We start from the raw sequence: 57,671 nt of genomic DNA, 5'->3' as shown, positions 1-57,671 counted from the left end.
GTCCTCGCCTGGCCCGTCCTCCTCGCCGCCGCCGCCGTCGGGCGTCGGCCGGATCGTGGGCGCGCAGTCGGGACGGTGCATCGACGTTCCCAACGCGTCGCAGAACAACGGCACCCGGGTGCAGTTGTACGACTGCAACACCCAGGCCAACCAGCAGTGGACCTACACCTCCGGCAAGCAGTTGACCGTGTACGGCAACAAGTGCCTGGACGCCGCCGGCTCCGGCAACGGCTCGGGGATCCAGATCTACAGCTGCAACGGCCAGGCCAACCAGCAGTGGAACCTCAACTCCAACGGCACCATCACGGGAGTGCAGTCGGGGCGGTGCCTGGACGTCTGGAGCACCGCCAACGGTGCCCGGGTTCAGATCTACGACTGCAACGGCCAGGCCAACCAGCGGTTCAGCCTCGCCCAGTGAACCGGTGCCACGATTCCGTGGCCATGGCGGCCGTGTTGTGACCGCCGGCGGCCGGGGGTGCATGTCGCCCCCGGCCGCCTCACTGCGGCATATGACGTATGACAGCGCGCGGCGGTCCGCGCCTGCTGCCTCCCGGCTATCGCCGGGTCCAGCGCTGATTGGCCGCACCGGTGCAGGTCCACAGGATCACCAAGGTGCCGTTGGCGGTGGCGTTGCCGTTGACATCGACGCACAGCCCAGTCTGCCGGTTGCTGACCGTGCCGTCGGAGTTGAGGTTCCACTGCTGGTTGGTGCCGCCGTTGCAGTCCCAGAGCTGCACCTTCGTTCCTGCCGTGGCGTTCAGCGGCGCGTCGAGGCACTTGCCCAGTGCCTGCAATGCCGCTCCGTTGACAGCCCACTGCTGGTTGGCGCCGCCGTTGCAGTCCCAGATCACCGGCTGCGTGCCGTTGGCGGTGTTGCTCTGCGGGACGTCCAGGCAGCGCCCCGACGACGTGCTCACGAAGGTGGTCGTCGCCGGCGGGGGAGTGGTGCCGCCGCCGCTGACGCGGTACACCACCGTGCCGTGCGCCGGGACGCTGGCGGAGATGGTCCCACTCGTGGAGCTGGTGGAGTTCGTCCATGCGTCCAGGAGCGTGAAGGACGTGCCGGACTTGCCGACGGCTGCGGCCGTGGTGGAGACCGTGGTGGTCGTGGATCCCTGGTTGAACAGGGCAACCGCGACGTCGCCGTTGGCGAGCCTCTTGGCGAGCACGCGCCGGGTGCCGTCGTGGGAGACCTGCGTGGCCTGCAGGCCCAGGGAGTCCTGGTTGACGGCGATCAGGTTGGCGTTCTTGAGAATTGTCTGCGTCGCCGTGGACATCGAACGGAGGTCGTTGCCGGCGATGAGCGGCGACGCCATGATCGCCCAGAGGGCGAAGTGGCTGCGCATCTCGGTGTCGGTCATGCCGCCTCTGCCGACCTCCATCATGTCGGGATCGTTGAACTGGCCCGGCCGGGCGTAGGAGGCCAGCGGCACGGTGACGTTGACGATGTTCTGGATGCCCATCGGGTAGCCGTTGGTCTGTCCGCTGTCCCAGGTGTTGGTGATGTCCTCGGTGGTCCGCCACATGTTGGCCACGTCGCCCCAGTTGCGCAGCGGCCCGGTCTTGGCGTGGATGCTGTTGGGGTTGATGCTGTAGACGATCGGCCGGCCGGCGGCCGCGAGCGCGTCACGCATCTTGGCGAACGTCGTCACCTGCTGGTCGATGGTGCCGCTGGGCGAACACCAGTCGTACTTGAGGAAGTCGACGCCCCAGGCCGCGAACTGCCGGGCGTCCTGGGCCTCGTGTCCCTGGCTGCCGGTGGCGCCCGGGTACGCGCCGAAGTACTGCGCACAGGTCTTGTCCACCGGCACCTGGTAGAGACCGAACTTGAGTCCGCGTGCGTGCAGGTAGTCGCCGAGCGCCTTCATCCCGCTGGGGAACCTGGTCGGATCGCCCTGCAGGTTGCCCGCAGAGTCGCGGTTGGGGTTGAACCAGCAGTCGTCGACCACGACGTACTGGTAGCCGAGATCGCGCATGCCGCTGCTGACGATCGCGTCGGCGTGCTGACGGATCAGGGTTTCGTTGATGTTGCAGCCGAAGGTGTTCCAGGAGTTCCAGCCCATCGGGGGCGTGCGGGCCACGCCGTTGTCGAGCGCGTGTGCGGCGGGGGCCTGCAGGCCGAGCGCGGCCGAGGTCAGCAGCAGTGCTGCCGTCAGCGCGGTGGCCAGGCGGTGCCTTCGGAGGGGACGGTTCACGATTGCTCCTCGGGTCGTTCGGGCGGGTGGGAGCGGACCGAGGCGAAGACCGCCGGTCAGGGTGAGGCCGGCAAAGGGCCGTCGCATCGGGCCGAAGTGCGGCAGCGCGAGGTGCTCACAGCGCGGGCCGCTGTGAGCCGCTGTGCAGGGGAGCGCTCTGTCGGGATGAGCCAGAGCGTGCGGGTGCTGGTGAGCGGTACGCCCGATGTGTCGGGCGGCGTCGCCATAGACTGTGACCGATAACATCGGAACGCGTCAAGACGTTGCCGAAAGGTTTCGGATTACCGAGCTTGCTCACAGGTTTGTGCACTGTGTGTTGTGGATAGACGCGACCGCGGCGGGTCGACACCATGTGATCGGTAACAACAGTCGTGCTGCGACGGTGTGGGTCACGAGGTGAATTGGCGCGACCCGTCGTGCCGCCATTGTGTCCGCCAGGTTTCCGTTGACATCACACATCATATGACTTAGCTTTGGCTGCATTCCAGCTGACGGCCGGCATCTCCGGCCATTCTCGAGATGAGAATCAATGAAGCAGCGAGTACTCTGGCCGGCCGCCGTCGCGGCGATGCTGGCCTTGGCGGGCTGTGGAAGCGCCACGGGCAACGAACCTTCCTCCAACTCGGCGAGCGGCAAGCTCGTGGTGTGGGACTGGAAGTCCAGTGACAAGACCGCAACCGCATACGTGGAGAAGGCGAAGGCCGACTTCGCCAAGAAGCACCCGGGCGTGACCGTGGAGTTCGTCGCCCAGCCGTTCGACCAGTACTACACGCTGCTCGGTGCAGCGATCCAGGCGGGCAAGGGCCCCGACGTCATGATGTTCAACGGCGGCGGCCAGATCCGTGACCGGGTCGACGCGCTGGTCCCGCTGGACCAGTACGTCAGCCCGGACAAGCAGCGCCTGACCGGCTGGGACGCGTTCACCAAGGACGGCAAGGTGTTCGCCTCGCCGGTGACCCTGCAGGGCCACCCGATCTACTTCAACAAGGACCTCTACAAGAAGGCCGGGCTGGACCCGCAGAAGCCGGCGACCACCTGGAGCGGGTTCACCGCCGACTGCGCCGCCATCACCAAGGCGACGAAGGCCACCTGCTTCGCGCTGGGCAACAAGGAGGGCGCGGGCATCCAGTTCTTCCTGTCGGCGTTCGGTACGGGCACCCTCTCCCCGCAGGAGTACGACGACTGGATCGCCGGGAAACGGGACTGGAACTCCCCCCACGTCAAGCAGATCTTCCAGCTCTGGAAGGACGTCGAGGCAAACGGCCTGAACAGCAAGGGCGGCAACTCGACCACGATGTTCACCGACGCCTTCGGGATCTTCCAGTCCGGCAAGGCGACCAACATCATCGGCCTGATGTCGGACATCGGCCACTGGAAGGACTTCAACGAGTTCCTCGGCCCCGACAACGTCGGGGTGATGAAGTCACCGGTCATCGCCGAGGGCGCCGTGCCCAGCCTGCCGTTCGACGGTGGCATCGGCTACGGGGTCGCCAAGTGGACCAAGGACCCGGCCCTGGCCGCCGACCTGGTGCGCTCGCTGACCTCGACCGACGCCCTGAGCACGTTCTATGCCAACGCCGGCGCGGTCGTCTCCGACACCACCGTCAAGGCCGCCGAGCCGGCCGTCACCTCGCTCGTCGCCGACCTCAAGACCGGCAAGCCCGCGCTGCACGTGGCGCTGTCGTCGAAGACCCTCGAACTGATGGGTCGGCTGTCCCAGCAGATCCTCGACGGCTCCGTCACCGTCGATGCCGCGCTCAAGCAGCTCGGCGAGTCGGACCGGAGCTGACGCACAGTGCCGCTCGGTGATTTCACGCCGCTGTTGGCCCGCCCCGCTCGGGCGGGGCGGGCCGACGGGACAGGCGCCGCGCCACCCAGACGACGCCGGACCGGCAGACTGTCCGCGGAACGGCTGTCCCCGTTCGTGCTCATCGCCCCCGCCGTGCTCGTGATCGTGCTGTTCCGGCTGTGGCCGCTGCTGCTCGGTGTCAACTTCTCCTTCACCGGAGACGGCGACCGCAACGGGGCGGCGGTCGGTCTGGACAACTACGCGGAGCTGTTCGCCGACCCGCTGTTCCTGGGCGCGCTGCGCAACGTGGGGTGGCTGGTGCTGCTGCTTCCCGTCGCGGTCGCGATCCCCGGGATGCTGGCGACGTTCATCTACCTGCACGTGCCCGGACACCGCTTCTACCGCAGCGTCTACTTCTTTCCCGCGGTGCTCTCGCCGGTGATCGTAGGCTCCATCTTCAACCTGCTCCTGTCCTTCGACGGCCCGGTCAACAGCCTGCTCGGCCTGGCCGGACTCGGCCCGGTCGACTGGCTCGGCGACTCGAACGTCGCGATGTTCACCGTCGTCGGGGTACATGTCTGGGCGACGTTCGGCATGTCGCTGGTGGTGTTCCTGTCGGGCTTCGCGACGCTGGACCCCGCCCTGCTCGACGCCGCCCGGTCGGACGGGGCGACCCTGCCGCAGGTGATCCGGCACGTGATCATTCCTGGCCTGTCCCGAACCATCCAGTTCGTATTCGTGACCACCATGATCGGCATGCTCACCTCCATGTTCGGTCTGATCTACGTGATGACCAGCGGAGGGCCGGGCGGGTCGACCTACCTGCCGGAGTACTACATCTGGATCCAGCAGGGCCAGATGAACCGCCCGGCGTTCGCCTCGGCGGCCTCCACGGTGCTGTTCCTGGTCATGCTCGTCGTAGGGCTCGCGCAGGTCAGCTTCCTGCGTCGAACCGGCAAGGAGGACTGATGCGCGGCGCACGAATCAGCCGGTGGCTGATCGCCGTACCCATGGCGCTGCTCGCCCTCGCGACGATCTATCCGCTGGTCTTCACCGCCAACGCGGCGATGAAAACCCGTCGTGACTACATCCTGGACAGGTTCGCGTTCGCGGACACACTGCGCTGGGACAACATCGCCACCGCCTGGACCAGCGCCGGCACGGCACGCTACTTCTTCAACTCCGTCACCGTGGTGGCCGGCGCCGTCGCTCTGCTGCTGCTGCTCGGATCGATGTCCGGGTTCGCGCTGAGCCACCTCCGGTTCCGCGGCTCGCGGGCACTACTGCTGGGGTGCCTCGCGGCGCTGTTCGTGCCATTCCAGGTGATCATGGTGCCGCTGGTGCGGACCATGGCCGACACCGGGCTGGTCGACACCTATCCGGGGTTGATCCTCGCCTACGTGGCGCAGTACCTGCCGTTCACGATCTACCTGATGACCAGTTACTACAGCGCCATCCCGGCCGAGATCGTCGACGCGGCACGCATCGACGGCAACACGACCTACGGCGTATACCGAAGGATCATGCTGCCGATGGGCCGGCCGGCGCTGCTGTCGGTAGGTGTGCTCAACGCGCTGTTCTGCTGGAACGACGTGCTCATCGCACTGCTGATGATGCCGTCTGCGGAGCATCGCACCCTCATGGTCGGGGTGACGTCGCTGCGCGGTCAGTACTCGGCCGACATCCCCACGTTCGCCTCGGGGGTGCTGATCGCAGCCGTGCCCGTACTGGCGGTCTACCTGTTCTTCCAGCGCCGGATCGCCGACGCTGTCACCGCTGGTTCGACGAAAGGCTGACATGCGCATCACTGGGTATCGCGCCCTCAACACCGTGCAGGAATGGGGCCGGCCCGTCGGTGACGCCAACGGCGTGTACGCCGACGGACTCACCGATGTGCCGATCGTCGTGGTGACGACCGACGAAGGCATCACCGGCGTCGGCATGGGCCCGCACGTGGAGCTGGACGCGATCTTCGCCGCGATCGACGGCGAGGACCCGCGGGCGGTGACCGCGCTGTACGACCGGATGCTGCGGCAGACGTTCAAGGCCGGACACGCCGGAGCCGTCTTCGGGGCGATCGGCGCGTTCGACACCGCGCTGTGGGACATCAAGGCCAAGGCTGCGGGCCAGCCGCTGTGGCGCATGCTCGGCGGCCGCGACCGCGTGGTGCCCGCCTACGCCTCCGGCCTCGACATCGACCTCGACGACGACGACCTGGTGGCCACCTACAAGGTCTACGCCGAGCGCGGCATCCGGGCGGCCAAACTCAAGGGCGGCCTCGACGTCGACCGTGACCGGCACCGGCTGACCCTGGTCAAGGAGGTGCTCGCCGAGGCCGGAGGCGGGTCGCGGCCCGGTCTGATGCTCGACGCGAACGAGTGCTGGAGCCGCAAGCAGGCGGTCCGGTACGTCGCCGAGCTCGAACGCACCCTGGATCTCATCTGGGTAGAGGAGCCCGTGCGCCGGTGGGACGCCGAAGGGCATGCCGCGGTCGGACGTGGTCTGCGGGCCTCCGTCGCCAGCGGAGAGAACCTCAGCGGCCTGGAGCAGTTCCGGCCGCTGCTGACGGCCGGTGCCCTGGACATCGTGCAGACGGCGTCGGTGTGGGGCGTGACCCACTTCCTCCGGGTGTCGGCCCTGGCCCACGCCTACGACCTGCCGGTCAGCCCGATCGGCACCAACCCCGTGGGCCTCCTGCACGCGGCGACGTCGGTGCCCAACCACCTCACCAGCGAACTCCAGGTGCTGCGGCCGCCGGTCGGCATCGACATCGACCTGCAGATCGAGAACGGAGCGTTCGTCCTCGGCGATGCGCCCGGCCTGGGGATCAGCATGGACGAGGCGGCGATCGCCGCCTGTGCGCTCCGGCCCGCCACGGTGTCCTTCGACGGGCCGGGGGTCCGACCGGAGCGGGCCGGCCAGCGGCTGCTCGCGGCTGCCGGCTGAACGGGGGTGGCCCGCGCCCATGGCGCGGGCCTGGTCCAGGCGGGTGCGGCGGCGTAGTGAGGACGCCGCACCCGCTCGGGGCCGTCCGCAGTGGCAGCGCGCCGTCGGCGTGCGCGCTGACACTGCGGCTCGCCGAGGGCGCAGTCCCACCATGCGACCCCACCCGGTGTGCACACATAACAATTCGTGCGAGAATCTTCGTGGTACGGAGGCGGGACAGTGACATATGACATCTTACCTGTGACGTCTTAACAGCGTGCCGTACACTCGTCGTCGTCGGGTCTGGTGGTCCGGCGACCACTGCTCCGGGAGGGCGCGTTGACGCGGCAGGTTCTGGCTGACCCGTTCGGCATACCCCATGCATCCGTCGGCGACGCCGTCCCGCCCCGGGTTCGTGGCACCAAGCTGGGCATCAACGTCGTGCAGCAGATCGTCAACGACATCGTGCGCGGCGTGCTCAACCCGGGCTCGACCCTGCCGCCGGAGGCGGACCTGTGCGACCAGTTCGGGGTCAGCCGAACCGTGATCCGCGAGTCCGTCAAAGTGGTGCAGGAGAAGGGCCTGGTCCGCATCGAGCACGGCCGGGGCACCCAGGTCACCGATCCCCGGCAGTGGAACCTGCTCGACGACGTCGTGCTCACCGCGATCATCGCCCACGACGCCAACCTCTCCTTCCTCGACGAGCTCGTGGCCACGCGTACGGCGCTGGAGGCGGACATGGCCGCAGCCGCGGCGACCTCGTACACCGGCGAAGACAGACTCCGTATCAGCGCCTCGCTCGAGCTCATGCGCTCGAAGATCGACAACGTGGCGGAGTTCGCCGCAGCCGACGCGCATTTCCACGACATGGTCATGGCCGCGTCGCGTAACCGGCTCGGGCGCGCGATCGTGAACAGCATCCACGACAAGGCTCGCGGCAGCATGCGATACCACGGCGAGTACAACGAAGCGGTGATGCGCCAAACGCTGGACGAGCACCAGGCCATACACGACGCCATCCTGGCCAAGGACCCGGTCGGCGCCGCCGCCGCGATGCGTGCGCACATCACCGGCTCGTGGAGCCGCCGACGTCCTCCTGTCGACTCGGAGGCTCCGGCGTCGGCACGCCGTCAGTCCCGCTGACGGAGGGCTGCGGCGTAGCGCCGCGCCGACGAGGTCGGGCCGGCTGCCCGTAGGTCGATGACGTGCCGACATGTGTCCTCTGCGGACATGCACTCATGTCGTGCCCGGCACTGCCGTGGACTCCTGTTGCACCCGTCTCGATGGGATCGCCGCACGAATTCTGCGATCGGGTCTTGCTATGACGTCATACGTATGATGAGGTTGCGCCCAGAGTGTTTCGCTCGGGTTACTGCACGATGCCGGTCCTCGAACCTCGGGTGCTCGCGTCGTGTCGCCCACCAGCTGTCCCTCGATCAAGGAGCACCAGGTGCCCTTCGGTTCCACCGCCACGAGCGCAGGCCACGGCCGGGTGCTCCGCAGGATCACGCTGCGGCCGTTCGACGCGATGGTGGACGCCGGAGTGCTCAGCGTGTCGAAAACCGCCGCAAGGACCGCGACATGGCGCGGGTTCGCGGCGGCCTGACACCCCCAGACGACGCCGGCCCGCACCCCGCCGCGTGCGGGCCGGCGTCCCACCCGACCGGACTGCAGACCGGCCAGCGCCGATCTTCATGACGATACGGAGTAGCGCAGTGCATGAGCAGGATTCGGGCGGCCCCGCCACGGGCCGGTCCACTGCCGACCCGGCCACGCCCGCCGGGTCCGCGGCCCAGCGCATCGCAGGCACTGTTCACCCTTCGCGCGCCGCCGGACCAGGGCGCCGCTCGCTGGCGTGGACGGCCACCGGTGACCGAGGGCGGCGCCGGTGATCGTCGACGCGCACGTGCAACTGTGGTCGGCGGACAACCCCCGGCTGGCCGCCGCGGAGTACACCCCTGTCCGGCGTGACTTCGGCGTCAGCGACCTCAAGGCGAAGCTGAGCGAGTCGGAGGTCGACGCCTGCGTGCTGGTCGAGGCCGGCGGCACAACCTCGTCTGACACCACACGGTGTCTGGAGATCGCGGCCTGGACTCCGTGGGTGGTGGGCGTGGTGGGATGGGCGCCGCTCGCCGACCCCGATCTCGGCGAGATCCTCGGCAAACACCGGGCAGAGCCCGGCGGGCAACGACTCGTCGCACTGCACGAGCGGGTGTACGAGCTGCCCGAGGACTTCCTTGACCGGCCGGCGGTGCGAGCGGGTCTGGCCGCCGTGGCCGAACTCGGGCTCGCGATCGAACTCGCGGTGCGGGCCGAGCAGCTGCCCTCGGTGACGCGCCTGGCCCAAGCGATGCCGCACGCACGTATCGTGCTCCAGCAGGCCGGATCGCCATGGGTCACCGGCGGCGTCGAAGGCCTGAACGACTGGCAGCGCGAGATCGCACCGGTCGCCGCGTGCGACAACGTCCGGGCAAAGCTCAGCGGCCTGGTGACGCTCGCGCACTGGGACCGGTGGTCGGTGGACGACCTCCGGCCCTACGTCGACCATGCCGTGCAGGTGTTCGGTGCTGGGCGGCTCATGTTCGGCTCGGACTGGCCGATGTGCCAGCTGGCGGCGACCTATCCCGAATCGCTGCGTGCCATCGCGTCGCTGCTCGGTGGCCTGCACCGTGACGTCTTCGCGGCGACCGCCGTCAGCACCTACCAGCTGGACGTCGGCGACCTGCCTCGAACCGCCTGAACCGTGCCGGTGCCTGGGACGCGCTGCCCTCGGCGAAGCCGTCGCGGGCCCGGTATCGCGTCGGCGACACCGGGCCCGGGCGGTCAGGAGTTGTGCACCGCGATGCGGCTCTGGTCGAGGCCGTAGACCCGCATGGCGGTGGCGGCAAGGACGTCGTGCCATCCTGCGGCGTCGAGATTCGCCAGGCCGTGCCGGATGACGTCCAGCGTCCGCCCGTACTTCTCGTGGAGCAGGCAGATCGGCCAGTCGCCGCCGTACATCAGCCGGTGTGAGCCGAACAGCTCCAGCGCCGTGCGCAGGTAGGCGCCGGCCTGGCGCAGCGCGTCGCCGGCCGGGTCGGGTCCCAGGTACAGCCCGGAAAGCTTGACGTTGACCCGGGGATGGCCGGCGAGCACAGCCAGGTCCTGCGACCATCGTTCGGCCTGGTCGTGATCGGCCTTCAGCGGTGGCGCGCCGAGATGATCCAGGATCAGGTGCAATCCGGGGTGGCGACGTGTGACCTCGGCGGCGGTGGCCAGTGCCGCCGGGCCGCCGGCGACGAAGTCGAACGGCACCCCGGCTTGTTCCAGCAGGTCGAGACCCGCGTCGACGTCGGGCCGCAGGATCCATTGCGGGTCCTCGCGTTCGTGGATCAGGTTGCGCACGCCGACGAACAGCGGATCGTCACGCAGCTGCGCCAACCTGTTCGCGGCGACAGCGGGCGCATCCAGGGGCACCCAGCCGACGACGCCGACGACCCGGTGGTCGGACCTGGCGGTCTCGAACATCAGGTCGGTGTCGAAGTCGTCGTCGGCGGACTGCACCAGCACGACGGCTCCGACGCCGCGGTCGACGAGCTCGGGTGTCACCTCGTGCAGCGTCATGGCGCGGTTCACCGGCGCCAGGTGGGCTCCGAGCCAGGGGTAGACGCCACGCGACGGATCCCACACGTGCAGGTGCGCGTCGATGATCGTCTCGAGGGGAGGGTGGGTCATGCGCAGCTCCATGGGGTTGGCTGGAACCGGCCGGATCGGCGTGCGCGACGCGCGAGGTACCGGGTGGCGGCCGGGTCAGGCGGGGCGTTGTCATTGCGTGAAACATATGATGTCATATCTGAGCCCCCGATCCGATCTCGACATGGGCAAGGTCGAGTGCCCGTGCTCGCACGGCGGATATCGCACGGTCGTTGCGAACGACATTCGGCGAGACGCCGGCTCACGAAAGGGAAGTCATGCACCGAGCTGTATACGAAGGCGAGCGGCGCCTGAACGTCATCGAGGCGCCCGAGACCGCACCGGGCCCGGGGCAGGTGCAGATCGACGTGGCGTTCACCGGGATCTGCGGCACCGACCTGCACATCCTGCACGGCGACATGGACCAGCGAGTCTCCGTCCCGGCCGTGCTCGGTCACGAGATGTCCGGCACGGTGGCGCGTCTCGGTGACGGCGTCGACGGCTGGAAACTCGGCGACCCCGTCACCGTCCTGCCCGTCCTGCCGTGCGGCGCCTGCCGGACCTGTGCCGCCGGGCACGGACACGTCTGCCCGCGGCTCACCTTCATCGGCATCGACAGTGCCGGTTCCATGCAACAGCGCTGGAACGTGCCCGCGCGTGCACTGGTCCGCCTGCCCGACACCCTCGACCTGGCCCACGGGGCGCTCGCCGAACCGACCGCGGTGGCGGTGCACGACGTGCGCCGCAGCGGCCTGGCCGATGGCGAGCACGCCGTCGTGGTCGGAGGCGGGCCCGTGGGCCTGCTCATCGCCGTGGTCGCCCGGCGCACCGGAGCCCAGGTTCTGGTCCTGGAGCCCAGCCCGCAGCGGCGCGCCGTCGCCGACCGGCTCGGCTTTGCCACCGCGGACCCCACCGGCGCCGACACGGAAGCGCTGATCCATGACTGGACCGGTGGTGCGGGCGCCGACGTCTCGTTCGAGGTCTCCGGTGCGGCTGCCGGAGTCGCCACCGCGGTGGAAGTCCTCGCGCCGCGCGGGCGGCTGGTGATGGTGGCGATCCACGCCACCCCGCGAGAAGTCAACCTGCACCGCTTCTTCTGGCGTGAACTGACGATGCTGGGCGCCCGGCTCTACAGCCCGCACGACATGGCGACCGCCGTGGAACTGGTGGCCGGCGGCCAGATCCCGGCCGACGATCTGATCACCCAGGTGGAGCCGCTGGAGCGCGTCGGTGAGGCGTTCGCCGCCCTGGAATCCGGGGCCGGCGTGATGAAGGTGCTGCTCGATTGCGCAGCCGCCCGGTGACGCCAGCCATGTTCGACCTGACCGGCAAACTCGCCGTCGTCACCGGGGCCCGTCGCGGCATCGGCCTGGCCGTCGCCGAGGCGCTCGCAGGCGCGGGAGCCGACGTCATCGCCGTCAGCGCCCAGCTCGAGCAGGAAGGCAGCGAAGTCGTCCGCAGGGTGACGGCCCACGGGAGGACCTGCGAGGTGCGCGCGGTCGACTTCGCCCGGCGTGAGGCGGTCGCCGCCCTGGCCGCCGACCTCGCGGGCCGGCAGCGTCCGGTCGACATCCTGGTCAACAACGCCGGCACGATCGCTCGCGCGCCCGCGGCCGAGCACAGCGACGACGACTGGGACCACGTCCTCGCGGTCGACCTCACCGCGCAGTTCATCCTGGCGCGCGAGGTCGGCCGGGCGATGCTGAACCGGCGCACCGGAAAGATCATTTTCACGGCGTCGCTGCTCAGCTTCCAGGGCGGGATCACCGTGCCCGGATACACCGCCGCCAAGTCGGGCGTGGCCGGACTGACGAAGGCTCTTGCCAACGAGTGGGCTGCCCACGGCGTCAACGTGAACGCCATCGTGCCCGGCTACATCGCCACCGACAACAACCAGGCGCTGCGCGACGATCCCACGCGCAATGCCGCCATCGTCGATCGCATCCCGGCCGGGCGGTGGGGCACACCGGCCGACCTCGCCGGCGTGGCCGTCTTCCTCGCGTCGGCCGCCTCCGACTACGTGCACGGCGCGCTCGTGCCCGTCGACGGCGGCTGGCTCGGCCGGTGAGCGGACCCACCAGCGGACCCCACCTGACGACAACGACCGGCAAGGAGTACCCATGCAGGTGATCGGACTGCACACGCGGCTCAAGCCCGGCCTCGAGGCCGAGTACGAGCGCATCCACGCCAAGCTTTCCCCGGAGCATGAGCAGGCCTTGCGTGCCAGCGGGGTCCACTCGTGGCACATCTGGCGCGACGGGCTCGACCTGTTCCACACCGTGGTGTGCGACGACTGGGCCGACATGGAGTCGGCGATGGCGGAACTGGAGCTGACCGAACGCTGGCACCAGGTCATCCATCCGCTGCTGGACATGGCCGTGTCCCAGCGCGGGCCGCTGCCCCTGGTGTGGCAACTGCCCTGATCGACCGACCCTGTCCCACCTCGACCCGCACCGTTTCGGAATCAGGGGAGCTGCCGTGAATCCAACCGCCCCAGCGGCGATGCCCACTCGGCCGCTCGGCCGCACCGGCCTGAGCGTGACCACGCTGGGCTTCGGCGCGTCCGGGATCGGCAACATGGGCTACGCCAGACCCGACCTCGACGCCGCGCAAGCCGTCGGCGCCGCATGGGAGGCGGGCATACGTCTGTTCGACACCGCACCCCACTACGGGCTCGGCCTGTCGGAGCAGCGGCTGGGCGAGGCGCTGCGCGCCTACCCGCGCGACGCCTACCTCCTGTCCACCAAGGTCGGCCGGCTGCTGCGCCCCCATCCTGCGCCGACCGGCTCCGATCTCGCCGCCGGCGGCTTCGACGTTCCCGACGATCTGATCCGGGTGTGGGACTTCAGTGCCGACGGCGTCGCCCGGAGCATCGAGGAGAGCCTGGCCAGACTGGGTGTCGACCGTATCGACATCGTCTACGTCCACGACCCCGACGACGCCGTCGACGACGCTGTCAGCCAGGCCATTCCCGCCTTGACCGCGCTGCGCGACCAGGGCGTGATCGGTGCGGTCGGCGTCGGCATGAACCAGTGGCAGGCGCCGCTGCGTATGGTGCGGGAGACCGACCTCGACGTCGTCATGCTGGCCGGCCGGTACACCCTGCTCGACCGCTCCGGTGAGCAGCTGCTCGACGAGTGCGCGGGCAGGGGAGTGGCCGTCGTCGCGGCCGCACCGTTCAACTCGGGCATCCTGGCCCGGTCATGGCCGCAGGACGGCGTCAACTTCAACTACGGACCAGCGCCGGACCGGGTGCTCCGGCAGGCTCGTCGGCTGGCCGGGACCTGCCGGGAGCACGACGTCGCGCTGCCCGTCGCCGCGTTGCAGTTCCCGCTGCGTCATCCGGCTGTGGCGTCCGTCGTCACCGGCATGAGATCGGCCGAGCACGTGGCGGCCGCGGCGACGGGAATGCGGACACCCGTGCCGGACGGTCTCTGGCGGGCGACGCGTTAGCGTCACCGCACTGCCCTCCAGTCAAGAAGTAATGGGGGGTTGGGACGTGATAGTCCCAACCCCCCATTACACGTTTTGCCGGATCAGCTGCGCAGGGCCCACTGCTGGTTCGTGCCGCCGTGGCATCCCCACAGGTGCAGCAGAGTCCCATTGGCGGTGCCGTTGCCGCTCGCGTCCACGCACAGATTCGACTGCACGCCGGTGATCGTGCCGTTGGAGTTGACGTTCCACTGCTGGTTGGCCTGCCCGTTGCAGTCCCAGATGACCAGGCGGGTGCCGTTGGTGGTGCCCTGTCCGGTGGCGTCCAGGCACTTGTTGCCGTACACCATCAACTGCTTGCTCGCGGTGTAGGTCCACCGCTGGCCCGTGCCGCCCGCACAGTCCCACAACTGCACCTGGGTGCCGTTGGTGGAGCTGGCGTTCGGCACGTCGACGCAACGTCCCGACTGGCCGCCGACGATGGTGACGCCCTGCTGGGTGGAGGACTGCACGCCGGCGGAGGTCATCACCGTGCGCGCCGCCGTCGGCCAGTTCCCGCCGGTGACGACCACCGTGCCGGTGTTGGTGTTGCCGCGCGAGCCGCTGGTGATGTTGGTGTTGGTGCTGGTCGTCCAGTTGTTGGTCAGGGTCAGGTTGCCGGTGTTGTTGTTGGCCCAGTGCTGCCCGTAGGCCCACTGCCCGATGTTGTCGAACACGTTGTTGCCGGCCGACATGTACCGCGCGCCTTCGTCGAAGTACAGGCCGAGCCAGCCGTTGGTGTTGCGGAAGTAGTTCTGGTTGATCGTCGTGCCCGGCAGCGCGGACAGGGCGTAGAACGCCGCGCCGTCGGTCATCTGGCGCATGACGTCGTGGACGTAGTTGGCCTGCACGCGGTAGTTCTTCGCGATCGTCGCGGTCGTGTACCGGGGCTGGTAGTTGTAGAGCCCGCGGTCGGTGTAGTCCTGGGCGCCGCCGGCATCGTTGGCGCCCCAGCCGTAGCCGATCGAGATGCCCGTGTAAGGCAGGTTGTAGACCTCGTTGTTGGTCATGGCCGAGTCGGCGGCGTACGTCATGAGCAGACCGACATGGCTGCGGTAGTCGATGGCCACGTCGTGGACGGAGTTGTTGCTGTAGACGATGTCCCGGTTGGTCATCCGGCTGTCGCTCGGGTGGTGCGCGTCGGCCTGCACGCCACCGGCGATGACGGCGCCGGCCGCGAGCTGCTCGAAGGTGTTGCCGATCACGTCGATGTCGCTGGCGCCGAGCCCGACGCCGGTGGCGTGCGCGTTGGCGTCGTTGCCGATGCCCAGCCCGACCTGGCCGAGGTTGGTGAACCGGTTGCCGGTGAACCTGATGGCGTTGGCCGCCGAGACCTGCACCGCTGCGGGCATCTGGCGCCAGTTGGGCCGGGTCGCCTCGAACTGCTGGCAGCCCGACTGGCACGAACTCAGCCAGTTCGACGGCCGAGACCAGGTGCCGTAGATGTACGCGCCGGTCTGCTGGTCGGCGTAGCCCTGGCCGGTGTTGGGCTGCAGCCAGCTGGTGTGCGAGAACTGCAGGCCGGCGAAGGCGAGGTGATGCGCCGGCGCCGCGTAGCTGCCGCCGATTCGCAGCAGCGATTCGAGCCGCGGCAGCTGCACGTCGGCGGTGGACATGTTCTCGCCGCTCAACGGCTTGTAGTAGAGCTGGCCGGCGGAGGTGTCCAGATACCACTCGCCGGCGGTGTCCAGGAACTCACGCGCGTTGACCAGGTACATCGGCCCGGCGCGGAACGGGCTGCTCAGCGTGTCGTAGCCGAAGGTGTTGTTGTTCCAGGCCGGCTGCTCCATGGTGATCGTGTTGTTGCTGATGGACTGCACCGGCACGTACCGGTCGGTGAACGAGTTCACCGACTCCAGCTCGATGCGGTCCTCCGCGGCGACGTTGTTCAGGTACGACAGGCCGCTGTTGGTGAAGGTCATGCCACTGGTCGTCATGGTGAAGTCGCCGCGGTTGATCTGGGTGCGAGCCCGGGTCGCGAGACGGCCGTTGACGTAGAGCTGGCGGGTGTCGAAACCGGCACTCGCACCCGCGCGCCAGATGTTCTGCGTGGCGTCGGCCTGCGTCCATCCCGTGACCCGCTGTCCGCCGGAGATGACCGGCTGGGCGCCCGACGCGGCCTGCCAGAACACGGTGTATCCGTTGGCGCCCGAGTCGGCGGACGTGAACGTCAGCGGCGTGGACAGGGCGTAGGTGCCACCGGCGAGCTGCACCACGATGTCGCCGCTCATCGTCGGGGCGAGACCGCGCACCGACGACTGGGCCTGGGTCAGCGAGCACGGTTGCGCGGCGGAGCACGCCGTGCCGGATCCGGTGGGGGACACGTAGAGGGTGGTCATGACCGCGGCGGTGGCGGGCGTGGCCGACAGCGCCGATGCGACGACGAGCAGGGTGGCCGCGAAAAGGGGCAGCAGTCGGGGTCGGTGTTTCGGTTGTCGAGGTGCGCGGCTGGGAGCAGAAGCCACGATGGCGTCCTTCCATGAGTGGAGTTGCTGACCGGGGGCACAGCAGAAAATCGGTGAGCTGTCATCAGCGGGAAACGCTGGCGTAACCGATGGCGTGCATCACATCACATGTATGACGTCATAGCAATATTGAGATCGATGGGATGCGGTTGCGCGACAGGGCATGCCGCGGCCGGCTCAGGCGGACGGCGGGCCCGGCGGTGCCGTACGCTGCGGGCAGCATCGCGCTGCCCGCAGCGTGCCGGTGTGGTCACCGGTGTGGCCGGGGTTTGCTACGAGCCGATGGCCATGGCGAAGATGTGCATCGTCGGCACGCCGGATGCCGGCCGTGAGCTGATGTTGGGCAGCTCGACGCGCACGACGGGTTTCGCCGCCAGGGACACGCCGGCGTAGTAGATGGTGGCGGCCGTGTTCTCCCGGCGGTTGCCCGGCCGGTTCTGGTAAGCCATGACGATCGCCGCCGTCGCGCCGCTCTTGGGCCCGCCGTACCAGTCGGGCACGCTGAGGGTGAACGACTGGCGGGTGCCGTCGGCGTAGACCACGGTGGCGGTTCCGCCGACCGCGCCGTAGGTGCCGACGGCCAAGAAGCCGAGCTTGCTGCCGGTGCCGCTGATCGCGACGGACTGGCCCGAGGCGATCGCGTTGTCCGCCCCGCCCGGCTGCACGTTCGGCCACCGGAAGGTCACTCCCTCGCGGCTCAGGGTCGCGCCCGGGGTCACTCCGACCAGGGCGAGGGCCTGCGCGGACAGGGTCGCCCCGTTGCCGTCGAAGTTGCCCGCGCCCGTGTTGCCGTCGTTGGTCGTGCCGGAATTGGCGAAAAGCTGCTCCAGGGTCGGCGTCGACTGTCCCGTCGGCTGAGCCCGGTACGTGTGGCCGGCCTGGACGGTGATCCGGACGCAGTCGGACTCGACCCTGGCGGGGGTCACCGGGGTGCCGTCGGCGGCGTCGACCACGGTGAAGCCGCCGGTGAACAGCCGCGCGCGCACCTGCACCACGCCGGCGCGGTCGGCGCGGACGAGCGCCTCCGCGAGCTGGCCCGAGCTCCAGGTCAGGCTCACGGTGTAGCCGCCCCGGCCGCGCAGTCCGGTCACCTGACCGCCCGACCACGCCGAGGGCAGCGCCGGCAGCAGGTGGAGCTCGCCGTTGTGGCTGTGCAGCAGCATCTCGGCGATGCCGGAGGTCGCCCCGAAGTTGCCGTCGATCTGGAACGGCGGATGCAGGTCGAACATGTTCGGCGCGAGCCGGGACGTGCTGACCAGGTCTCTGATCAGCTTGTGGGCCCGGGCGCCCTCCTCCATCCGCGCCCAGAAATTGATCTTCCAGGCGAGCGACCACCCGGTGCCGTCGTCGCCGCGCAGCTCCAGGGTCCGCCTCGCGGCTTCGAACAGCGTGGGCGTCGCCCGCTTGGTGATCTGGTTGCTCGGATGCAGGCCGTACAGGTGGGAGACGTGGCGGTGGTACTGCTCGGTCTCGACCCAGTCGGCCAGCCACTCCTGGATGTTGCCCCGCGAGCCCACCTTCATCGGGGCCAGGCGCTGGCGGGCCGCGCGGACCTGCGACCGGAAATCGGAGTCCACGCCGAGCACCTCGCTGGCCGCGGCGCACCCGTCGAACAGGTCCCGCAGGATCTGATTGTCCATCGTCGGACCGGCGCAGACGCTGACGTTGGAGTGGTGGGACAGCTCGGGGGAGTTCGACGGGTTGGTCACCAGGTAGCCGAGATTCGGCTCGGTGACCAGCGTGCTGAGGAAGAACTGGGCCGCGCCCTTCATGGCCGGGTAGTTGGTGCTCAGGAACGAGACGTCGCCGGTGAACCGGTAGTGGTCCCAGATCAAGGTCGCCAGCCACGCGCCGCCGGTCTGCCACATGCCCCAGAACGCGCCGTCGACGACCGAGGTCGCCCGCCAGGCGTCGGTGTTGTGGTGGGTGACCCAGCCGCTCGCCCCGTACTGCACCTGGGCGGTCCGGGCCCCGGTCACCGCCAGGTCCCGGATCATCGCGAACACCGGCTCGTGGCACTCGGGCAGGTTCGTCGTGTCGGCCGGCCAGTAGTTCATCGGCAGGTTCGCGTTGAGGGTGTACTTCGAGTCCCACGGCGGGGCCATCTGGTCGTTCCAGATGCCCTGCAGATTGGCCGGCTGCGTGCCCGCCCGGGACGAGGCGATGAGCAGATACCGGCCGTACTGGAACAGCAGCGCGGAGAACTGCGGATCGCTGACGGAGGCGTGCTGGCTGATGCGGACGTCGGTCGGCTGATCTGCCGCGGAGGTCCGGCCGAGGTCGAGGGTCGTCCTGTTGAACAGCGCCTGGTAGTCGGCGGTGTGCCGGGCGAGCAGCTGGTCGTAGGAGACGCCGCGGGCGGCGCTGAGGTGGCGGCGGGCGATGCCCTGGTAGTCGCCGCTCACGTCGCGGTAGCTGACGTAGCTCGACCCGATCGAGACGAACAGGGTCACGCTGGTCGCGCCGGACACCCGCAGCGTGCCGCCGGAACTGGAGACGGTGCCGCCGCTGGCGCTCGCCCCGGCGAGGGCGAGGAACCGGACGGCCCCGGTCACCCCTTCCATGGTGCCGGAGGTGCCGTTCAGTGCGATGGTGGCGCTGTCCGGGCTGGACACGCTCGACGACTGCGGGCTGTCGAACGCCGCGGTGAACGTGACCGCCCCGGCGCGATCGGCGGTCAGCCGCATGACGATCACCTGGTCGGGTGCGCTGGCGAACACGTCCCGCTGGTACCGCACGCCGTTCATCACATAGGTGACCGAGGTGGTGGCGGTGGTCAGATCCAGCCGGCGGTGATACTGCGAGGCGCTGCCGGAGGTGGGAAAGGTCAGCCGCATGTTGCCGACCGGCTGGTAGGCGAGCTGGCCGACCGGCCTGCCGAGCATGCGCTGATTGATCAGGTCCTGGGCGGCGCCCCACTGGTTGGCGAAGACCAGCCGCCGGATCTCCGCCAGCGCCTGCGCCCCTGCCGTGTTGCTCGGGTCGTGCGGGCCGCCTGCCCACACGGTGTCCTCGTTGAGCTGTAGCCGCTCGGTGTCGACGTTGCCGAAGACCATCGCGCCCAGCCGGCCGTTGCCGATGGGCAGGGCGCGCAGCCAGTCGGTGCCGGCGGATTGGTTGTACCAGAGTGCCAGGTCGGCGGCCGCGAGCACCTCGGCGGGCGCCGCCGAACCGGCCTGCGCTTCGGCGGTCCACGGCAACGGCATCAGTAGGGCGCCGGCGCCCACGGCACCGGTCTTGATCACTTGTCTGCGTGTCGGATCCGACATCGCTCAACTCCCTCGGAGCGAACAGCTGAATGGTCAGTTGGCTGGTGCGTCAAGGCGGAGGGGAGCCGGGCCGGTGGCCGGCCGTGTGGCTGGCCACCGGCCCGGTTCGGGCGCCGTCAGGTTCGGCCGGTCACTGGAAGGAGGCGTCGTCGAGGTAGTAGCCGTCGGTCCCGGCGGCCGTCTCGACGTAGAGGCTCGCGCCCGACAGCGTTCCGGTCCAGGAGACGGTCGCGGTGCCGGTCAGCTGGGTCCATCCGCCGGAGTTCACCGTCGTGGCAGGGGTGAGCTGCATGTAGCCGGTCGACCCGTTGGCCGTCACGGCGAGGGTGACCTTCGCCGAGGGTGTGCCGCTCTGGGTGCGCATCCAGACGTCGGTCGTGTAGCTCTTGCCGTTGACCAGCTTGCCGGTGACGTCCTGGCGGATGCCGTTCCAGGAGGCGGTGCGGCCGGTGATGAGCAGCGACCTGCTGCCGCCGTGCACGACGGCCGTGTTCGACGCCAGGGTGCCGCTGCCGAAGACAGCCCACCCGGTCGTGCCGGTCTCCATGTCGGCGTTGGTCAGCTGGTTGCCGCCGGAGACGCCGCCGCCGAACTGCCACCAGTTCAGGTTGAACAGGCCGCTGCCGCTGCCGGTGAACCTCAGGTACAGATCCCGCGTGCCGGTCGCCCCCGACACTCCGCACGAGACCGTCGCCCAGGTCTGGTAACCGCCCGTGCCGGCCACCCCGCACGTGCCCACGACGGGGCCCGACAGGCTGTCCAGCCGCAGCTCGATGTTGCCGCCCGCGCCCGCCGAGGCCACCCGGGCGGTGAAGGACGTCGCACCGGAACCGAAGGCGACACCCTTGACCTTGAGGTAGTCGCCGTTGTCGATCCAGCCGACGTCGAGGGTGCCCTCGCCGGCCGGCTCGGTCTCGACGCCCGACTCCCAGGCGATCGTCTCCGCCTCCTGGCGCACGTACGGGTTCAGCGTGCCGATCTGCGGCGCGCCGGAGCTCGTCATGTTGATCGTCGGAATGGTGCCGTTGCTGTTGTACGAGAACTTCTCGACGGCCACCGACCGCGTGTAACCGCCGCCGCCGGGCAGGGCGCCGTTGTGGTAGAAGAAGTAGGAGCCGCCGTTGAAGTCGACGACGCCGGCATGGTTGGTGAAGCTGCCGCCCTGCCGGGGCATGACGGTCCCGCGGTAGGTCCAGGGTCCGGTCGGGCCCGACGCGGTGGAGTAGCCGATGAACTCCGAGCAGCATTCGGCCGCGAACACGTTGTAGTACAGGCCGTTGCGCTTGTAGACCCAGGGACCCTCCTCGTACAGGGTCGGGCGGCTGTTGTTTCCGGCGCGGGTGCCGTAGCCGGAGGTGGTCAGCGGGATCTGGGTCGGGCTGCCCGAGAAGGAGATCATGTCGGTGTTCAGCCTGACGTACCACAGGCGCGGGTTGCCCCAGTACAGGTAGGCCTGACCGTCGTCGTCGATGAGGACGTTGGGGTCGATCTCGCCGTTCTCGACCAGCGGACGGCCGAGGGCGTCGGTGAACGGGCCGGTGGGGCTGCTGGAGACGCCGACCCCGATGGCCATGCCCCCGGTCGCACGGTTCTTCACCGGGACGTACCAGTAGAACTTCCCGTTGCGGTAGGCCACATGTCCGGCCCAGGCGTCGGCGCTGGCCCAGCTGAAGGTGGTCAGGCTCATCGGCGACCCGTGGTCGGTCCAGTTGACCATGTCCGCCGAGGAGTAGACCCGCCATTCCTTCATGGTGAAGTACGTCGATCCGTCCTCGTCGTGTCCGGTGTAGAGGTACACGCGGCCGTTGTGGACCAGGGGTGCGGGATCGGCGGTGTAGATCGTCTGGACGATCGGGTTGTCCGCGCCGGCGCCGACCGGCGCGAGCGTGAGCGCGAGCAGCAGACTGGCGCCGAGCAGGGCCAGGCGGGGCAGGTTCCGGCCGGTCTGCAGGGTGAACGGATGTTTCACGTCTCTCCTTCGGAGGTCGCCGACCTGGTGCGACGCCGCGTTCGAGTGCGTGCCGATCGGGACCCGGCCGCCGCGTCGGCGAGCCCGCGGCGAGGGGAGGACCGCGACCCGCGAGGTCGACTTGCGTGCAGAAAATGAAGTGCGCTGTATGACGTCTCGAACACGCCGCACACCTGGCCCGTCGCCATGACGTGCGCGATCGGTGCCCTGCCAGCCGATGCGGATGAAGGTGCCGACCATACCGCGGTCAGTCGAATGTGACCGATAACAGGACTTGCGTCAAGGTGTGTCGAAAATGTTTCGCGAGTGCGCAGGTCAGGTGGACGGTCCGCATCGGAGGCGATCAAAAGCGGAAGATCGATGCCTTCAGGTGGGTTGACAACTCACATGTTACCGATAACATCGACCGAGCCGACTACCTGATAACACGTCATATGACGTGGACTCCCACCACGACATGTGACACGGGAGTCGGCAAGATCGGCAAGTTTTTCGTCGAGGCGTACCGGCGGCGCGGGACCCATCGACTGGCGATCTGTGATGGCTCCATCCGCCGTCAGAGGCCGCCACCTGTCAGGTGCGGCACCTGACAGGCAGCACCCCCACGGCATCCGGCGCGATGGTTCGCGCCCGCCTGGCCATCACTTGTCAGGAAGGGTCTTCATGTCCATCAGGGACGGCCTCCCCCCGCACCGCACCAGACGATGGTTCTCCGCAGGCTCAGCGCTACTGCTGACCGCGACCGGCGCGACCGCCATTCTCACCGCAGGCCCCGCAGGGCTCGGCGGCCCGGTGCCGGCGCAGGCGCACACGATCGTCAGCACCGACTACCAGCAGGTCACCCTCGCCAAGGGGGTGTCCGAGACGGGCGAGCCGATGACGCTGGCCGTGCTGCCGGACCGGTCGGTCCTGCACACCGCGCGCAACGGCACGCTGCGCCGCACCGATGCGGCCGGCAACACGGCCGTGGTCGGCACCATCTCGGTCTACAGCCACGACGAGGAGGGCCTGCAGGGCATCGGGGTCGACCCGAACTTCGCATCGAACCGCTACATCTACCTGTACTACGCCCCGCCGCTGTCGACCCCGAGCGGCGACGCCCCGACCACCGGCAGCAACTGGTCGGCCTGGCAGGGCGTGAACCGGCTCTCCCGGTTCACGCTGAACTCCGACTTCACCGTCAACCAGTCGAGCAAGGTCGACATCCTCGACGTCGCCGCGGACCGCGGCATCTGCTGCCACACCGGCGGCGACATCGACTTCGACGCCGCGGGCAACCTCTACCTGTCCACCGGCGACGACACCAACCCGTTCGAGTCCGCCGGGTTCGCGCCGCTCGACGAGCGGACCAACCGCAACCCCGCCTTCGACGCCCAGCGGTCCGCGGCCAACACCAACGACCTGCGCGGCAAGATCCTCCGGATCAAGGTCAACGCGAACGGGTCGTACTCGATCCCCGACGGCAACATGTTCGTCGACTCCGACAACCGGACCCGTCCCGAGATCTACGCGATGGGGTTCCGCAACCCGTTCCGGATCAGCGTCGACAAGGCCACCGGCGTGGTCTACGTCGGCGACTACGGCCCGGACTCCGGCAGCACCACCAGCCGGGGCCCGAGCGGGCAGGTCGAGTTCAACCGGGTCACCGGGCCGGGCTTCTACGGCTGGCCCTACTGCACCGGAACGAACACCTCCAGCGAGACCTACGCCGAGTGGGACTTCGCCGCCAACAGCGCCGGCTCGAAGTACAACTGCAGCGGCGGCCCGACCAACAACTCCTTCCGCAACACCGGTCTGCCCACCCTCCCGGCCGCCAAGACGGCGTGGATCCGCTACGCCGGCGACTCCGGCAGCCCGTCGGAGTTCGGCAGCGGCTCGGAGTCCCCGATGGGCGGCCCCGTCTACCGGTACGACGCCTCGTCGTCCTCCAGCACCAAGTTCCCCCAGGGCTTCGACGGGCAGTTCTTCGCCGGCGAATTCGGCCGGAGCTGGGTCAAGCCGATCCACGTGAACTCCGACGGCACCCGCGGCGCCATCGAGACCTTCCCCTGGAACGGCAAGCAGGTCATGGACATGGCCTTCGGACCCGACGGCGCGCTGTACGTGCTGGACTACGGCACCGGCTACTACAACGGCGACGCCAACTCGGCCCTGTACCGCTACGACTACGTGGGCAGCGGCAACCGGGCACCGACCGCCGTGGCGACCGCCGACCGGACCTCCGGCACGGCCCCGCTGACCGTGAACTTCTCCGCCGCGGGATCGTCGGACCCCGAGGGCGGAACGCTCACGTACTCGTGGGCCTTCGGTGACGGCACCACGTCGACGTCTGCCAACCCGGCCAAGACCTACACCGCCAACGGCACCTACAACGCCACGCTGACGGTCCGGGACCCGCAGGGCGCCACCGGCACGGCAGGCGTGCAGATCGGCGTCGGCAACACCGCGCCGACGGTCACCATCACCACCCCGGCCAACGGGCAGCTGTTCAGCTTCGGCGACACCGTCCCGTTCAGCATCACGGTGACCGACCCGGAGGACGGCACCATCGACTGCACCAAGGTCAAGATGACCTACGTGCTCGGCCACGACAGCCACGGCCACCAGATCACCTCCCAGAGCGGCTGCACCGGGTCGATCGCGGTTCCCGTCGACGGCGAGCACGACGACGCCGCGAACATCTTCGGCGTCTTCGACGCCGAGTACACCGACGCGGGCGGCCTGACCACGCACACCCAGCACACCCTCCAGCCGCGCAAGCGCCAGGCCGAGCACTTCAAGACCTCGTCCGGGGTCGCCACCTTCGACAAGAGCGCCGCCGAAGGCGGCAAGACCGTCGGTGACATCCACAACGGCGACTGGATCGCGTTCCAGCCGTACCGGATCAACAACGCGACCGGCTTCAGCGCCCGCGTCTCGTCCGCGGGCAGCGGCGGCACGCTGCAGATCCGGGCCGGCTCGGCGACCGGCACCGTGCTCGGCTCGGCGACCGTGCCGGTCACCGGCTCGTGGGACACCTTCGCCACGGTCACCGGCACGATCACCAGCCCGCCGAGCGGCACCACCACGCTGTATCTGACGTTCGCCGGCTCCGGCACCGGGTTCCTGTACGACGTCGACTCGTTCACCCTGACCACCGGCAGTGCCTCCACCGGGACCGGTCCGGTCAAGGGGCTGGCGGGCAAGTGTCTGGACGTGCGCAACGGCGCGACGGCCGACGGCACGCAGATCCAGCTGTTGACCTGCAACGGGGCCGCTGCACAGACGTGGACGGTGTCGGGTTCGACGCTGCGGGCGTTCGGCAAGTGCCTCGACGTGAACGGGGGCGGGACCGCGAACGGCACGAAGATCCAGTTGTGGGCGTGCACCGGCGGCGCGGCGCAGAGCTGGACCTACCAAACGTCGGATCAGACGCTGCGCAATCCGCAGTCGGGCAAGTGCCTGGACGTGTCCGGCAACAACTCGGCCGACGGCACGATCGTGGCCTTGTGGACCTGCAACGGCGGCGCCACCCAGAAGTGGACCCTGCCCTGCCCCGCCGGCCCCTCACCGGCGCCCGCGTGCCGGTGCGGGGCCCCCGCGTCACCTTCCCTACCAAGGAGAGCCACCATGCGCAGACTCCTGCGACCAGTACTCGGCGCGGCCACCGCGGTCCTCGCGGTCCTCGCCGCCACCGCTCCGGCCGGCCCGGCCAGCGCCGCTGACGCCCCGTACGACGTGCTCGTCTTCTCCAAGACGGCCGGCTTCCGGCACGACTCGATCGCGGCCGGCATCTCGGCGATCCAGTCACTCGGCTCGGCCAACAACTTCACCGTCACCGCTACCGAGGACGCCTCCGCGTTCACCACCGGCAACCTCGCCCAGTACGAGGCGGTCGTCTTCCTCAACACCACCGGCGACGTCCTCAACGCCGGCCAGCAGACCGCGTTCGAGTCCTACATCGGCTCCGGCGGCGGCTTCGTCGGCGTGCACGCCGCCGCCGACACCGAATACAGCTGGTCGTTCTACGGCAACCTCGTCGGCGCCTACTTCGCCTCCCACCCGTCGATCCAGCAGGCCAACATCAAGGTCGAGAACCGGGCACACCCGGCCACCGCACACCTGTCGCCGACCTGGACGCGCACCGAGGAGTGGTACAACTACCAGACCAACGCCCGCTCCACTGCCCGGGTGCTGGCCACCGTCGACGAGTCCTCGTACTCCGGCGGCTCCATGGGCGCCGACCACCCGCACTCCTGGTGCAAGACCTACAGCGGCGGCCGGTCCTTCTACACCGGCGGCGGGCACTCGCAGTCGGCGTACTCCGAGACGGCGTTCCGCAGCCACCTGCTCGGCGGCATCCGCTACGCCGCAGGCCGCGCCAAGGCCGACTGCCGCCCGGAGACCGGCTACACCGCCCTCTACAACGGCTCGACCACCGGCTGGTCGCAGACCGGCCCGGGCAGCTTCGGCAACTCCGACGCCACGCTCACCTCGTCGGGCGGCATGGGCATGCTCGCTTACACCACCCGCGAGTACGTCAACTACTCGCTGAAGCTCGACTGGCGGGTGCCGGGCGACGACAACTCCGGGGTCGTCATCGGGTTCCCCGCGGGCAGCACCGCACAGGGCGCGCTGGACAACGGGTACGAGGTCCAGATCGACGCCACCGACTCCGCCGACCGGACCACCGGCGCGATCTACGCCCTCCAGTCCGCCGACATCACCGCCCGCGACGCGGCGCTCAACCCGCCGGGGGAGTGGAACACCTACGAGCTGCTCGTCGAAGGGGAGCGGCTGCAGGTCTTCCTGAACGGATCGAAGATCAACGACTACACCAACACCAACTCGGCCCGTTCGATGGCCGGCTACATCGGCATCCAGAACCACGGCTCGGGCGACGACGTCTCCTTCCGCAACATCCGGATCAAGGACCTGGGCGGCACCCCGCCCACCGGCGACATCACCCGCCAGGCCGAGTCGTACTCCTCAGCCGGCGGAGTCTCGGCGCTGGCCAAGTCGGGTGCGAACGGCGGCCAGGTCCTGGGCAACATCGAGTCCGGCGACTGGGCGGCGTACAACGGTCTCGATCTGACCGGGAGCACCTCGTTCCGGGCCAGGGTGGCATCCGCCGGCGCCGGCGGCACGATCCAGGTCCGGACCGGCTCGGTCACCGGGCCGGTGCTCGGCTCCGTCACGGTGCCCAACACCGGCAGCTGGACGAACTTCCAGAACGTCACCACGAGCCTGTCGGGTGTCCCGTCGAGCACTCAGAACCTGTATCTGACCTTCACCGGCTCCAGTGGCTTCCTCTTCGACGTGGACGAGTTCGTCCTGGTCAAGGGCACCAGCACCGCTGGCACCGGCCCGATCAAGGGGTTGGCGGGCAAGTGCCTGGACGTGCGCAACGGTGCGAGCGCCGACGGCACGCAGATCCAGCTGTACACCTGCAACGGTGGTGCCCCGCAGACGTGGACGGTGTCGGGTTCGACGCTGCGGGCGCTCGGCAAGTGCCTGGACGTCAGCGGCGGCGGGACCGCGAACGGCACGAAGATCCAGTTGTGGACGTGCACCGGTGGCGGGGCGCAGAACTGGGCTGCGCAGTCAGACGGCACGCTGCGCAATCCGCAGTCGGGCAAGTGCCTGGACGTGTCCGGCAACAACTCGGCCGACGGCACGGTCGTGGCCTTGTGGACCTGCAACGGCGGCGCCAACCAGAAGTGGACCCTGCCCTGATCCGGCCTCGATCCGTACCCCGAACTCTGTGAGGTAGCCCGATGGTTCATCCGAACAAAGGCCGCTCCCGATGGGTGGCAGCCGCCACCATGGCCCTGGCCCTGGCATCCGCGGGTGTCGCCGTCGCCGTGCAGGCCGAAGTCGCCCAGGCGGCGACGGTCGGCACGCCCACGCGGATCGTGGGCGGCCAGTCCGGCCGGTGCCTGGAGGTGCCCAACTCCGGCACCGGCAACGGCCTGCAGACACAGCTGTGGGACTGCAACGGCGCCGCCGGCCAGGCCTGGACTCTCACCACGGCGGGCCAGCTGACGGTCTACGGCAACAAGTGCCTCGACGCCTCCGGCCGGGGCACGACCAACGGCACGCAGGCGATCATCTGGGACTGCAACGGCCAGACCAACCAGCAGTGGAACGTCAACGCCAACGGCACCATCACCGGCGTCCAGTCGGGCCTGTGCCTTGACGCCAACGCCGCCGCGACCGCCAACGGCACCAAGGTGCTGCTCTGGGCCTGCCACGGCGGCGCCAACCAGCAGTGGACGCAGTCGGTGCCGGGCTCGCCGAGCCCGACCCCGACCTCGGCGCCTCCCGCCGGGGGCGGCCCCTGTGACATCTACGGTGCGGGCGGCACGCCCTGCGTCGCGGCGCACAGCACCACCCGGGCCCTCTACCAGTCCTACAGCGGAAACCTGTACCAGGTCAGGCGCTCGTCGGACAACACCACCCGCAACATCGGCGTGCTCGGTACCGGCGGCGTCGCCAACGCGGCCGCGCAGGACTCGTTCTGCGTGAACACCACCTGTGTCATCACGGTGCTGTTCGACCAGTCCGGGCGCGGCAACGACCTGTGGTATCAGGGCTCCAGCGTGGTCCCCGGATCACCGCAGAGCCGTCCGGCCACGGCGACGACCGAGTCGCTTACGGTCGGTGGCAGCAAGGCGTACTCGCTGTACATCAACCCCGGCAACAGCTACTGGCGCGACGGACACCTGACGGGTGTCCCGACCGGCAGCGCACCCGAGGGAATGTACATGGTCACCAGCGGCACCCACGTCAACAGCGGCTGCTGCTTCGACTACGGCAACAGCGAGACCACCCGCAAGGCCGACGCGGCCGGCGCCATGGACGCGATCTACTTCGGCACCAGTTGCTGGTTCGGCGGCTGCTCCGGTTCCGGGCCCTGGGTCCAGGCCGATCTCGAATGGGGCCTCTTCCCGGGCGGCAGCAGCACCTGGAACCCTAACCAGCGGGCATTCACCAGCAAGTTCGTCACGGCGACGTTGAAGAACAACGGCGTCTCGCGATTCGCGATCAAGGGCAGCAACGCCCAGTCCGGCAGCCTGTACACCCTCTGGGACGGTGCGCTTCCCAGCGGATACAGCCCGATGAAGAAGCAGGGCGCCATCGTGCTGGGCAGCGGCGGAGACTGCTGCAAGCCCGATGGCGGAGCCAACGCCAGCGCCGGCACGTTCTACGAGGGCGCCATGGTCTCGGGCTACCCGTCCGATGCCACCGAGAACGCGGTCCAGGCGAACATCGTCGCCGCGGGCTACCGATGAACCAGACTGGCCTTCGGCCCTGACAGCACGAGCGGCGCCGCCGCGCCATGGCCGCGGCGACCGAGCTGAGCAGACCCCGGCGGTGATCGGCGATCGTGCCGACGCCGCCGGGGAAACTCTGTAGCGGAGGTCGTAGCGGCTCTTCTGCCGCACGGCCGGCAGCGCACGGCAGCTCAGCTGCCGGTCTTCCACATGCCCGGCTCCCACGGCTGGAAGGACTGCGGCGCGAAGGTCAGCATCCCGCCGACCTGCTCGTTCGGGCAGATGTCGATGCGCTGCGCGCGTTCGGTGAGCTCGTCGGTGTAGCCGTCGAACGGGACGTCGACCTGGCTGGTGCCGGCGGCCAGGAGCTGGGTGTGGTGGGGGCCTTTGGCCATGCGTACGACGAGGGTGATCGGTTGCCGCAGCGGCGGTTCGAAGGTCAGCTCCGCCGAGATCGGATAGGCGAACGTCTTCAGCGGCCCGACCCGGTGCTGCCAGCCTTTCACCCGGAACCGGCAGCCGATGCCGGCGATCCGGCCGCCGTCGTGCGGCACCTGCAGGTCCCATCGCACCGCGGGGATCGGGTCGAGCCGGCGCGGCAGGCCCAGCGCGGGAGCCAGCACTGCCATCTCGATGAGCATCTGGCCGATGAGCCGCATTGATTCGTCCCCCTCGGTGAACACCGCCTTGCGGGCCGCGTCCAGCTTGGCGTCGCGGCTGAACAGGCCGGCGGCGCCCTGGCCGCGCACCAGCCGTTGCGCCTCCGGTTCGGGATCGAACTGCTTCACTCTGGCGACCAGCGCCGCATCGAGCAGCGCCGCCTCCACGTCGGGCAGGGAGGCGGCGGCCGCCGCCGTACGCCCGGTGGCGATGGAGACCAGCAACAGGTAGCGGCCGGCGGTGGCGCGCCGCAGCGGTGACGATTCACCGGCTGCGGACTGGGCATGGATGAACTGCTGCCGGGCCAGCTCGAGGTCCGCTGCCCGACGGGCGGGGTCGCCGGCCAGGTTCGCCTCGAACAGGTATCGCGTCCCGTTGCTGAGCGCGGTCGCGTAGTTCTTCCTGTCCAGCTCGGCCAGTTGTGCTTCGACGCCGGCCAGCCGCTGGTTGATGCCGTTCTCCGTCGCCGTCAGCGAGGCGAAGAGCTCACCTGCCACGCCGGCGAGCTTGTCGTCGCCGCCCAGCGCACCGAGGACCATGACGATGCCGTGCTTGGCGGCCAGCATGGCGATCGCGCTGAACGGTTCCATCGCGCCATCGGACCACCGCCGAACCGCCGTCGCCATCGTCGAAATGGTCGGCGATCACCGTGTTCGACGAGGGTCGCCGCGCGACTGCTTCGCGTTCGGAGCTGATGATCTGCCAGCGCACATGACTAAACCGGGCGTACGGTTCAATTGGTGCGCTGCGGGCATGGGCGCCGCGCGTGTGACACCGAGATCGTGGGCAGGCGAGAGGAGCATGCGATGAACACGATCGGTTATGTCGGCCTCGGCGCGATGGGCGGCCGGATGGCCGGGCGCCTGCTCGACCTCGGGGACCGGGTGTACGGCACCAACCGCACCCGGGCCAAGGCAGAACCGCTGATCGAGCGCGGTCTCACCTGGTGTGACACGCCACGGGAGGTCGCCGCCGCGGCGCAGGTCGTCTTCAGCATGGTGACCGACGACGCCGCCCTGGAGTCGGTCACATCCGGCCCGGACGGGATCCTCGCCGGCCTGGGACCCGGGAAGATCTACATCGACATGAGCACGGTGAGCCCGGCCGCCAGCAGCGGGATCGGCGACCAGGTGCGCGGGATCGGCGCGCACATGCTCGCCGCCCCCGTCTCCGGCAGCGTCCGCGCCGTGGAGCAGGGCAGCCTCGCCATCATGGTCGGCGGCGACACCGAACCTTTCCACGCGGTCGAACCGCTGCTGCATCAGCTGGGCCAACAGGTGACCCATGTCGGCGGCAACGCCGAGGCGCTGCTGCTCAAGCTGGCCATCAACGACAGCCTGGCCGCGCAGTTGCTGGCGTTCTGTGAAGGCGTGCTGCTGGCCGAGCGGGGCGGGGTCGACCGCAAGAAGGCGATCGAGGTGATGAATGGCAGCGCCATCGGTTCGCCGTCGCTGCGCGCCCGGGCTGACTTCCTGCTCGATCCGCTGGCCGAGCCGTGGTTCGACGTGGTGCTGATGCAGAAGGACATCCGCCTTGCTCTTGCCACCGCCGACTCGCTCGGCGTGGCGCTGCCGGCGGCGCAGGTCACCGACGCGCTGCTCAGCAAAGCTCGTGAGCTGGGATACGCCGACCGCGACATCGCCATCATGATCGAAGTACTGCAGCAGATTCCCGCCGCGTCGGCGCGGCCGTGACTGCTCTACGGTCCGCTGTACCACCGCCTGCTGCACGGCGCACGCGCCGTTTAGCGGTCGTCGACATGTTGCCGGCCGGACTGTGCCGTTGTCCCGCCCGGAGCCGTCGTCGAAATCCTGGAAAAGCACGGTCCGGCGGCGCGATTCGAGGCACCGTAGGACCAGGAACGCGACAGTGAATGGACGGATGCCATGCCACTTGAAGGTGAGTACGAACCCAGTCCGGAGAAGTGGGTGCGCGATCAGGTGGAGCTCTACGAGAGTTCCGGCGGCACCAAGGGCACGACGCTGATGGACACCGGCCTGCCGGTGATCATCCTGGCCACCCTGGGCGCCAAGAGCGGCAAGATCCGCAAGACTCCGCTGATGCGCGTCGAGCACGACGGCCGGTACGCCGTGGTGGCCTCGTTGGGTGGAGCGCCCAAGCATCCCGTCTGGTACTACAACGTCCTGCAGAACCCCACGGTGGAGCTCCAGGACGGTCCCCGGCGCCGGGAGATGGCGGCCCGCGAGGTGACCGGCGAGGAGAAGGCGCAATGGTGGGACCGGGCCGTCGCGGCGTATCCGCCGTACGCCGACTACCAGAAGAAGACCGACCGCGAGATCCCCGTGTTCGTCCTGGAACCGACCGGCAGCTGAGCGGTCAAGCCCCAGGGCGCCCGCGCGGCCGACATCACCAGCGGGGTGGCCAGGCGTTTTCGCCCTTGCGCGGGCCTCTGCGGAAGCGACGTATCGATGACATCGGCCGTTCGGCCTAGCCGGGGTCACACGCTTGGCTGCTTACCCCTATCCTCTCGTGGTGATCTCGAACCTCAACACCACGGAAATCCTTCTTGTGCTGCCCGTCGCGGCCGTGACGGTCGCCATCCTCGGCTACTTCGCCGGCCGGGCCTTCCGGCAGCGCCGCTCACGGGCCGGCCGGTGACCGGACGGCGAGCGTCCCGGCCCGGCCCGAACCGCCGTCCGCGGCAGCAGTGATTCGGCGACCATCATGACCTTGTCGCCGACGGCAGGCTCGTGGCGTGCGACGGGTCGGTGGCGGGCGGCGGCGCCGGTTTGTCCGGATCGGCGTCCATGTCACCGGCCAGTAGCTTCAGCAGGCCGGTGACCGCCAGCACCCGGCGCACGATGCCGGTGGCCCCGACGACGTGGAAGGCGACACCCGAACCGAGCGCGCGCTCACGGGCGGTGATCAGGACATGCAGCCCGGTCGAATCCATGAACGAGACCTGGGCGAGGTCGACGACGACTCTCGTGACGCCCGCCGTGTGGATTGCCGAGTAAAGGGTGTTCAGCAGGTCGTCACGGGCTGTCAGATCGATCTCGCCGGAGACGGCCACGACCGCCTCGCGCGGGTCGTCGCCGTGCACGTCGACGTCTGTGACCTCCACGTCAACTTTCCTCTCCTTCGGAGGGCACGGGCTCCAGGCCGGTCGCTGCCGAGACCTTGTCGACGTCCTGCTGTCCGTATGCGGTGCGCACACCTGACACCGACATCCCCGCCGCCGAAGCCAGCTCACCCAGCGTGTACGGGTGCGGATACACGAACTGGCGACCGTACGCCAGCAGCAGCCGGATCTCCTCCTCGGCCCGCATCCGCCGGGCATGCGCGTCCGCCAGTGCGGCCAGCACCGCATCGCTGCTGGACACCGCAGCCGGGTTCTGCACAGCCGCCAATACGGTCCTCACGTCGGCGGCCACTCTGCGCGTACTCACGCGACGAGATTCGCACGATCGTGCGGTGAGCGCAAGACAAGATGATCAACGTAAGAAACGGCACAGTTCGACGGACTGGTTGGAGAACGACGGCTTGTGTGCTCAGCGGTCCTGGTATGGGCCACCCGGGGGGTCGATGACCTCAGGCGGCGTTGCGCGAGTCCTCGGCATGGCTGGTGGGGCGGCTCGGCGCACGCACTCCTGGCCCAGGCGGGCGTTAGATCATCTCGGTGCGGCGAGGTGGCGCGCGAGGTGGTCGATCACGTCACGGGCGTCGTCTTCGATGCCGTGGATGAAGGTGGACTTGCGCCGCCGCAGCAGGGGCAGCCCCAGCGCGTACAGCCCGGGGCTGTCGACCACGCCGCCGTCATGCGTCAGCCGGCCCTTCGCGTCGATGACGGGCACGTCGAGCCAGCGGTAGTCGGGCCGGAACCCGGTCGCCCACAGGACCGTGCGGACCTCGCTGCTGTGCAGGTCCAGCTGGAGTCGCGCGGTCTCGGCCGCGGCGGTCGGCGCGAAACGTTCGGGCGGGTCGACGTCGATGTCGCGACCGGCGGCCCACTCGTCGAACGTGTCCAGCAGCCGCCGCAACTTCAGATCCGCGAGCGAGAACACGTTGCGCAGACCGCCGGAGAACAGCGCCCGGCCGTCGCGCACCGCCGCCAGGCGGCCGACGAGCTCGACCCCCATGGCGGCGAGCGCGTTGAGGTCCAGTGTGGTGCGCTCGGGTGTGCCGACCAGCTGCGGCGAGGGCAGCCGCCGGGCCCGGGCGAGGTCGTCGACTTCGTCGTAGCGCTGGTCCCACAGGCCCGAGGCGTCCATCCACCACAGCACGTCGCGCCCGCGGTAGGTGCGCGGCAGGCGTACGTGCTCGCCCACCGACAGGATCACCGGCCGGCCCGCTCGGCGCAGCTCCGCCGCCAGCTGCACTCCAGTCGCCGACGCGCCGACGACGAGCACCCCGCCGTCGGGAAGCTGGGCCGGGCCGCGGTAGTCGAACGGGGTCAGCCGCGTGACGGTCTTGGGGACGGCTTCGGCGAACGGAGGAACCGTCGGCTGGTTGCAGGCTCCGCTGGCGATGACGACCGTGCGGCAATGGATCCGGCCGTTGCTCGTGGTCGCGACGTATCCGCCGTCGGCGCGCCGTAGCGAGGTGACGTTCGTGCCGGTGCGGACCGGCGCCCCCGAGGCGGTGGCGTAGGCGTCGAGGAACGCGGTCACCTCGCCCATCGTCTGGTAGCCGTCGGGGTCCGGGCCGTCGTAGCGCTGTCCCGGCAGGCGGGTCTGCCAGTTGGGTGTGAGCAGCCGCAGGGAGTCCCAGCGTTCCCGCCGCCAGGAGTTGGCCACCTCGCCGCGCTCGAGCACGACGTGGTCGATCGAACGGCCGGCGAGGAAACGGCTGGCGGCCAGGCCGGCGTGTCCCGCTCCGATGACGACCGTGGTGGCGCGCTCGATGGCCCGGCCCTCCTCAGGCGACTTCGACGGTGACGTCGGTGGGGTTGGTGAGCGCGTCGAAGACGGCCGAACGCTTCTGTGACTGGGCGACCAGCGCCTCGATCTCCTGCTGGGAGGCGTCGGCGTCGATGGTGAAGGTCACCTTGATGTTGTTGAAGCCGTTGCGGACGTCGCCGTCGACGCCGAGGATGCCGCGGATGTCGTGGTTGCCCTCGACGGTGGACTCGACCGAGCGCAGCTGGATGCCGCGGTTCTGCGCGACCGAGGCCACGCCTGCGGTGAGGCAGCTCGCGAGGCCGACCAGGAGGTATTCGATCGGCGTGATGCCGTTGTCCTCGGCCGCGAACACCTCGGGGTGGTCGGCGTCGAAGACGGCCTCGGCCTTGTGGCTCTGCTCCTGGCCCAGGCCGAAGAAGTTCTGGATCGTCGTGGTGCTGTGCACGCCCTTCTGCCATTTGGACGTGGCGCGCCAGGTGAACTGGGCGGCTTCGGCGGCGTCCTTGAGGACCTCGCGGGCGTCGAGCAGTGCCTTGACGTTGACGCCGTTATCGACGATGGTCATGTCGGCGTACCCCTCTCCATGGTTATCCTATAATTCCTATCGGACAACACGACATTACACCGACCCTCCTTCAAGGACCAGCCATGACCGCGCCCCCGGCCCTGCCCGCCGCCTCGGTCGGCAGCGTCGACACGCAGCACCTCGACCTGCCCGGACTGCTCCGATTGGACTGTGGCCGCGACTTCGGGCCGATCCGCGTGGCGTACGAGACCTACGGCGCCCTGTCACCCGCACGAGACAACGTCATCCTGGTCTGCCACGCCCTCAGCGGCGACGCCCACGCGGCCGGCTACGCCACGACACCGGCGCAGGCGGGCACCCGCGACGGCTTCGCCGCCGAGGCCCGCGACGGCGCGGCGGGCCGAGCGCTCGGCTGGTGGGACGGGATGATCGGCCCCGGCAAGGCGTTCGACACCGACCGGTACTTCGTGGTGTCCACCAACGTGCTCGGCGGCTGCCGCGGCACCACCGGCCCGTCCTCGACCGACCCGGTGACCGGGCGGGCGTACGGATCGGACTTCCCCGTCGTCACCGTCGCCGACATGGTCCGCACGCAACGCGCCTTCCTGGGCGAACTCGGCATCGACCGGCTCGCCGCGGTGGCCGGCGGTTCGCTCGGCGGCATGCAGGCGATGCAGTGGGCGGTCCTGTACCCCGACCAGGTCGACGCGGTCGTCGCGATCGCCAGCACGCACGCGCTGCATCCGCAGGGCGTGGCCTGGAACGCGATCGCCCGGGACGCCATCATGCGCGACGTCTCCTGGCAGGGCGGCCACTACCACGGCACCGGCCGGGCGCCCGACGCCGGCATGGGCCTGGCGCGGATGGTCGGCCACATCACCTACCTGTCCGCACCGGCGCTGGACGACAAGTTCGGCCGGCGGCTGCAGTTCGCCGACGACATCCGCCACACCATCAGCGAACCCGAGTTCGAGATCGAGAACTACCTGCGCCACCAGGCGGACGCGTTCGTCAAACGCTTCGACGCCAACACCTACCTCTATCTGTCCCGGGCGCTGACCTACTTCGACCTCGCCCGCCAGCACGGCGGATCGCTCACCCGGGCGCTGCGCGACATCACGGCACGCACGCTGCTGATCGCGTTCAGCTCGGACTGGCTGTACCCGCCGACCGCCTCCCGCGAGATCGAGCAGGCCCTGCTCGCCTCCGGAAAACCGGTCGAGTACCACCTGATCGACGCCCCGTACGGGCACGACTGCTTCCTGCTGGAGGAGGCACGGCAGACCCCCATCATCCGCCGCTTCCTCGCGCAGGCGCAGGCAGCCGCATGACGCGCAGGAAGAGGCATCCGTGACCGACCGACCCGTCGAACAGGACCGCACGTTCGGGTTCGAGACGCGGCAACTGCACGCCGGGCAGCGGCCCGACCCGAACACGGGCGCCCGCGCCGTGCCGATCTTCCAGACGACCAGCTACGTCTTCGAAGACCCGGAATCCGCGGCGGCCTACTTCAACCTCCAGGAGTACGGCAACACCTACTCGCGGATCATGAATCCGACCGTCGCGGTGTTCGAGGAGCGCGTCGCCAACCTCGAAGGCGGCTGCGGCGCGGTGGCGTTCGCCAGCGGCATCGCCGCCCAGGCCGCCGCGCTGTTCACCCTGCTCGAACCCGGCGACCACCTGGTGTCGTCCTCGGCCCTGTACGGCGGGACCGTCAACCAGCTCAAACACCTGCTGCGCAAGATGAACGTCGAACTGACCTGGGTCGACCCCGACGACCCGGAAGCGTGGCGCAAGGCGGTGCGCGCCAACACGAAGGCGTTCTTCGGCGAGACGATCGGCAACCCGGCCGGCAACGTCCTGGACATCGAGACCGTCGCGGCCATCGCGCACGAGCACGGCCTGCCGCTGATCGTGGACAACACGTTCGCGACGCCGTACCTGTGCCGCCCGATCGAGTGGGGCGCCGACATCGTGGTCCACTCCGCGACGAAGTTCATCGGCGGCCACGGCACCAGCATCGGCGGCGTCGTCGTCGAGGCCGGCACGTTCGACTGGTCCAACGGGCGCTTCCCGGTGATCGCCGATCCCTCCCCGGCCTACCACGGCCTGCAGTTCCACGAGACGTTCGGCGCGTACGGATACCTGATGAAACTGCGCGCCGAGACCCTGCGCGACCTCGGCGCGGCGCTCGCGCCGTTCAACGCGTTCCTGTTCCTGCAAGGGCTGGAGACGCTGTCGCTGCGCATGCAGCGCCACGTCGAGAACGCGCAGGTGATCGCGGCCTTCCTGGATTCGCACGAACTGGCCGCCAACGTCACCTATCCGGCGCTGCCCGCCAGCAGGCACCAGCCGCTGGTGCGCAAGTACCTACCGCGGGGCGCGGGCGCGGTCTTCTCGTTCGACTGCGTGGGCGGGCGGGCCGGCGGCCAGGACCTCATCCGGGGTGTGACCCTCTGGTCCCACCTGGCCAACGTCGGCGACGCGAAGAGCCTGATCATCCACCCGGCGAGCACGACGCACCGGCAGCTCGGCGATGACGAGCTGCGGGCGGCCGGCGTCGCGCCGGGCACGGTGCGACTGTCGGTGGGCACCGAGTCCGTCGACGATCTGATCTGGGACCTGGAGCAGGGTTTCTCCCACGTGGCCGCGGCTGCGGCCAGGAGGTGACGCGATGACCGACCTCAGTCCTTACCAGGACACCGCGACGATCCAGCGGGTGCTGCACACCGCCAGGACGATCGCCGTGGTGGGCCTGTCGAGCAACCAGCTGCGCGCCAGCTTCTTCGTCGGCTACTACCTCCAGCGGCACGGCTACCGGGTGATCCCGGTGAACCCCCGCGAGACCGAGATCCTCGGGCAGCAGAGCTATCCGAGCCTGCGCGAGGTGCCGGTGCCGGTGGACGTGGTGAACGTCTTCCGCGCGCCGGACGCACTGCCGGGCATCGCCCGCGAGGCCGTGGAGATCCAGGCCGGGGCCCTGTGGTGCCAGTTCGGCGTCGTCAACGCCGAGGGCGCGCGGATCGCCGAGGACGGCGGCCTGGACGTGATCGTGGACCGCTGCCTCAAGATCGAGCACGCGCGCTACCTGGGCCGTATGCACTGGCTCGGCTTCAACACCCGACGCGTCACCTCGGTGCGGTCCGGGCTCCAGTAGGCGGCGGCTGACCTGGGGCGCCGGGGACCACCGCGGCGGCGTCGACTTCGCGCACGAAAGCCCGGGCTGAGCCACGCTGCGCCCCGGCGATCTTCCGCGCGCCGTGCCGAGCGCATAAGCTAGCAGGCCGGTCGGAAATGTAGGAATGAGCCGACCGGTGAGCGAGGAGAACACGGATGACGCAGTTCCACTGGTTCCTGCCCACCTCGGGCGACGGCACCGAGGTCGGCTCGGCCACGGTGGCGGCGGGTGCGGCCCGGCACGCCCGCACGGCGTCGATCGGCTACCTCGCCGACGTCGCCCGCGCCGCCGAGCAGTCCGGCTTCACCGCCGCGCTGACCCCGGTCGGCGCGGCCTGCCCGGACCCGTGGATCGTATGCGCCGCCGTCGCCCAGCACACCGAGCGGCTCAAGCTGCTGGTCGCGTTCCGGACCGGGTTCGCGCTGCCCACGCTGGTCGCCCAGCAGGCCGAGGCGTTCCAGGCGATGTCCGGCGGGCGGCTGGCCCTCAACGCCGTCACCGGCGGCGACGGCGCCGAGCAGCGGGCGTACGGCGACTTCCTCGACCACGGCGAGCGCTACAGCCGCACCGCGGAATGCCTGGACGTCATCCGGCGCTGCTGGGCGGGGGAGCGGTTCGACTACCAGGGCGACCACTACCGCGTCGAGGCCGGCGGCTTCGGCCGGGCACTCGACCCGGCCCCGCCGATCTACTTCGGCGGCGCGTCGGCGGCCGCCGAGCAGGTCGCCGCGCGCCTGTCGGACGTGTACCTGATGTGGGGCGAGCCGCCGGCCGCGATCGGCGAGCGGGCCGCCCGGATGCGCGCCCTGGCCGCCGAGCACGGCCGTGCCCTGCGGCTGGGCCTGCGCATCCACGTGATCGCCCGGCCCACCGCCGAGCAGGCCTGGGCCGAGGCCGACCGGCTCCTGTCGGGCATGGACCCGGAACGCATCGCCGCCGCGCAGCAGCGGTTCGCCCGGATGGAGTCGGTCGGCCAGGCCCGCATGGCGGCCCTGCACGGCGGCCGGGCGGACAGCCTGGTCATCGCGCCGAACCTGTGGGCCGGGGTGGGTCTGGTCCGCGAAGGCGCGGGCACGGCCTTGGTCGGCAGCTACGCCGAGGTCGCCGAGCGGATCAGCGAGTACGCCGCCCTGGGCGTCGACGAGTTCATCCTGTCGGCCTGGCCGCACCTGGAGGAGGCCCGCCGGGTCGGCGAGCACGTGCTGCCGCTGGTGCGCACCTCGGCGTGACAACCCGGGACCGGAGTGCCGCCACGGCACGGTGCGGGACCGGCCCCGCACCGTGCCCGGTCTCCTCGGCGCGCAGCGGCCCCGGACGCTAGCGGTCGAGCAGCGCGCGCAGCGCGCCGACGACCTCGGCTGGCGCCTCCTCGGCCATGAAGTGCCCCGCCGAGGTGATGTGGTGGCGCAGGTCCGGGGCCCACGCGCGCCACACCGCCGCCGCGTCGTAGCCCAGCGCGGCACCCCAGTCCTGCTGGATGACCGTGACCGGCATGGCCAGCCGCCGCCCGGCGGTCCGGTCGACCCGGTCGTGCTCGACGTCGATGCCCGCCGAGGCGCGGTAGTCGGCCACGATCGAGGGCACCGCCTCCCGCGACGCCCGCAGGTACTCCGCGCGGATCTCCGACGGGATGGCCTGCGGATCGCGGGTCCAGACGTCCAGGAAGTGCCCGAAGAACGCGTCCGCGCTCGCGCCGATCATCTGTTCGGGCAGGCCGGGCGGCTGGGCCATCAGGTACAGGTGGAACGCCACGGCCGCCTGCGCGCCGTGCAGGACGTCCCACATGTCCAGGGTCGGCAGCACGTCCAGCGCGGCGAGCCGGGTGACCGCGTGCGGATGGTCCAGCCCCGCTCGCACCGCGACCAGTGCGCCGCGGTCGTGCCCGGCCAGCGCGAACCGCTCATGGCCGAGCGCCCGCGCCAGCGCCACCACGTCGGCGGCCATGGTCCGCTTGGCATAGGTGTGTGGGCCGTGCTCGGCGGGTTTGTCGCTGGCCCCGTATCCGCGCAGGTCGGGGCAGATCACGGTGTGATCGGCGGCCAGGTCCGCGGCGACGTGCCGCCACATCAGGTGGGTCTGCGGGAAACCGTGCAGCAGCACGACCGGGCTGCCGGAACCGCCCACCGCCACGTTCAGCGCCACGTCGTCGTCGACCGTGACGCGCTGATAATCGAAACCGGGCATGGCGTACGCCATCGCTGTGCTCCTCGTGATCGTCGGTTTGCCCAGCGTGCCGGGCACCGATGAGCGCTGGATGAGTGCGGTATGTTCGACCCGTGGTCGGCATCGGGGTCCTCGGCCCCGTCGTCGCCTGGGACGGCGCCGGCGAGCCCGTCGACGTGAAAGGCCCCCGGCACCGGGCCGTGCTGGCCCGCCTGGTCATCGCCCGCGGCCGGGTCGTGCCCGTCACCCGCCTGGTCGACGACCTCTGGGACGACCCCGCACCGGGTGCCGTCGCCACGGTGCGCACCTTCGTCGCCGCGCTGCGCCGCGCGCTCGAACCCGACCGTCCACCCCGCCGACCCGCCCGGCTGCTGGTCACCGAAGGTCCCGGATACGCCCTGCGCGCCGCACCGGACGCGGTCGACGCCTGGCGGTTCGAACAGGCCCTGACCACCGCCGCCGCCGAAACACCGCCGCAGGCCGCCGTCCGGCTCGACACGGCCCTGGCCTGGTGGCGCGGACCGGCCTACGCCGACTTCGAAGACGCGACCTGGGCCCGCGCGGAACGCTCCCGGCTGCAGGAACTGCGCCTGACCGCGATCGAACGCCGCGCCGAGGCGATGATCGCCATGGGCCGCTCCGCCGACGCCGTGCCGGACCTCGACGCCCACGCCACCGAACACCCCTGGCGCGAGGACGCCTGGCGGCTGCTCGCACTGGCCCTGTACCGCACCGGCCGGCAAGGCGACGCCCTGGCCGTGCTCCGGCGCGCGCGCAGTCGGCTCTCCGAACAGCTCGGCCTCGACCCGGGGCCACGGCTGCGGCAACTGGAGACCGACATCCTGCGCCAGCAGGAAGCGCCCGGGGCCGACCCCGCGGCACAGCTCTGGGCCGACGCCACCGCCGCCTATGACCGCGCGCTCGCACCCGGGGCCCGTACCCGGCTCGAATCGACGGTCGGCGTGCTGCGCGGCCTCGCCGTCGCCGGCGGCGTCGCCGCGGCCCGCGACCAGCGCCTGGCCGCCATCACCGCCGCCGAGCAGCTCGGCGACCCGGAACTGACCGCCCGCATCATCGGCGGATACGACGTGCCCGCCATCTGGACCCGCTCCGACGACCCGGACCAGTCGGCGCAGGTCGTGGCCGTAGCCGAACGCACCCTGGCCGCACTCACCCCCGACACCGGCGACGCCGCACGGGCCCGCCTGCTCGCCACCGTCGCGATCGAGTCGCGCGGCACCCCCGAACCACGCGGTCCGCAGGCCGCCCAGCAGGCCGAGCACCTCGCACGCCGCCTCGGCGACCCGGCCCTGCTCGCGTTCGCCCTCAACGGCGTCTACATGCAGACGTTCCAGCACACCGGTCTGGCCCCGCGCCGCGACGGCATCGGCGCCGAACTGGTCACCCTGTCCGCCCGGCACGGCCTGGCCACCTTCGAGATCCTCGGCCACCTCATCCGGATGCAGGCCCGCGGCGCCCTGGCCGACTTCACGGGCGCGGACCGCCACGCCACAGCCGCCGAGCAGCTCGCCGACCGGCACGAGCGGCCACTGGCCGGCGTGTTCACCGAGTGGTACCGGGCGATGCGCCTGGCGGCGGGAGGCGCGCCGCTCCAGGTGGCAGAGGACGCCTACGGCCGGGCCGCGGACCGGCTGCACGGCGGGGGCATGCCCGGCGTCGAACACGGCCTGCTGCCACTGGCGCTGCTGTGCCTGCGGGTCTCCCGGGACGAACCGTGGGAGCCGGTGGGCGACGCCGACTGGGGGCCGTACGAACCCTGGGCGCTGCCGCTGGTGCTGCTGACGCGCGACCGCAGGGCCGCCGCCCGGGCACTGCGGCGCACCCCGCGTCCCCCGCACGACCTGCTGTCCGAGGCCCTGTGGTGCCTGACCGCCCAGGCCGCGGTGGCCCTGGGCGACCGGGTGTCGGCGGCCCGGGCCCACGCCGCGCTGCTGCCCGCGGCGGACGAGCTGGCCGGAGCCGGTTCGGGCATGCTCACCGTCGGACCCGTGTCACGCCATCTCGCCGACCTGAATGCGCTCCTCGGCCGGTGACCGCAGGGCCCGGTCTGCCGGTACCACTTGCGACAGGATCACGCCCCGCGCGCTACCGTTGGCGCTTCGATGCCCTTGATCGCGGGACCCGGTCGGTGTCGCGCGAGGAAGCCCAGGTGGCGGTATGCGCAACGTGCTGGTCGTCGGCGGTGGCGTGATGGGATCGGCGGCCGCCCGGACCCTGTCCCGGCACGCCCAGGTCACCCTGCTCGAACAGTTCGGGCCGGGCCATGACCGCGGCAGTTCCCACGGCAGCTCGCGGATCTTCCGGCTGGCCTATCCGGACCCGTTCTACGTCGACCTGGCGGCGCGGGCCCTGCCCCTGTGGCGGGAGCTGGAACAGGAGTCCGGGCAGGAGCTCCTGGACCTGGTCGGCGCCGTCGACCACGGGCCGCGGGAGCAGGTCGAGGCGATCGAGGCGGCGCTGCGCGCGGCCGGGCGGCCCTGCGAGATCCTGCACCCGGCGGCGGCGGCCGAGCGCTGGCCCGGGCTGCGTTTCGACGAGCACGTGCTGTTCCATCCGGAGGCGGGCCGAGTGCACGCCGACCGTGCCACCGCGGCGTTCCAGCAGGTGGCCGCGAAGTCCGGAGTGGACGTCCGGCACGGTGTGCGGGTGGCGTCGGTGACGCCGACGCGCGACGACCGGGTCGAGGTCGTCACGGACGTGGGGGAGGTGTTCGTCGCCGACGCCGTCGTGCTGGCCGTGGGCGGCTGGGCGCCGGACCTGGTCGCCCGCACGGTGCCCGGCCTGCCCACGCTGCGGGTCACACAGGAGCAGCCGGTGCACTTCCCGGCGGCCGATCCGCTGTCGTGGCCCAGTTTCCTGCACTACCGGGGCACGACCGGGTCCGAGCCGGGCGCCTACGGCCTGGGCAGCGTCGACGGCGTGAAGGCGGGCTTCCACGGCGTGGGCCCGCAGGTCGACGCCGACCACCGCGACCGGACCGTGGATCCGGTCGCGCTGGCGCAGGTGGTGGCGTACGCCGAGAAGTGGGTCCCCGGGGTCGACCCCACCGGGGCGGTCGCGTCGACGTGTCTCTACACGATCACTCCCGACCACGACTTCGTCCTCGACCGCCACGGGGCGGTCACCGTGCTGGCCGGGTTCTCCGGGCACGGATTCAAGTTCGCGCCGCTGATCGGCCGGATCGCCGCGGACCTGGTGGCGGGGCAGCGCGTGCCGCAGCGGTTCGCGCTGGGCGCCAGGTGATCGCTGCCGGGCAGGCCTGCCGCACCGCCGTGGACGAGGGCGGCAGGACCGCGACAGCGACCCGTCAGCTTCGGGGGGCGCCCACCGCCTGCAGGATCCGTGAGCGCAGGGCCGCGAACTCCGGCACGTCGCGGGCATGCTCGACCCGTGGCAGCGCCGACTGCTCGTCCAGCACGACCGTGCCCGGCCGCGGGCTGAGCACGATGATCCGGCTGCCGAGCAGCGCCGCCTCGTCGACGCTGTGGGTCACCAGAACCAGCGTCTTGCCGGTGCGCAGCCAGATGGCGCGCAGCTCCTCCTGCAGCCGCTCGCGGGTGAGCGCGTCCAGTGCCGCAAACGGTTCGTCGAGCAGCAGGATCGCGGGGTCGGGGGCCAGGGCGCGGGCGATCGCGGCGCGCTGCTGCATACCGCCGGACAGCTCGTACGGCCGCAGCGCGCCGACGTCGCCGAGGCCGACCAGGCCGAGCAGTTCCTCGACGCGTTCGCGCCGGGCGCGGCGGGGCACGCCGGCTTCGCGCAGGCCGTAGGCGACGTTGCCGTGCACGGACAGCCACGGGAACAGCCGCGGCTGCTGGAACACCACGCCGCGATCGGGCCCGGGGCGGGTGACCGTTGCACCGCCGACCCTGATCTCGCCGCGTGACGGGCGCAGGAAACCGGCGATCATCCGGAGCAGGGTGCTCTTGCCGCAGCCGGACGGGCCGACCACGGCCAGCGACTCACCCGCCGCCAGCCGCAGGTCGATCCCGTCGAGGGCGAGGATGCGCCGGCCGCCGGAGCGGTACTCGTGCCGCACCGCGGACAGCGCCACCGCGGTGGCGGTGGCGCTGTCGGGCACGGCCGCGAGGTCAGGCTGCGCCGGCATCGGCGAGCGCCTGCACGGCCAGGCCCTTGCGGTAGGCGTCGAGGCCAGGCGCCGCGGGCAGTTTGCCCTGCGCGACGAGGAACCCGGCGGCGTCGTGCAGGTTCTCGGCCAGCTTGCCGGGCGCGGCGGGGGTGCCCAGGTAGTCGGCGCCGGCCTGCTCGGCGGCGTCGAGCAGGACCAGTTCGGACAGCTGCGCCCCGGCCTCGTCGGCGTCGAGGTTGAGCTGGCGGCTGATGGCCTGCGCGGCGGCGGTCTTGTCGCTGCGGACCAGCTTGACGGCGCGGTCCTGCTGCTGGATCCAGGTCTTGATGACCTGCGGGTGCTGCTGCAGGAACGCGGTGCGCACCACGGCCAGGTCGGCGGTCAGCTTGCCCTTGCCGGCCAGCTCGCGGCTGGTGATCAGCACCTTTCCGGTCTTGCGCAGTTCGGCCAGGACCGGGGTCCACACGTACGCGCCGTCGATGTCGCCGCGCTGCCAGGCCGCCTGGATCTCCGGCGGCTCCAGGTCGATGATCTTCACGCTGGATTCGGGCACACCCGCCCCGGCCAGGGCGGCCAGCAGGCTGTAGTGCGATGTGGACGAGAACGGCGTGGCGACCTTCTTGCCGGCCAGGCCCGCCAGGTCGGCGATGCCCGGCTTGACGACCAGCGACTCGTTGTCGCCGATCACATCGAAGATCCACGGCACGGCGTACGGGATGTTCAGCGGCGCGGCCAGGCCGCGAGCCACGGGGCTGCTGCCGGCCAGGCCGATGTCGAGGCTGCCGGCCAGGATCGCGGTGTTCACGTCGCCGCCGGAGTCGAACTTGCTCCACACCACGGTGGTGCCGGGCAGGGCGGCCTCCAGCCAGCCGAGGTCCTTGACGATCAGGTCGCCGTTAGGGATGAGCTGGTAGCCGATGCGCAGCTGCGCCGGCGCGCCGCCGGTGCCGGGGGAGGGGTCGGGGTCGCCGGTGCAGGCCGCCAGCGCCGGCGCCGCGGCCAGTCCGAGAGCGCCGAGCAGCAGGCGGCGGCGGTCCACAAGGTGTGTCACGGGAGTCCTTTCGATCGTAGGTGGGGATCTAGACGCGTCCGCGCCACGGGGTGAGCCGGCGCTGGGCGAGTTGGAGCAGGCCGTCGAAGGCCAGGCCGGACAGGCCGATGAGGATGATGCCGAGCACGACGACGTCGGTCTGGTTGTAGCGCTGGGCGTCGCGGATCATCCCGCCGATGCCGGGCACGCCGTTGATCGTCTCGGCGGCCACGACCGTGGTGTACGCGACGCCGACGGCCAGCCGTACGCCGGTGAGGATCTCCGGGGCGGCGGCCGGCAGCAGCACCCGCCACGGCAGCTGGGCTCGACCGGTGCCCAGCGAACGGGCGGCATGAAGGTAGTCGGCGGGCACGCCGCGCACCGCGTCGGCGGTGGCGACGGCCACCGGCGGCAGTGCGGCCAGCAGCAGCAGCCACACCTTCGGCGACTCGTCGATGCCGAACCAGATGACCAGCAGGCTGAGGTAGGCCAGCGGCGGCAGCGTGCGCAGGAACGTCACGGCCGGGCCGAGCACGGCGTCCGCGGCGGGCAGCAGGCCGATCAGCAGGCCCAGCAGCAGTCCGCCGCTGATGCCGTAGGCGCACCCCAGCGCCATCCGCCGCAGGCTGGCCCACAGGTGCTCACCGAGGGTGTACCCGGCCCAGCCCGGCCGGGCGGTGTCACGGAGACCCGAGGTGTCGAGGAATTGCTGCCAGACCGATTGCGGCGAGGGCACGAACACCGGCGGCCAGATCTCGGCCGCTGCCACCGCCCACCACACGGTGACGAACACGACGACGGCGCCGGCCCGCAGTGTGGCGGTGCGCCAGCGGCGCGAGGTCGACATGGCCGTGGCGACGGTGGAAGCGGACACGCCACGAAGCCTGATGCCTACATATCCTATCGGTCAAGTATGAATTACATAGTGGGATGCGGCGACGAGCGCCGCGGGTACCTCAAATGCATACTTTGCCTATCGGGATAGTGGGTCTAGCTTCGAGCTGAGGGATGAACGACTATCGGATGGAGCGCGAGATGTCGGTGACCGACGAACTGCTGGTAAACGCCCAGCGTTACGAGCGCGAGTTCACCAGAGGCGACCTGCCGCTGCCGCCCGCCCGCGGAGTGGCGGTGCTCGCCTGCATGGACGCCCGGCTCAACCCGTACGGACTGCTCGGGCTGGAGGAAGGCGATGCGCACGTGATCCGCAATGCCGGGGGTGTGGTGACCGCCGACGAGCTGCGCAGTCTGGCCATCAGCCAGCGGCTGCTCGGCACGCGCGAGATCGTGCTGATCCACCACACCGACTGCGGCATGCTGACCTTCACCGACGACGGACTCAAGGACGGCATCGCCAAGGAGACCGGCATCCGGCCGCCCTGGGACTCGGAGGCGTTCACCGACCTCGACGACGACGTGCGCCAGTCGGTGCGGCGGATCCTCGCCGACCCGTTCATCCCGGTGAAGGACTCGGTCCGTGGGTTCGTCTACGACGTGAGAACCGGTGGTCTGCGCGAAGTCGCGCCTGCCTGAGTGGTGCGCACAGTGTGGCCGGCGGTCGCTCACCCCCGTCAGCGACCGCCGGCCTTCACTGTGCGGGTGGACGCCGTCCCCCAACGGCATCTGTCCACCCATCCCCCTGTGCACTTCGCTCGGCGCCACCAACCGGAAAGAGTTCTCCGGCCGGGCCGGCCCGCTGGGACCCCCAGGGCCTTCATCGAGCGTCGCGCCACTGGTCGAAACGTTATGTCGCCTGACCTGCGGGTGTCCAGGCCTGGGCCAAGATTCTTTCACTGAAAGTAGTCGGAGCATCTACGGTGAGTGCGGCTATGAGACCGTGGTCACCGCTCTGCGGCACCCGGAGTGTGGCTGGTGTGACCGCTGATGCGCCCGCCCCGGTGGCGCCCGGCCCGCAGGACAAGGCGTCAGCTTGGCGATTGCGGCCTGTTCGGCGAGCGCCGCGTGCCGACGGCACCGCTACGCTCTGGGGGCCACCGGGCGATGCGGAGGAGGCGGCGTGATCGTGACCGGCGAAGCGCCGGAGCCCTCGGGCCTGCTCTCCGGCGAGACGGCGACACCGTTCGTGCGGGAGTTGCTGTCCGGCCTTCCCGCCAGCTGCAGCTGGCTGCTGCCGGTGCTCGACGCCGCCGGAACGGTGAGCGACTTCCGGATCGCCGCGGTCGGCTCACGCGCCGACGACGTCGGCGGGCGCAGCGGCCAGGACCGGGTCGGCCGCACGATGGCGGAGCTGTATCCCATGCTGGTGGGGGAGCCGTTGTGGCAGCTGTACCACCAGGTGCTGGCCGACGGTGAGCCCGGCCGGTTGCCGGACTTCAGATACACCGCCGACCAGCGCGGCATCGTCGCGACGTCGCTGTTCGACATCACGGTGCACCGGGCCTGCGGCGGTCTGCTGGTCTACTGGCAGCGCCTGGACGAGGACCTGCGCCGGCTCGAACAGACCGAAACCCTGGGCAGCCTGGGCTGGGGCGAGACCGACCTGAGCACCGGCGAGACGACCTGGTCCCCGGGCATGTATCGGATCTTCGAGCGCGATCCGGCACTCGGCCCGCTGAGCCGCCGAGCACAAGCCGACATGATCATCGCGGAGGACCAGCCGCTGCGCGAGACGGCCTGGCAGATCCTCGACAGCGGCACGATCTCCGACCTGACCCTGCGCGTGCGCATCGGGGACGAGATCAAGCACCTGCGGCTGGTCGCCGACATCGCGCGCGACCCGGCCGGTCACCCGGTGAAGGTGTACGGCGTCGTGCAGGACGTGACCGCGCGGGAGACGACCCGCACCGCGATGGACCGGCTCCGTGAGCAGTTGCACACCCAGGAGCTGACCATGCTGGCCGAGCACCGGCTGGCCGGCCGCCTGCAGCAGATCATCCAGCCGGTGCCCGAGGACGTCATCGACCTGGGCTGCCTGCAGGCGCTGGTGCGCTACCTGCCGGCCGAGAACTCCGTACGCGTCGGCGGCGACTGGTACCACGCCCTCACCCTGCCGGCGGGCCAGGTGCTGCTGGCCGTCGGCGACGTGGTCGGGCACGGCCTGCCAGCGGCCACCGCCATGGCCCACCTGCGCTACTCGCTGACCGCGTGGACCTCCGTCGGCATCGGCGACCCGGCACAGCTGCTGCGCCACATGAACACGCTGTGCCTGCAGCTGAACACCACCGCCACCGCCGTCATCGCGGTGTACGACCCCGCGGACGGCACGCTGGTCTGGGCGCGGGCCGGTCACCCCCTGCCGCTGCTCGGCAGCGCCGGTGCCGCCCGGCCGCTGCCCTGGCTGGACGGCCTGCTGCTGGGCGCCTCGGCGCGGGCCGAATACCCGCAGGGACAGGTACGGCTGCGCCCGCAGGACGTGCTGCTGCTCTACACCGACGGCCTGATCGAACGGCGCGCCGACGACGAGGACCAGACGATGCACGAGGTGACCCGGGCCCTGTCGGTCCTCAGTGGCGACGCCGCACATCCACTGACCACGCTGCTGCCGCCGCCGAACCCGCACGACGACACCTGCGTCCTGGCCGCCCGCATCCGGCGCTGACCGGCCGGTCGCCGATCACAGCCGCATCCGCACCTGGACCACGGTCGCCTGGGCGGTGCTGTATGTGCGGACCTCGTCGCAGACCTCGTCCACGAGCGCCAGCCCACGCCCGCTGGGCGCGTCCGCCGCCGGCATCCGGGCCGCCGCCGGCCGGACGTCGACGGGGCCCTGATCGTGCAGCTCGCAGACGATCTCGCCAGGCTCCGCCCACAGCACCATGGTGCCGCCGCCGGCCGTGTACATCAGGGTGTTGGTGGCCAGCTCGCTGACGGCGAGCGCCAGCAGCCCGGAGCGGGACGGCGGCAGGCCCGCCCGTTCCGCGTACGAGGTGACGTAGGTGCGCAGCGTCCCCAGGTCGCCGGGCTCGTGGTAGGCGATGCGGTGCGGTTCGGCGGCGAAGGTGGGCGGCTCAGTGCTCATGGCCGTGTCCAGGGGTCGGTGGGGCCAGCAGTTCGGCGACTCCGGTCAGTTTCAGCACGTGGGAGACCAGGCCGCTGGCTCCGGTGAGGTACAGAGTGCGTCCGTGCTGCGTGGCGTGGCGGTATCCGGTGACCATGGCGTGGATGCCGCTGGAGTCGAGGAAGCCGACGGCGGTGAGGTCGAGCTGCACCGCGGGGTGTTCCGCCAGCGCGGACCTGATCGCCTGCTGCAGTTCCAGCAGACTGGACCGGTCGCAGTCGCCGACCAGGCGCAGCACGACGCGGTCTGACAGCGGCTCCGTGCTGAAACGGAACGGCACCACTTCACCACCCACATAGCTGCAGCGACCGGTCACGACATCCTTGCACCTCGGCACCGGGAACGCACCACCCCAGCCGCGGTTCAGGCAGTTGTGGTGGCGTTCATGAGGTGGTCCGCCCACATGCGATAACCCGCGGCGCTGGGGTGGAAACCGTCCTCGGCGTAGAGGTCGGGGCTGTCGATCCGCGGTGAGGGCACGTGGACCGTGGACGGTGCGGCCGCGGCGACCCGATCGAGGCGAAGATCGAGGTGCCGCGCGTGCCTCGCCAGCACCGCTCGCGTCGGCTGGGGCAGCGACGGGAATCCGGAGAGATCCGGAACACCGGCCAGAACGACGCGACCGCCCGGGCGCAAGCACCTTTCGAGCGCCGTGACAAGCGCGGTGACGTCCCGCTGCCACGCTCGCGCCGACCGCATCTCCAGCACGTCGTTGACGCCGAGCGCGACCACCACGACGTCGTATGAGTCGCCGGACACCGGTGGCAGCAGGCCACGCAACGCCTGCCGGGCGTTCGACCCGGTCCGCGCGGCGACTCGCCAGGTCACCTGGCGTCCGCTGTGCCGGGCCAGGCCCGCGGCCAGTGCGGGGGCCAGCCCGTCGGACTGCTCGGACACGCCGACACCGGCGGCGGTCGACTCGCCGAGCAGCAGCACCGCCAGTGTTTCGCGGGGTCCGGCGCCCTCGACGCCGTGCCGGTCGCCGCCGGCCTCGGGCAGCACGGGGGTCCGGCGGCGGACCCGGACGCCCTGCGTGATCAGTACCGGTGCCAGCGCATACGCGAGGGGACGGCTGGCACGTACGGCGATCTGGCCCATGCCGCGGATGCTAACAGCGGCCCAGACGCGGTCGTCCACGCGGCGTTCACCGGGACTGGGCCGTCACCCGGTAGTTGATCTCCACGAGGTCGTGGGAGTAGATCGGCGTCCGGAAGGTCAGCCGCAGCCAGCAGCGTTCGCCGCCGCGCGGGTCGGCCGCCACCTCGATGCGCTCGTCGCACGCGCCGACGTGCACCGCGGCGATGTTGGCGGTGCTGCGGAAACGGCGCACGCTGAGTTCCACCGACAGTGCCGGCGGCGGCTGCGGGTAGGGCAGGCTGTCCGGCAGGAAGACCGAGATCTCCTGCAGGTCGTCGAGGCGCACCGCACCGCGGAAGGCCGTGGATCGAGCCAGGCTGACGTGTCCGCTGTAGATGGTCGTGTGGACCTGCTCGCCCGTCGTGGGGTCGACGCCGTCGAGGAAGGCGCGTGGTCCAGGCACGACGGCGCGCAGCTCCAGGAAGTCCACGCGGGAAGATTAACCGTCGGCTCGCCACCGCACAGTCAACTGACCGACCCGCCGCCGGGGCCGCTCGCCTAGCGGGAGATACCGAGGGTCGCGATGAGGTCTTCGTGGAGCTCGAACCAGATCCGGTGGCAGGAGTCGACCTCCATGCCGGTGATCCACACCGGATCGGCCGCGGCACGGGCGAGCGCACCGGCGAAGCGGCGGTGGTAGCCGTCGAACCGAATCAGGTGCGCGGTCAGCCGCTGCTCCAGCGGGTGGAGGCCGTCCGCGATCCCGGCGAGCTGCCCGAGGACGTCGCCGGTGGGCGCGGGCGCTGGGGCGGCCATGGATCCGAGCTGCCAGGCCGTGAAGGCCTGGGTCGCCTGCCCGTTGAGCGGGAGGAAGTCGTCGTGGACGGCGGCGACGGGCTCGCGGGCGCCGACCCGGTCGAGTTCCTCCCGCAGCCCGGTCTCGTTGCGGCGGCGGCCCGCCTCGGTCAGCGACCAGCCCTTCAAGCCGGCGAAGGCGGCCCGGGTGACCCACCCGTACGCCTCGGCGTCGAGCAGGTCCTCGTGGGCCTGCGCGGCGTCCAGGCCGAAGCGGGCGGCGAGGGCGTCGGTCTCGGCGAATCCCTTGAGCCGGACGGCGTGCAGCACCAGCAGGTCCGGGGACGACGGGTGGGGCATCAGGGTGTCTCGTCCGCCGCGACGGTGCCGAGCGTGCCGTCGACGGAGATGCGTGCTCCGTCGACCAGCCGGGTCATCGCGCCGGAGGCGCCGACCACGGCGGGGATCCGGTACTCGCGGGCGACGATCGCCGCGTGGCTGAGCAGCCCACCGGTCTCGGCGACGACGGCGGCGGCGAGCCGGAACAGGGGAGTCCAGGCCGGATCGGTGGTCCGGCAGACGAGCACATCGCCGGGCCGCACGCGGGCGAAGTCGGCGAGGGACCGCACCACTCTCGCGGGCCCGCTGGCCCGGCCGGGGCTGCTGGGCACACCGGTGACGACGTCAGGCGTCGGATCGGTCATGCGTCGTCGTCCTCGCCGGGGTCGGGCCGTCAAGCGATCATTCGCCGGGGGCGCTGACCGGGCCCGGCATGCGGCCAGCATCGCTTTCCACGGAATGTTTGTCAACGAGCCGTGGAGGCGATGCCGGCCGTGTCGCCGTACCGCGCAGACCTTGGTCAGGCCTTCTGCTGCATGCTGGTGCGGGCGGGGTTGCCCTGCTTGGCGGCCTTCGGATCCTTCTCGCCCTGCTTGGCGCGGACGCCGGCCTCGATCCGGTCGCCGAGTTCCTTGTCGACGTTGTGCCAGTACTGGAACGCCCGCTCCAGCACCGGCTCGCTCACCCCGTTGAGCAGGTGCCCGACGATGTTGTCTACCAGCCGCTGCCGGGCCGCGTCGTCGAGCACCTCGCGGACCATCGTCCCGGCCTGTCCCCAGTCGTCGTCGTCAGGCCGCAGGGTGTATGCCGCGCGGACCATCTCGCCGTCGGAATACCAGAGCCCGCCGTCGTCGGTCAGCCCCGGTTGCGCCTGCGGGCCGCCGTAGGAGTTCGGCGCGTACACCGGATCGGACACGTTGACGACGCGCATCGCGCCGTCCTTGGAGTAGCTGTGTACCGGCACCTTGGGCGCGTTCACCGGGATCTGCTTGTAGTTCACGCCGAGCCGGGCCCGGTGCGCGTCGGCGTAGCTGAACCCGCGGGCGAGCAGCATCTTGTCCGGCGACAGCCCGGTCCCCGCGACGAGGTTGTTGGGCTCGAACGCGGCCTGCTCGATCTCGGTGTGGTAGTCGGACACGTTGCGGTTCAGCGTCATCCGGCCGACCTCGTGCAGCGGGTAGTCGCCGTGCGGCCACACCTTGGTGAGGTCGAACGGGTTGAACCGGTAGGTCTTGGCGTCCTCGAACGGCATGATCTGCACGTGCAGGGTCCAGCTCGGGAACTCGCCGGCGGCGATGTGCTGGTAGAGGTCCCGCTGGTGGTAGTCGGTGTCCGCGGACGCCATCTGGTCGCCCTCGTCCTGGGTGAAGAACTCGATGCCCTGGTCGGTCTTGAAGTGGTACTTGACCCAGAACCGCTCGCCCCGCGCGTTGATCCACATGTAGGTGTGGCTGCTGTAGCCGTTCATGTGCCGCCAGCTGCGCGGAATGCCGCGGTCGCCCATCAGCCAGGTGACCTGGTGCGCCGACTCCGGCGACAGTGTCCAGAAGTCCCACTGCATGTCGTGGTCGCGCAGGTTGTTGTCCGCCCGGCGCTTCTGGGACCGGATGAAGTGCTGGAACTTGAGCGGGTCCCGGATGAAGAAGACGGGCGTGTTGTTGCCGACGATGTCCAGATTGCCTTCGCCGGTGTAGAACTTGACCGCGAAACCTCGCGGGTCGCGCCAGGTGTCCGGGCTACCGCGCTCCCCGGCGACGGTCGAGAACCGGATGAGCACGTCGGTCTTCGCACCCGGCTGGAACACCCCGGCCCGGGTATGGGCGCTGCGGTCCTGCGTCACCTCGAACGTCCCGAACGCCCCACCGCCCTTGGCATGCGGCTGGCGCTCCGGGATGCGCTCGCGGTTGAAGTTGGCCATCTGCTCGAGCAGGTAGTGGTCCTGCAGGAGCAGGGGACCGTCCGGGCCGACGGTCAGCGAGTGCTCGTCGCTGGCGACGGGGATGCCGGCATCCGTCGTCGTGGGACGGCGGTCTTGTGCGGTCATCGGAGAGTGTTCCTTTCCCTCACGGGCGCCCACGCCAGGCGGCGCGCGGACCTTTCGGACCGCTCGCGGCAGCGATCGGGCGCACGGCTTCCCGGAGATCTTCTTCGCTCTCGGTTACCCATTTTGCCCGAGATGATGCATCTCTGCGGCGACGTGACCACATCACGTCCCCGGGTGCTGCGCGTCGGCCGCGACACGCCCGCGCTCGGCGGCTCAGCCGGCCAGCAGCCTGACCGCGATGAGGGCCATCGTCACCGCGATCACGGCGTCGAGCACTCGCCACGTCACGGGCCGGGCCAGGACCGGGGCCAGCCGGTGCGCTCCCGCGCCGAGCGCGGTGAACCAGACCACGCTGGCCAGCGCCGCACCGGCCGCGAACAGCCACCGGCTGGGGTCGCGCAGGGCCAGGCCGCCGAGCAGCAGCACCGTGTCGAGGTACACGTGCGGGTTGAGGAACGTGAACGCCAGGCAGGTCAGCAGGGTGGCGCGCAGCGGCGTGCCCACCGCGTCGCGCGGGTCGAGCCGGCCGGGCCGCAGCGCGCGCCGGGCCGCCAGCACGGCGTATCCGAGCAGGAACGCGGCCCCGCCCCAGCGGATCACCGCGAGCAGGCCGGGACGGTCGGCGACGAGCGAGCCGAGCCCGCCGACCCCGGCCGCGATCAGCAGCGCGTCGGCGGCCGCGCAGGTCACCACGACCGGCAGCACGTGCTCCCGGCGCAGGCCCTGGCGCAGCACGAAGGCGTTCTGGCTGCCGATGGCCACGATCAGCGCCAGGGCGGACGTGAAACCGGCGAGCAGCGAAGTGATCATGTTCTCGACGGTACGGCCCTTTCCGGATACACTCCAGCTAATGTTTCTTAAGAACCATTAGCATCGCTTATGTGACACTTGACTCGGCACAGCTGGAGACGTTCGCCGCCGTCGTACGCGAGGGCAGCTTCGACGCTGCCGCCAGGGTGCTCAACCTGACCCCGTCCGCGGTCAGCCAGCGGATCAAGGCGCTGGAGCAGGCCGCCGGTCAGATCCTGGTCCGCCGCGGCAAGCCGTGCCGGGCCACCGAGGCCGGCGAGCCCTTGCTGCGCCTGGCCGGGCAGATCGCGCTGCTCGAACGCGAAGCCCTGGACACCGCCCGCGGCGGCCGCGGCGGCACCTGGACCAGGGCCGCCATCGTCGTCAACGCCGACTCCCTCGCGACCTGGTTCATGCCCGCGCTCGCGGCGGTGCCCCCGGGGCTGCGGCTGCTGTTCGACGTCCATCAGGACGACCAGGAGCACACCGCCGAGCTGCTGCGCAGCGGCACCGTGATGGCCGCGGTCACCGCACAGAACGTGCCTGTGCAGGGCTGTCGCTCGCAACGGCTGGGCGCGATGCATTACCGGGCCGTCGCGGCGCCGGCCATGTACGCCGACTGGTTCGCCGACGGGGTCACCCCGCGGGCACTCGCCGACGCGCCGATGCTGGTGCTCAACCGCAAGGACCAGCTCCAGCACCGCTTCCTGCGCACGCTGACCCGCAAGGAGCCGGACCCGCCGATCCACTACGTGCCGTCGGTGACCGCGTTCGACGAGGCCATCCGGCTGGGCCTGGGCTGGGGCATGGTGCCCGAGCAGGTCGCGGACGCCGACCTGGCCGCAGGCCGATACCGGGAACTGGCGCCGGGCAGCCGCCTGAGCGTGCCGCTGTACTGGCAGCACTGGCGGCTGGAGTCGGTCGCCCTCGCCGCGCTCACCACCGCCGTGCAGGCGACCGCGGCCGAGGCGCTGCGCTGACGGCCGAGCGGGGCAGCCGTCGGCAACCGGAAAACCCTAGGCTGGTGGATCTTCGCCCCCGGCGGCGGCAGCGGCGTCGAAGCGTTCGGCGAGGGTGAGGAACTCGTCGCCCCAGCCGCTGGACAGCGCCACCTCCTGGATCGGGCCGGTCGGGGCGAACAGCACCGACAGCGCGAACGGCACCCTGCCCTCGGCGCGGACCCGTTCGGTCAGCCCGTCCAGCTCGACGAGCGCGGCGTCGGCGTCCAGGAAGGACGACCAGGAGAAGTCGTTGTCCGGCCGGGCCAGCCACGCCCGCACCTCACCCAGCAAGTCCACGAGCGCTGCCACCTCGACACCCACCCGCCAAGTGTGCGCGGGCCGTCAAGGTCGCTCAACTTGCCAGGCACCTGTGGGAATGGCGCTCCAACATACGCACAGGTGCCAGGCAAGTTGGACGATCATGCGCGGGGTGGGCGCGGGTGGTCAGGCAGCGAGGAGGTCGCGGACGCGGGGGATGACCTGCTCGCCGTAGAGGGCGATCGAGGTCATGAGCTTGTTGTGCGGCAGGGTGCCGGCGCTGTACTTGAGTTCGAACCGGCTCACGCCGAGCGTGCGTACCGTGGCGGCGATCTTCTTCGCGACGGTCTCGGGTGAGCCGACGTAGAGCGAGCCCTCGTCGGCCTCGGCCTCGAACCGGTCGCGGTTGGTGGGCGGCCAGCCGCGCTCGCGGCCGATCCGGTCGATCATCTTGCGGTAGTGCGGCCACAGCTGTTCGCGGGCCAGCGCGTCGGTCTCGGCGAGGTGGCCGGGGGAGTGCACGCCGACGGGCAGCCGGTCGGCCTCCATCTGCGCGAGCGCGCGGTGGTACAGGTCGACATAGGGCGCGAAGCGCTCCGGACGTCCGCCGATGATCGCGAGCATGAGCGGCATCTGGTACGCGGCCGCGCGCACCACCGACTCCGGGCTGCCGCCGACGCCGATCCAGGTGCGGATGCGCCCCGACTCCGTCTTCGGATACACGTGCTGGTCGGTCAGCCCGGCCCTCAGGTTGCCCTGCCAGGTGACCGGCCCCTCGTCGAGCAGCTGCGCCAGCAGGTCCAGCTTCTCCTCGAACAGCTCGTTGTACTGCGCCAGGTCGTAGCCGAACAGCGGGAACGACTCGGTGAACGAGCCCCGCCCCAGGATGATCTCGGCCCGGCCGCGGGATACGGCGTCGAGGGTCGCGAACCGCTCGAACACCCGTACTGGGTCGTCCGAGCTGAGCACGGTGACCGCGGTGCCGAGCCTGATCCGCTCGGTGCGCGAGGCGATCGCGGCCAGCACGATCTCCGGCGCGGTCACGGCGAAGTCCTCGCGGTGGTGTTCGCCGATGCCGACCGCGTCCACGCCGAGGCTGTCGGCCAGCACCGCCTGCTCGACCACGTTCCGGATGACCTGCGCGTACGGCACCGTGCTCCCGGTGTCGTCGACCGTGACGTCGCCGAACGTGTCGAGCGCGAACTCCAGCGGTGCGGACATACCGGCCTCTCCCTCATGATCGTCGACAGGTCGAACCCACGCGCGGGGCAGCGTATTCCGCCTGCGGTGCGAGACCCGTGAGGGCGCGTCGCCCGGTCCGGCGTTATTCGTGAAACCGGCCAATCGCCCGCAAACGGCGACTAGCGTCGCACCGGGGCGCCCTGCTGCACTACGCACGTCCAGCGGCTGAGGCGGGCGGAAGGCGCCGGGGCAGTGGCGGTCACCTCGTCTGGAGCGGTGGCACGACGGCACTGGCCGCGTACCGTCGGAGGGAACGCTTCGTGCCTGAGGGAGCCATGGGGGAGCAGCAGCCGTGAACAGCACCACACATCAGAAGGCCGCTTGGGATGCCTACATCGATGTCGCCTATGGGCTGCAACGCGCCATCTGCGAAGGCGAGCGCTACGACGGCGAGGTCGACTGGGAGTGGGCTGTCGTCCGCGGCAGCCTTCACGACCACCGGCTGAGCGTGCTCAACGCCAGGCTGCTGGCCCTGCTCGACCAGGCCCAGGCCCACTGGCGGGACTGCCCCGTCGACAACGACGTGCTGGCCAAATACCTCGACGAGATCGCTGACGGATTGCGGGA

The 57,671-nt window shown here is 70.4% G+C and carries 51 protein-coding genes (2 of these 51 cut by a window edge); 27 read left to right on the top strand and 24 right to left on the bottom strand.

Annotated features, from left to right (window positions below; translation table 11 throughout):
* A protein-coding gene (locus F9C41_RS04880) for an endo-1,4-beta-xylanase (protein ID WP_155385329.1) crosses the window boundary here: on the top strand, positions 1–418 show its 3' portion. The gene continues 1,082 nt to the left of window position 1, outside the view; only the last 418 of its 1,500 coding nucleotides appear in the window; the start codon falls outside the window, past its left edge; the stop codon is at positions 416–418.
* 136 nt (positions 419–554) lie between these two features.
* On the opposite strand, the gene F9C41_RS04875 is transcribed toward F9C41_RS04880, so the two are convergent.
* Complete coding sequence (locus tag F9C41_RS04875) at positions 555–2,063, bottom strand: glycoside hydrolase family 27 protein (RefSeq protein WP_155385471.1); 1,509 nt, start codon at positions 2,061–2,063, stop codon at positions 555–557.
* Between the two features lie 661 nt (positions 2,064–2,724).
* Here F9C41_RS04875 and F9C41_RS04870 point away from each other — a divergent pair.
* The 7 genes from F9C41_RS04870 to F9C41_RS04840 all read left to right on the top strand — a co-directional run bounded on the left by F9C41_RS04870 (position 2,725) and on the right by F9C41_RS04840 (position 9,649).
* Entirely contained in the window at positions 2,725–3,984 is a 1,260-nt protein-coding gene (locus F9C41_RS04870) for an ABC transporter substrate-binding protein (protein WP_155385328.1), read from the top strand.
* A gap of 6 nt (positions 3,985–3,990) precedes the next feature.
* On the top strand, positions 3,991–4,953 hold the full coding sequence (locus tag F9C41_RS04865) for a carbohydrate ABC transporter permease (protein WP_196279614.1): 963 nt from the start codon (positions 3,991–3,993) through the stop codon (positions 4,951–4,953).
* On the top strand, positions 4,953–5,780 hold the full coding sequence (locus F9C41_RS04860; protein WP_155385327.1) for a carbohydrate ABC transporter permease: 828 nt from the start codon (positions 4,953–4,955) through the stop codon (positions 5,778–5,780). Before F9C41_RS04865 ends, F9C41_RS04860 begins: the two co-directional genes overlap by 1 nt.
* Position 5,781: 1 nt before the next feature.
* A complete protein-coding gene (locus tag F9C41_RS04855; RefSeq protein ID WP_155385326.1) occupies positions 5,782–6,930 on the top strand; it encodes a mandelate racemase/muconate lactonizing enzyme family protein in 1,149 nt (382 codons plus the stop codon).
* Between the two features lie 318 nt (positions 6,931–7,248).
* Positions 7,249–8,052, top strand: a complete 804-nt coding sequence (locus tag F9C41_RS04850) for a FadR/GntR family transcriptional regulator (RefSeq protein WP_155385325.1) — start codon at positions 7,249–7,251, stop codon at positions 8,050–8,052.
* Positions 8,053–8,359: 307 nt separating this feature from the next.
* Complete coding sequence (locus tag F9C41_RS04845; protein ID WP_155385324.1) at positions 8,360–8,515, top strand: hypothetical protein; 156 nt, start codon at positions 8,360–8,362, stop codon at positions 8,513–8,515.
* A gap of 282 nt (positions 8,516–8,797) precedes the next feature.
* Positions 8,798–9,649, top strand: coding sequence for an amidohydrolase family protein (locus F9C41_RS04840; protein ID WP_155385323.1), 852 nt, complete (start codon positions 8,798–8,800; stop codon positions 9,647–9,649).
* An 83-nt stretch (positions 9,650–9,732) separates the two neighbouring features.
* Here the strand turns inward: F9C41_RS04840 and F9C41_RS04835 are convergent, their stop codons facing one another.
* A complete protein-coding gene (locus F9C41_RS04835; RefSeq protein WP_155385322.1) occupies positions 9,733–10,623 on the bottom strand; it encodes an amidohydrolase family protein in 891 nt (296 codons plus the stop codon).
* 236 nt (positions 10,624–10,859) lie between these two features.
* On the opposite strand from F9C41_RS04835, the gene F9C41_RS04830 reads away from it, so the two are divergent.
* From F9C41_RS04830 to F9C41_RS04815, 4 genes are read left to right on the top strand one after another with little or no spacing between them, the layout of a single operon-like run.
* On the top strand, positions 10,860–11,885 hold the full coding sequence (locus F9C41_RS04830) for a zinc-dependent alcohol dehydrogenase (protein WP_155385321.1): 1,026 nt from the start codon (positions 10,860–10,862) through the stop codon (positions 11,883–11,885).
* 8 nt (positions 11,886–11,893) lie between these two features.
* The gene (locus F9C41_RS04825) at positions 11,894–12,649 is read left to right on the top strand and encodes an SDR family oxidoreductase (RefSeq protein ID WP_155385320.1); all 756 of its coding nucleotides are present in this window, start codon (positions 11,894–11,896) and stop codon (positions 12,647–12,649) included.
* Positions 12,650–12,701: 52 nt separating this feature from the next.
* Positions 12,702–13,004 carry an L-rhamnose mutarotase gene (locus F9C41_RS04820; RefSeq protein ID WP_155385319.1) on the top strand — a complete coding sequence of 101 codons (303 nt, stop codon included), beginning with the start codon at positions 12,702–12,704 and terminating at the stop codon, positions 13,002–13,004.
* 55 nt (positions 13,005–13,059) lie between these two features.
* Entirely contained in the window at positions 13,060–14,034 is a 975-nt protein-coding gene (locus F9C41_RS04815) for an aldo/keto reductase (protein WP_230689298.1), read from the top strand.
* 83 nt (positions 14,035–14,117) lie between these two features.
* Here F9C41_RS04815 and F9C41_RS04810 read toward each other — a convergent pair whose 3' ends face one another.
* From F9C41_RS04810 to F9C41_RS04800, 3 genes are all read right to left on the bottom strand, one after another.
* Positions 14,118–16,517 (bottom strand): ricin-type beta-trefoil lectin domain protein, encoded by a 2,400-nt coding sequence (locus tag F9C41_RS04810; protein ID WP_230689297.1) that lies wholly within the window; start codon positions 16,515–16,517, stop codon positions 14,118–14,120.
* A gap of 272 nt (positions 16,518–16,789) precedes the next feature.
* Positions 16,790–19,786 carry a glycoside hydrolase family 95 protein gene (locus F9C41_RS04805; RefSeq protein ID WP_155385318.1) on the bottom strand — a complete coding sequence of 999 codons (2,997 nt, stop codon included), beginning with the start codon at positions 19,784–19,786 and terminating at the stop codon, positions 16,790–16,792.
* 130 nt (positions 19,787–19,916) lie between these two features.
* The gene (locus F9C41_RS04800; protein WP_407924662.1) at positions 19,917–21,755 is read right to left on the bottom strand and encodes a family 43 glycosylhydrolase; all 1,839 of its coding nucleotides are present in this window, start codon (positions 21,753–21,755) and stop codon (positions 19,917–19,919) included.
* 663 nt (positions 21,756–22,418) lie between these two features.
* Here F9C41_RS04800 and F9C41_RS41080 point away from each other — a divergent pair.
* Together F9C41_RS41080 and F9C41_RS04785 are read left to right on the top strand one after the other, a co-directional pair.
* Positions 22,419–27,470: a ThuA domain-containing protein gene (locus tag F9C41_RS41080; protein ID WP_230689296.1), complete on the top strand. Its 5,052-nt coding sequence runs from the start codon at positions 22,419–22,421 to the stop codon at positions 27,468–27,470.
* 41 nt (positions 27,471–27,511) lie between these two features.
* On the top strand, positions 27,512–29,029 hold the full coding sequence (locus tag F9C41_RS04785; protein WP_230689295.1) for an arabinofuranosidase catalytic domain-containing protein: 1,518 nt from the start codon (positions 27,512–27,514) through the stop codon (positions 29,027–29,029).
* A gap of 173 nt (positions 29,030–29,202) precedes the next feature.
* On the opposite strand, the gene F9C41_RS04780 is transcribed toward F9C41_RS04785, so the two are convergent.
* On the bottom strand, positions 29,203–30,261 hold the full coding sequence (locus F9C41_RS04780; RefSeq protein ID WP_155385317.1) for a hypothetical protein: 1,059 nt from the start codon (positions 30,259–30,261) through the stop codon (positions 29,203–29,205).
* A gap of 216 nt (positions 30,262–30,477) precedes the next feature.
* On the opposite strand from F9C41_RS04780, the gene F9C41_RS04775 reads away from it, so the two are divergent.
* The 3 genes from F9C41_RS04775 to F9C41_RS41745 all read left to right on the top strand — a co-directional run bounded on the left by F9C41_RS04775 (position 30,478) and on the right by F9C41_RS41745 (position 32,290).
* The gene (locus tag F9C41_RS04775; RefSeq protein ID WP_155385316.1) at positions 30,478–31,365 is read left to right on the top strand and encodes an NAD(P)-dependent oxidoreductase; all 888 of its coding nucleotides are present in this window, start codon (positions 30,478–30,480) and stop codon (positions 31,363–31,365) included.
* Positions 31,366–31,557: 192 nt separating this feature from the next.
* The gene (locus F9C41_RS04770) at positions 31,558–32,004 is read left to right on the top strand and encodes a nitroreductase family deazaflavin-dependent oxidoreductase (RefSeq protein WP_155385315.1); all 447 of its coding nucleotides are present in this window, start codon (positions 31,558–31,560) and stop codon (positions 32,002–32,004) included.
* 160 nt (positions 32,005–32,164) lie between these two features.
* Positions 32,165–32,290, top strand: a complete 126-nt coding sequence (locus F9C41_RS41745; protein WP_269058896.1) for a hypothetical protein — start codon at positions 32,165–32,167, stop codon at positions 32,288–32,290.
* A gap of 64 nt (positions 32,291–32,354) precedes the next feature.
* On the opposite strand, the gene F9C41_RS04765 is transcribed toward F9C41_RS41745, so the two are convergent.
* The 4 genes from F9C41_RS04765 to F9C41_RS04750 form a co-directional block, all read right to left on the bottom strand.
* Entirely contained in the window at positions 32,355–32,756 is a 402-nt protein-coding gene (locus F9C41_RS04765; RefSeq protein ID WP_230689294.1) for an STAS domain-containing protein, read from the bottom strand.
* Between the two features lies 1 nt (position 32,757).
* A complete protein-coding gene (locus F9C41_RS04760) occupies positions 32,758–33,081 on the bottom strand; it encodes a hypothetical protein (RefSeq protein WP_155385314.1) in 324 nt (107 codons plus the stop codon).
* Between the two features lie 222 nt (positions 33,082–33,303).
* Positions 33,304–34,512, bottom strand: coding sequence for an NAD(P)-binding domain-containing protein (locus tag F9C41_RS04755; protein WP_269058899.1), 1,209 nt, complete (start codon positions 34,510–34,512; stop codon positions 33,304–33,306).
* Positions 34,513–34,549: 37 nt separating this feature from the next.
* The gene (locus F9C41_RS04750) at positions 34,550–35,098 is read right to left on the bottom strand and encodes an OsmC family protein (protein ID WP_155385312.1); all 549 of its coding nucleotides are present in this window, start codon (positions 35,096–35,098) and stop codon (positions 34,550–34,552) included.
* 83 nt (positions 35,099–35,181) lie between these two features.
* Between F9C41_RS04750 and metX the strand changes: the two genes are divergently transcribed.
* The 4 genes from metX (at position 35,182) to F9C41_RS04730 (ending at position 39,466) form a co-directional block, all read left to right on the top strand.
* The gene (metX, locus tag F9C41_RS04745) at positions 35,182–36,390 is read left to right on the top strand and encodes a homoserine O-acetyltransferase MetX (protein ID WP_155385311.1); all 1,209 of its coding nucleotides are present in this window, start codon (positions 35,182–35,184) and stop codon (positions 36,388–36,390) included.
* 19 nt (positions 36,391–36,409) lie between these two features.
* On the top strand, positions 36,410–37,729 hold the full coding sequence (locus F9C41_RS04740; protein WP_155385310.1) for an O-acetylhomoserine aminocarboxypropyltransferase/cysteine synthase family protein: 1,320 nt from the start codon (positions 36,410–36,412) through the stop codon (positions 37,727–37,729).
* Between the two features lie 4 nt (positions 37,730–37,733).
* A complete protein-coding gene (locus F9C41_RS04735; RefSeq protein ID WP_155385309.1) occupies positions 37,734–38,216 on the top strand; it encodes a CoA-binding protein in 483 nt (160 codons plus the stop codon).
* A gap of 176 nt (positions 38,217–38,392) precedes the next feature.
* Complete coding sequence (locus tag F9C41_RS04730; RefSeq protein ID WP_155385308.1) at positions 38,393–39,466, top strand: LLM class flavin-dependent oxidoreductase; 1,074 nt, start codon at positions 38,393–38,395, stop codon at positions 39,464–39,466.
* An 88-nt stretch (positions 39,467–39,554) separates the two neighbouring features.
* On the opposite strand, the gene F9C41_RS04725 is transcribed toward F9C41_RS04730, so the two are convergent.
* On the bottom strand, positions 39,555–40,433 hold the full coding sequence (locus tag F9C41_RS04725; protein WP_155385307.1) for an alpha/beta fold hydrolase: 879 nt from the start codon (positions 40,431–40,433) through the stop codon (positions 39,555–39,557).
* A gap of 80 nt (positions 40,434–40,513) precedes the next feature.
* Here F9C41_RS04725 and F9C41_RS04720 point away from each other — a divergent pair, with 80 nt between their 5' ends.
* Together F9C41_RS04720 and F9C41_RS04715 are read left to right on the top strand one after the other, a co-directional pair.
* The gene (locus tag F9C41_RS04720; protein ID WP_155385306.1) at positions 40,514–42,454 is read left to right on the top strand and encodes an AfsR/SARP family transcriptional regulator; all 1,941 of its coding nucleotides are present in this window, start codon (positions 40,514–40,516) and stop codon (positions 42,452–42,454) included.
* A 124-nt stretch (positions 42,455–42,578) separates the two neighbouring features.
* Entirely contained in the window at positions 42,579–43,664 is a 1,086-nt protein-coding gene (locus F9C41_RS04715) for an FAD-dependent oxidoreductase (protein ID WP_155385305.1), read from the top strand.
* A 64-nt stretch (positions 43,665–43,728) separates the two neighbouring features.
* On the opposite strand, the gene F9C41_RS04710 is transcribed toward F9C41_RS04715, so the two are convergent.
* Genes F9C41_RS04710 through F9C41_RS04700 form a run of 3 tightly spaced genes read right to left on the bottom strand, consistent with a single transcriptional unit; the run spans position 43,729 to position 46,415 of the window.
* The gene (locus tag F9C41_RS04710; protein ID WP_155385304.1) at positions 43,729–44,529 is read right to left on the bottom strand and encodes an ABC transporter ATP-binding protein; all 801 of its coding nucleotides are present in this window, start codon (positions 44,527–44,529) and stop codon (positions 43,729–43,731) included.
* Positions 44,513–45,562 carry a taurine ABC transporter substrate-binding protein gene (locus F9C41_RS04705; RefSeq protein ID WP_230689293.1) on the bottom strand — a complete coding sequence of 350 codons (1,050 nt, stop codon included), beginning with the start codon at positions 45,560–45,562 and terminating at the stop codon, positions 44,513–44,515. Before F9C41_RS04705 ends, F9C41_RS04710 begins: the two co-directional genes overlap by 17 nt.
* A gap of 28 nt (positions 45,563–45,590) precedes the next feature.
* Positions 45,591–46,415 carry an ABC transporter permease gene (locus F9C41_RS04700; protein ID WP_230689292.1) on the bottom strand — a complete coding sequence of 275 codons (825 nt, stop codon included), beginning with the start codon at positions 46,413–46,415 and terminating at the stop codon, positions 45,591–45,593.
* Between the two features lie 134 nt (positions 46,416–46,549).
* Between F9C41_RS04700 and F9C41_RS04695 the strand changes: the two genes are divergently transcribed.
* Both F9C41_RS04695 and F9C41_RS04690 read left to right on the top strand, forming a co-directional pair.
* On the top strand, positions 46,550–47,074 hold the full coding sequence (locus tag F9C41_RS04695) for a beta-class carbonic anhydrase (RefSeq protein WP_330164736.1): 525 nt from the start codon (positions 46,550–46,552) through the stop codon (positions 47,072–47,074).
* Positions 47,075–47,558: 484 nt separating this feature from the next.
* Positions 47,559–49,100, top strand: a complete 1,542-nt coding sequence (locus F9C41_RS04690) for a PP2C family protein-serine/threonine phosphatase (protein WP_230689291.1) — start codon at positions 47,559–47,561, stop codon at positions 49,098–49,100.
* A 15-nt stretch (positions 49,101–49,115) separates the two neighbouring features.
* Here F9C41_RS04690 and F9C41_RS04685 read toward each other — a convergent pair whose 3' ends face one another.
* The 8 genes from F9C41_RS04685 to F9C41_RS04650 all read right to left on the bottom strand — a co-directional run bounded on the left by F9C41_RS04685 (position 49,116) and on the right by F9C41_RS04650 (position 54,624).
* Positions 49,116–49,520, bottom strand: coding sequence for an ATP-binding protein (locus tag F9C41_RS04685; protein ID WP_155385303.1), 405 nt, complete (start codon positions 49,518–49,520; stop codon positions 49,116–49,118).
* The gene (locus F9C41_RS04680) at positions 49,510–49,839 is read right to left on the bottom strand and encodes an STAS domain-containing protein (protein WP_196279613.1); all 330 of its coding nucleotides are present in this window, start codon (positions 49,837–49,839) and stop codon (positions 49,510–49,512) included. The genes F9C41_RS04685 and F9C41_RS04680 overlap by 11 nt, the downstream gene beginning before the upstream one ends.
* Positions 49,840–49,922: 83 nt before the next feature.
* Entirely contained in the window at positions 49,923–50,657 is a 735-nt protein-coding gene (locus F9C41_RS04675; RefSeq protein ID WP_155385301.1) for an SGNH/GDSL hydrolase family protein, read from the bottom strand.
* A 46-nt stretch (positions 50,658–50,703) separates the two neighbouring features.
* On the bottom strand, positions 50,704–51,126 hold the full coding sequence (locus tag F9C41_RS04670; RefSeq protein ID WP_155385300.1) for a hypothetical protein: 423 nt from the start codon (positions 51,124–51,126) through the stop codon (positions 50,704–50,706).
* A gap of 68 nt (positions 51,127–51,194) precedes the next feature.
* Positions 51,195–51,791: a hypothetical protein gene (locus F9C41_RS04665; RefSeq protein ID WP_155385299.1), complete on the bottom strand. Its 597-nt coding sequence runs from the start codon at positions 51,789–51,791 to the stop codon at positions 51,195–51,197.
* A complete protein-coding gene (locus F9C41_RS04660) occupies positions 51,791–52,135 on the bottom strand; it encodes a PEP-utilizing enzyme (protein WP_155385298.1) in 345 nt (114 codons plus the stop codon). Before F9C41_RS04660 ends, F9C41_RS04665 begins: the two co-directional genes overlap by 1 nt.
* 155 nt (positions 52,136–52,290) lie before the next feature.
* Entirely contained in the window at positions 52,291–53,814 is a 1,524-nt protein-coding gene (locus F9C41_RS04655) for a catalase (protein ID WP_155385297.1), read from the bottom strand.
* 213 nt (positions 53,815–54,027) lie between these two features.
* Complete coding sequence (locus tag F9C41_RS04650; RefSeq protein WP_155385296.1) at positions 54,028–54,624, bottom strand: LysE/ArgO family amino acid transporter; 597 nt, start codon at positions 54,622–54,624, stop codon at positions 54,028–54,030.
* Positions 54,625–54,695: 71 nt separating this feature from the next.
* Here F9C41_RS04650 and F9C41_RS04645 point away from each other — a divergent pair, with 71 nt between their 5' ends.
* Positions 54,696–55,583, top strand: a complete 888-nt coding sequence (locus F9C41_RS04645; RefSeq protein ID WP_155385295.1) for a LysR family transcriptional regulator ArgP — start codon at positions 54,696–54,698, stop codon at positions 55,581–55,583.
* A gap of 36 nt (positions 55,584–55,619) precedes the next feature.
* On the opposite strand, the gene F9C41_RS04640 is transcribed toward F9C41_RS04645, so the two are convergent.
* Entirely contained in the window at positions 55,620–55,925 is a 306-nt protein-coding gene (locus F9C41_RS04640; RefSeq protein ID WP_155385294.1) for a hypothetical protein, read from the bottom strand.
* Between the two features lie 123 nt (positions 55,926–56,048).
* Positions 56,049–57,083, bottom strand: a complete 1,035-nt coding sequence (locus F9C41_RS04635) for an LLM class flavin-dependent oxidoreductase (protein ID WP_155385293.1) — start codon at positions 57,081–57,083, stop codon at positions 56,049–56,051.
* A gap of 313 nt (positions 57,084–57,396) precedes the next feature.
* On the opposite strand from F9C41_RS04635, the gene F9C41_RS04630 reads away from it, so the two are divergent.
* A protein-coding gene (locus F9C41_RS04630) for a hypothetical protein (protein WP_155385292.1) crosses the window boundary here: on the top strand, positions 57,397–57,671 show its 5' portion. Its footprint extends 34 nt past the window's final position; 275 of the gene's 309 nt are visible here — the first part of the coding sequence; it begins with the start codon at positions 57,397–57,399; its stop codon lies beyond the right edge, outside the window.

The sequence above is a fragment of the Catellatospora paridis genome, from assembly GCF_009720365.1.
GTDB classification, from domain to species: Bacteria; Actinomycetota; Actinomycetes; order Mycobacteriales; family Micromonosporaceae; genus Catellatospora; species Catellatospora paridis.
Note: the sequence above shows the minus strand (reverse complement) of the source record. Positions and strands in the feature narration are given on the sequence as shown.

Coding starts and splice junctions, on each gene's coding strand:
- F9C41_RS04875 (WP_155385471.1), bottom strand. CDS start 2,063: ATGGGCTGGAACTCCTGGAACACCTTCGGCTGCAACATCAACGAAACC.
- F9C41_RS04870 (WP_155385328.1), top strand. CDS start 2,725: ATGAAGCAGCGAGTACTCTGGCCGGCCGCCGTCGCGGCGATGCTGGCC.
- F9C41_RS04860 (WP_155385327.1), top strand. CDS start 4,953: ATGCGCGGCGCACGAATCAGCCGGTGGCTGATCGCCGTACCCATGGCG.
- F9C41_RS04855 (WP_155385326.1), top strand. CDS start 5,782: ATGCGCATCACTGGGTATCGCGCCCTCAACACCGTGCAGGAATGGGGC.
- F9C41_RS04835 (WP_155385322.1), bottom strand. CDS start 10,623: ATGACCCACCCTCCCCTCGAGACGATCATCGACGCGCACCTGCACGTG.
- F9C41_RS04830 (WP_155385321.1), top strand. CDS start 10,860: ATGCACCGAGCTGTATACGAAGGCGAGCGGCGCCTGAACGTCATCGAG.
- F9C41_RS04825 (WP_155385320.1), top strand. CDS start 11,894: ATGTTCGACCTGACCGGCAAACTCGCCGTCGTCACCGGGGCCCGTCGC.
- F9C41_RS04820 (WP_155385319.1), top strand. CDS start 12,702: ATGCAGGTGATCGGACTGCACACGCGGCTCAAGCCCGGCCTCGAGGCC.
- F9C41_RS04805 (WP_155385318.1), bottom strand. CDS start 19,786: ATGTCGGATCCGACACGCAGACAAGTGATCAAGACCGGTGCCGTGGGC.
- F9C41_RS41080 (WP_230689296.1), top strand. CDS start 22,419: ATGTCCATCAGGGACGGCCTCCCCCCGCACCGCACCAGACGATGGTTC.
- F9C41_RS04785 (WP_230689295.1), top strand. CDS start 27,512: ATGGTTCATCCGAACAAAGGCCGCTCCCGATGGGTGGCAGCCGCCACC.
- F9C41_RS04780 (WP_155385317.1), bottom strand. CDS start 30,261: ATGGAACCGTTCAGCGCGATCGCCATGCTGGCCGCCAAGCACGGCATC.
- F9C41_RS04775 (WP_155385316.1), top strand. CDS start 30,478: ATGAACACGATCGGTTATGTCGGCCTCGGCGCGATGGGCGGCCGGATG.
- F9C41_RS04770 (WP_155385315.1), top strand. CDS start 31,558: ATGCCACTTGAAGGTGAGTACGAACCCAGTCCGGAGAAGTGGGTGCGC.
- F9C41_RS04750 (WP_155385312.1), bottom strand. CDS start 35,098: ATGACCATCGTCGATAACGGCGTCAACGTCAAGGCACTGCTCGACGCC.
- metX (WP_155385311.1), top strand. CDS start 35,182: ATGACCGCGCCCCCGGCCCTGCCCGCCGCCTCGGTCGGCAGCGTCGAC.
- F9C41_RS04735 (WP_155385309.1), top strand. CDS start 37,734: ATGACCGACCTCAGTCCTTACCAGGACACCGCGACGATCCAGCGGGTG.
- F9C41_RS04730 (WP_155385308.1), top strand. CDS start 38,393: ATGACGCAGTTCCACTGGTTCCTGCCCACCTCGGGCGACGGCACCGAG.
- F9C41_RS04725 (WP_155385307.1), bottom strand. CDS start 40,433: ATGGCGTACGCCATGCCCGGTTTCGATTATCAGCGCGTCACGGTCGAC.
- F9C41_RS04715 (WP_155385305.1), top strand. CDS start 42,579: ATGCGCAACGTGCTGGTCGTCGGCGGTGGCGTGATGGGATCGGCGGCC.
- F9C41_RS04710 (WP_155385304.1), bottom strand. CDS start 44,529: ATGCCGGCGCAGCCTGACCTCGCGGCCGTGCCCGACAGCGCCACCGCC.
- F9C41_RS04695 (WP_330164736.1), top strand. CDS start 46,550: ATGAACGACTATCGGATGGAGCGCGAGATGTCGGTGACCGACGAACTG.
- F9C41_RS04685 (WP_155385303.1), bottom strand. CDS start 49,520: ATGAGCACTGAGCCGCCCACCTTCGCCGCCGAACCGCACCGCATCGCC.
- F9C41_RS04675 (WP_155385301.1), bottom strand. CDS start 50,657: ATGGGCCAGATCGCCGTACGTGCCAGCCGTCCCCTCGCGTATGCGCTG.
- F9C41_RS04665 (WP_155385299.1), bottom strand. CDS start 51,791: ATGCCCCACCCGTCGTCCCCGGACCTGCTGGTGCTGCACGCCGTCCGG.
- F9C41_RS04660 (WP_155385298.1), bottom strand. CDS start 52,135: ATGACCGATCCGACGCCTGACGTCGTCACCGGTGTGCCCAGCAGCCCC.
- F9C41_RS04655 (WP_155385297.1), bottom strand. CDS start 53,814: ATGACCGCACAAGACCGCCGTCCCACGACGACGGATGCCGGCATCCCC.
- F9C41_RS04650 (WP_155385296.1), bottom strand. CDS start 54,624: ATGATCACTTCGCTGCTCGCCGGTTTCACGTCCGCCCTGGCGCTGATC.
- F9C41_RS04635 (WP_155385293.1), bottom strand. CDS start 57,083: ATGTCCGCACCGCTGGAGTTCGCGCTCGACACGTTCGGCGACGTCACG.